The organism is uncultured Ruegeria sp., from assembly GCF_947489545.1.
Lineage (GTDB): Bacteria > Pseudomonadota > Alphaproteobacteria > Rhodobacterales > Rhodobacteraceae > Ruegeria.
This window is the reverse complement of the sequence record NZ_CANLDZ010000002.1, coordinates 391,995-448,006: the sequence shown is the minus strand read 5'-3', so window position 1 is coordinate 448,006 and position 56,012 is coordinate 391,995. Positions and strand designations below refer to the sequence as shown.

The 56,012-nt window shown below is 57.5% G+C and carries 56 protein-coding genes and 1 riboswitch (1 of these 57 only partly in view); of the genes, 17 read left to right on the top strand and 39 right to left on the bottom strand.

The features are described from left to right. Positions 1–185 precede the first annotated feature (185 nt). The 5 genes from Q1B13_RS04955 to Q1B13_RS04935 form a co-directional block, all read right to left on the bottom strand. Positions 186–1,619, bottom strand: a complete 1,434-nt coding sequence (locus Q1B13_RS04955; protein ID WP_299076617.1) for an amidase family protein — start codon at positions 1,617–1,619, stop codon at positions 186–188. Between the two features lie 92 nt (positions 1,620–1,711). After that, positions 1,712–3,601 carry a propionate-CoA ligase PrpE gene (gene prpE, locus Q1B13_RS04950; protein ID WP_299076614.1) on the bottom strand — a complete coding sequence of 630 codons (1,890 nt, stop codon included), beginning with the start codon at positions 3,599–3,601 and terminating at the stop codon, positions 1,712–1,714. After that, a complete protein-coding gene (locus Q1B13_RS04945; protein WP_299076611.1) occupies positions 3,579–3,803 on the bottom strand; it encodes a hypothetical protein in 225 nt (74 codons plus the stop codon). Before Q1B13_RS04945 ends, prpE begins: the two co-directional genes overlap by 23 nt. A 30-nt stretch (positions 3,804–3,833) precedes the next feature. Continuing rightward, complete coding sequence (locus Q1B13_RS04940) at positions 3,834–4,223, bottom strand: GFA family protein (protein WP_299076608.1); 390 nt, start codon at positions 4,221–4,223, stop codon at positions 3,834–3,836. Positions 4,224–4,266: 43 nt separating this feature from the next. Beyond that, on the bottom strand, positions 4,267–6,540 hold the full coding sequence (locus tag Q1B13_RS04935) for an NADP-dependent malic enzyme (protein ID WP_299076605.1): 2,274 nt from the start codon (positions 6,538–6,540) through the stop codon (positions 4,267–4,269). Between the two features lie 142 nt (positions 6,541–6,682). On the opposite strand from Q1B13_RS04935, the gene Q1B13_RS04930 reads away from it, so the two are divergent. The 6 genes from Q1B13_RS04930 (at position 6,683) to upp (ending at position 12,380) form a co-directional block, all read left to right on the top strand. Continuing rightward, entirely contained in the window at positions 6,683–7,768 is a 1,086-nt protein-coding gene (locus tag Q1B13_RS04930) for a cupin domain-containing protein (RefSeq protein WP_299076602.1), read from the top strand. 87 nt (positions 7,769–7,855) lie between these two features. Beyond that, positions 7,856–8,248, top strand: a complete 393-nt coding sequence (locus Q1B13_RS04925) for a cytidine deaminase (protein ID WP_299076599.1) — start codon at positions 7,856–7,858, stop codon at positions 8,246–8,248. 4 nt (positions 8,249–8,252) lie between these two features. Then, on the top strand, positions 8,253–9,560 hold the full coding sequence (locus Q1B13_RS04920; RefSeq protein ID WP_299076596.1) for a thymidine phosphorylase: 1,308 nt from the start codon (positions 8,253–8,255) through the stop codon (positions 9,558–9,560). Further along, a complete protein-coding gene (locus Q1B13_RS04915) occupies positions 9,557–10,768 on the top strand; it encodes a phosphopentomutase (RefSeq protein ID WP_299076593.1) in 1,212 nt (403 codons plus the stop codon). The genes Q1B13_RS04920 and Q1B13_RS04915 overlap by 4 nt, the downstream gene beginning before the upstream one ends. Further along, positions 10,765–11,751 carry an adenosine deaminase gene (locus Q1B13_RS04910; protein ID WP_299076590.1) on the top strand — a complete coding sequence of 329 codons (987 nt, stop codon included), beginning with the start codon at positions 10,765–10,767 and terminating at the stop codon, positions 11,749–11,751. Before Q1B13_RS04915 ends, Q1B13_RS04910 begins: the two co-directional genes overlap by 4 nt. Then, the gene (gene upp, locus Q1B13_RS04905) at positions 11,748–12,380 is read left to right on the top strand and encodes a uracil phosphoribosyltransferase (RefSeq protein WP_299076587.1); all 633 of its coding nucleotides are present in this window, start codon (positions 11,748–11,750) and stop codon (positions 12,378–12,380) included. Before Q1B13_RS04910 ends, upp begins: the two co-directional genes overlap by 4 nt. A 6-nt stretch (positions 12,381–12,386) precedes the next feature. Here the strand turns inward: upp and Q1B13_RS04900 are convergent, their stop codons facing one another. Next, positions 12,387–13,400, bottom strand: a complete 1,014-nt coding sequence (locus tag Q1B13_RS04900) for a hypothetical protein (RefSeq protein WP_299076584.1) — start codon at positions 13,398–13,400, stop codon at positions 12,387–12,389. Between the two features lie 154 nt (positions 13,401–13,554). Between Q1B13_RS04900 and Q1B13_RS04895 the strand changes: the two genes are divergently transcribed. The 3 genes from Q1B13_RS04895 (at position 13,555) to Q1B13_RS04885 (ending at position 16,095) form a co-directional block, all read left to right on the top strand. Next, the gene (locus Q1B13_RS04895; protein WP_299076581.1) at positions 13,555–14,490 is read left to right on the top strand and encodes a DMT family transporter; all 936 of its coding nucleotides are present in this window, start codon (positions 13,555–13,557) and stop codon (positions 14,488–14,490) included. Further along, positions 14,487–15,143 (top strand): sulfotransferase family 2 domain-containing protein, encoded by a 657-nt coding sequence (locus tag Q1B13_RS04890; RefSeq protein ID WP_299076578.1) that lies wholly within the window; start codon positions 14,487–14,489, stop codon positions 15,141–15,143. Before Q1B13_RS04895 ends, Q1B13_RS04890 begins: the two co-directional genes overlap by 4 nt. Positions 15,144–15,384: 241 nt before the next feature. Next, positions 15,385–16,095 carry a Hint domain-containing protein gene (locus tag Q1B13_RS04885; RefSeq protein WP_299076575.1) on the top strand — a complete coding sequence of 237 codons (711 nt, stop codon included), beginning with the start codon at positions 15,385–15,387 and terminating at the stop codon, positions 16,093–16,095. A 53-nt stretch (positions 16,096–16,148) separates the two neighbouring features. Here the strand turns inward: Q1B13_RS04885 and Q1B13_RS04880 are convergent, their stop codons facing one another. The 8 genes from Q1B13_RS04880 to Q1B13_RS04845 form a co-directional block, all read right to left on the bottom strand. Then, the gene (locus tag Q1B13_RS04880; RefSeq protein WP_299076572.1) at positions 16,149–18,350 is read right to left on the bottom strand and encodes a 3-hydroxyacyl-CoA dehydrogenase NAD-binding domain-containing protein; all 2,202 of its coding nucleotides are present in this window, start codon (positions 18,348–18,350) and stop codon (positions 16,149–16,151) included. Further along, entirely contained in the window at positions 18,343–18,831 is a 489-nt protein-coding gene (locus tag Q1B13_RS04875) for a cupin domain-containing protein (RefSeq protein WP_299076569.1), read from the bottom strand. The genes Q1B13_RS04880 and Q1B13_RS04875 overlap by 8 nt, the downstream gene beginning before the upstream one ends. Then, on the bottom strand, positions 18,831–20,042 hold the full coding sequence (locus Q1B13_RS04870; protein WP_299076566.1) for an acetyl-CoA C-acetyltransferase: 1,212 nt from the start codon (positions 20,040–20,042) through the stop codon (positions 18,831–18,833). The genes Q1B13_RS04875 and Q1B13_RS04870 overlap by 1 nt, the downstream gene beginning before the upstream one ends. 11 nt (positions 20,043–20,053) lie before the next feature. Next, on the bottom strand, positions 20,054–20,692 hold the full coding sequence (locus Q1B13_RS04865; RefSeq protein ID WP_299076563.1) for a glutathione S-transferase family protein: 639 nt from the start codon (positions 20,690–20,692) through the stop codon (positions 20,054–20,056). A gap of 82 nt (positions 20,693–20,774) precedes the next feature. Beyond that, positions 20,775–20,897 (bottom strand): hypothetical protein, encoded by a 123-nt coding sequence (locus Q1B13_RS04860; RefSeq protein ID WP_299799714.1) that lies wholly within the window; start codon positions 20,895–20,897, stop codon positions 20,775–20,777. Between the two features lie 199 nt (positions 20,898–21,096). Next, entirely contained in the window at positions 21,097–22,878 is a 1,782-nt protein-coding gene (locus Q1B13_RS04855; RefSeq protein ID WP_299076560.1) for an acyl-CoA dehydrogenase C-terminal domain-containing protein, read from the bottom strand. A 48-nt stretch (positions 22,879–22,926) separates the two neighbouring features. After that, positions 22,927–23,328, bottom strand: a complete 402-nt coding sequence (locus Q1B13_RS04850; protein WP_120636255.1) for a MerR family DNA-binding transcriptional regulator — start codon at positions 23,326–23,328, stop codon at positions 22,927–22,929. Positions 23,329–23,603: 275 nt separating this feature from the next. Next, positions 23,604–23,972: a MerR family DNA-binding transcriptional regulator gene (locus tag Q1B13_RS04845; protein ID WP_298936773.1), complete on the bottom strand. Its 369-nt coding sequence runs from the start codon at positions 23,970–23,972 to the stop codon at positions 23,604–23,606. Positions 23,973–24,087: 115 nt separating this feature from the next. On the opposite strand from Q1B13_RS04845, the gene Q1B13_RS04840 reads away from it, so the two are divergent. The 3 genes from Q1B13_RS04840 to Q1B13_RS04830 are packed head-to-tail and all read left to right on the top strand — an operon-like array spanning position 24,088 to position 26,347. After that, the gene (locus tag Q1B13_RS04840) at positions 24,088–24,507 is read left to right on the top strand and encodes a PaaI family thioesterase (protein WP_299076557.1); all 420 of its coding nucleotides are present in this window, start codon (positions 24,088–24,090) and stop codon (positions 24,505–24,507) included. Between the two features lies 1 nt (position 24,508). Further along, entirely contained in the window at positions 24,509–25,027 is a 519-nt protein-coding gene (locus Q1B13_RS04835; protein WP_298936771.1) for a PaaI family thioesterase, read from the top strand. 3 nt (positions 25,028–25,030) lie between these two features. After that, positions 25,031–26,347, top strand: a complete 1,317-nt coding sequence (locus Q1B13_RS04830; RefSeq protein WP_299076555.1) for an MATE family efflux transporter — start codon at positions 25,031–25,033, stop codon at positions 26,345–26,347. Here Q1B13_RS04830 and arsC read toward each other — a convergent pair. Genes arsC through Q1B13_RS04810 form a run of 4 tightly spaced genes read right to left on the bottom strand, consistent with a single transcriptional unit; the run spans position 26,344 to position 28,503 of the window. Continuing rightward, positions 26,344–26,685, bottom strand: a complete 342-nt coding sequence (gene arsC, locus Q1B13_RS04825) for an arsenate reductase (glutaredoxin) (RefSeq protein ID WP_299076552.1) — start codon at positions 26,683–26,685, stop codon at positions 26,344–26,346. The two genes, Q1B13_RS04830 and arsC, sit on opposite strands and share 4 nt — an antisense overlap. Further along, positions 26,682–27,740, bottom strand: coding sequence for a quinone-dependent dihydroorotate dehydrogenase (locus tag Q1B13_RS04820; RefSeq protein ID WP_299076549.1), 1,059 nt, complete (start codon positions 27,738–27,740; stop codon positions 26,682–26,684). Before Q1B13_RS04820 ends, arsC begins: the two co-directional genes overlap by 4 nt. Beyond that, entirely contained in the window at positions 27,737–28,168 is a 432-nt protein-coding gene (locus Q1B13_RS04815) for a DUF1330 domain-containing protein (protein ID WP_299076546.1), read from the bottom strand. Before Q1B13_RS04815 ends, Q1B13_RS04820 begins: the two co-directional genes overlap by 4 nt. Beyond that, positions 28,165–28,503, bottom strand: coding sequence for a DUF952 domain-containing protein (locus Q1B13_RS04810; RefSeq protein ID WP_299076544.1), 339 nt, complete (start codon positions 28,501–28,503; stop codon positions 28,165–28,167). Before Q1B13_RS04810 ends, Q1B13_RS04815 begins: the two co-directional genes overlap by 4 nt. Before the next feature lie 108 nt (positions 28,504–28,611). Between Q1B13_RS04810 and Q1B13_RS04805 the strand changes: the two genes are divergently transcribed. Further along, a complete protein-coding gene (locus Q1B13_RS04805) occupies positions 28,612–30,189 on the top strand; it encodes a bifunctional UDP-sugar hydrolase/5'-nucleotidase (RefSeq protein WP_299076541.1) in 1,578 nt (525 codons plus the stop codon). Positions 30,190–30,457: 268 nt separating this feature from the next. Then, the gene (gene mnmH / locus Q1B13_RS04800; RefSeq protein WP_299076539.1) at positions 30,458–31,510 is read left to right on the top strand and encodes a tRNA 2-selenouridine(34) synthase MnmH; all 1,053 of its coding nucleotides are present in this window, start codon (positions 30,458–30,460) and stop codon (positions 31,508–31,510) included. Here the strand turns inward: mnmH and selD are convergent. From selD to Q1B13_RS04765, 7 genes are read right to left on the bottom strand one after another with little or no spacing between them, the layout of a single operon-like run. Beyond that, a complete protein-coding gene (gene selD / locus Q1B13_RS04795) occupies positions 31,501–33,660 on the bottom strand; it encodes a selenide, water dikinase SelD (protein WP_299076536.1) in 2,160 nt (719 codons plus the stop codon). The genes mnmH and selD overlap by 10 nt on opposite strands. A gap of 5 nt (positions 33,661–33,665) precedes the next feature. Next, entirely contained in the window at positions 33,666–34,052 is a 387-nt protein-coding gene (locus tag Q1B13_RS04790) for a Na+/H+ antiporter subunit G (RefSeq protein ID WP_299076533.1), read from the bottom strand. Positions 34,053–34,059: 7 nt separating this feature from the next. Then, complete coding sequence (locus tag Q1B13_RS04785; RefSeq protein WP_298936761.1) at positions 34,060–34,329, bottom strand: K+/H+ antiporter subunit F; 270 nt, start codon at positions 34,327–34,329, stop codon at positions 34,060–34,062. Then, complete coding sequence (locus Q1B13_RS04780) at positions 34,326–34,823, bottom strand: Na+/H+ antiporter subunit E (RefSeq protein WP_299076530.1); 498 nt, start codon at positions 34,821–34,823, stop codon at positions 34,326–34,328. Before Q1B13_RS04780 ends, Q1B13_RS04785 begins: the two co-directional genes overlap by 4 nt. Next, entirely contained in the window at positions 34,823–36,364 is a 1,542-nt protein-coding gene (locus Q1B13_RS04775; protein WP_299076526.1) for a monovalent cation/H+ antiporter subunit D, read from the bottom strand. Before Q1B13_RS04775 ends, Q1B13_RS04780 begins: the two co-directional genes overlap by 1 nt. Beyond that, positions 36,361–36,720: a Na+/H+ antiporter subunit C gene (locus Q1B13_RS04770; protein ID WP_120636239.1), complete on the bottom strand. Its 360-nt coding sequence runs from the start codon at positions 36,718–36,720 to the stop codon at positions 36,361–36,363. Before Q1B13_RS04770 ends, Q1B13_RS04775 begins: the two co-directional genes overlap by 4 nt. Then, the gene (locus Q1B13_RS04765; RefSeq protein ID WP_299076519.1) at positions 36,720–39,587 is read right to left on the bottom strand and encodes a monovalent cation/H+ antiporter subunit A; all 2,868 of its coding nucleotides are present in this window, start codon (positions 39,585–39,587) and stop codon (positions 36,720–36,722) included. The genes Q1B13_RS04770 and Q1B13_RS04765 overlap by 1 nt, the downstream gene beginning before the upstream one ends. A gap of 222 nt (positions 39,588–39,809) precedes the next feature. Here Q1B13_RS04765 and Q1B13_RS04760 point away from each other — a divergent pair, with 222 nt between their 5' ends. Further along, a complete protein-coding gene (locus Q1B13_RS04760; protein ID WP_299076516.1) occupies positions 39,810–40,280 on the top strand; it encodes a rhodanese-like domain-containing protein in 471 nt (156 codons plus the stop codon). After that, entirely contained in the window at positions 40,280–41,092 is an 813-nt protein-coding gene (locus Q1B13_RS04755) for a PHB depolymerase family esterase (protein ID WP_299076513.1), read from the top strand. Before Q1B13_RS04760 ends, Q1B13_RS04755 begins: the two co-directional genes overlap by 1 nt. Here the strand turns inward: Q1B13_RS04755 and mdoH are convergent, their stop codons facing one another. From mdoH to Q1B13_RS04720, 7 genes are all read right to left on the bottom strand, one after another. After that, positions 41,093–42,964 carry a glucans biosynthesis glucosyltransferase MdoH gene (gene mdoH, locus Q1B13_RS04750; RefSeq protein ID WP_299076511.1) on the bottom strand — a complete coding sequence of 624 codons (1,872 nt, stop codon included), beginning with the start codon at positions 42,962–42,964 and terminating at the stop codon, positions 41,093–41,095. Continuing rightward, entirely contained in the window at positions 42,961–44,460 is a 1,500-nt protein-coding gene (locus Q1B13_RS04745; protein ID WP_299076508.1) for a glucan biosynthesis protein, read from the bottom strand. The genes mdoH and Q1B13_RS04745 overlap by 4 nt, the downstream gene beginning before the upstream one ends. Beyond that, positions 44,457–45,677, bottom strand: a complete 1,221-nt coding sequence (locus tag Q1B13_RS04740; RefSeq protein ID WP_299076505.1) for an OpgC family protein — start codon at positions 45,675–45,677, stop codon at positions 44,457–44,459. Before Q1B13_RS04740 ends, Q1B13_RS04745 begins: the two co-directional genes overlap by 4 nt. Positions 45,678–45,705: 28 nt before the next feature. Further along, positions 45,706–47,076 carry a tetratricopeptide repeat protein gene (locus Q1B13_RS04735; RefSeq protein ID WP_299076502.1) on the bottom strand — a complete coding sequence of 457 codons (1,371 nt, stop codon included), beginning with the start codon at positions 47,074–47,076 and terminating at the stop codon, positions 45,706–45,708. Positions 47,077–47,255: 179 nt separating this feature from the next. Further along, positions 47,256–48,440 carry a CaiB/BaiF CoA-transferase family protein gene (locus Q1B13_RS04730; protein WP_299076499.1) on the bottom strand — a complete coding sequence of 395 codons (1,185 nt, stop codon included), beginning with the start codon at positions 48,438–48,440 and terminating at the stop codon, positions 47,256–47,258. Then, positions 48,427–50,046 carry a thiamine pyrophosphate-binding protein gene (locus Q1B13_RS04725; RefSeq protein ID WP_299076497.1) on the bottom strand — a complete coding sequence of 540 codons (1,620 nt, stop codon included), beginning with the start codon at positions 50,044–50,046 and terminating at the stop codon, positions 48,427–48,429. Before Q1B13_RS04725 ends, Q1B13_RS04730 begins: the two co-directional genes overlap by 14 nt. A gap of 79 nt (positions 50,047–50,125) precedes the next feature. After that, entirely contained in the window at positions 50,126–50,584 is a 459-nt protein-coding gene (locus Q1B13_RS04720) for a DUF302 domain-containing protein (RefSeq protein ID WP_299076494.1), read from the bottom strand. Between the two features lie 3 nt (positions 50,585–50,587). On the opposite strand from Q1B13_RS04720, the gene Q1B13_RS04715 reads away from it, so the two are divergent. Further along, positions 50,588–51,085: a DUF1636 family protein gene (locus Q1B13_RS04715; protein WP_299799713.1), complete on the top strand. Its 498-nt coding sequence runs from the start codon at positions 50,588–50,590 to the stop codon at positions 51,083–51,085. On the opposite strand, the gene Q1B13_RS04710 is transcribed toward Q1B13_RS04715, so the two are convergent. The 7 genes from Q1B13_RS04710 to cobM form a co-directional block, all read right to left on the bottom strand. Next, on the bottom strand, positions 51,073–51,567 hold the full coding sequence (locus tag Q1B13_RS04710; protein ID WP_299076489.1) for a hypothetical protein: 495 nt from the start codon (positions 51,565–51,567) through the stop codon (positions 51,073–51,075). The genes Q1B13_RS04715 and Q1B13_RS04710 overlap by 13 nt on opposite strands. 63 nt (positions 51,568–51,630) lie before the next feature. Continuing rightward, positions 51,631–52,329 (bottom strand): CbtA family protein, encoded by a 699-nt coding sequence (locus tag Q1B13_RS04705; protein WP_299076487.1) that lies wholly within the window; start codon positions 52,327–52,329, stop codon positions 51,631–51,633. Between the two features lie 4 nt (positions 52,330–52,333). Then, a complete protein-coding gene (locus Q1B13_RS04700) occupies positions 52,334–52,504 on the bottom strand; it encodes a CbtB domain-containing protein (RefSeq protein ID WP_298936745.1) in 171 nt (56 codons plus the stop codon). A gap of 35 nt (positions 52,505–52,539) precedes the next feature. Then, a riboswitch (cobalamin riboswitch) is annotated at positions 52,540–52,749 on the bottom strand. A gap of 43 nt (positions 52,750–52,792) precedes the next feature. Further along, positions 52,793–53,536: a precorrin-6A synthase (deacetylating) gene (gene cobF / locus Q1B13_RS04695; protein WP_299076483.1), complete on the bottom strand. Its 744-nt coding sequence runs from the start codon at positions 53,534–53,536 to the stop codon at positions 52,793–52,795. Next, positions 53,529–54,257, bottom strand: a complete 729-nt coding sequence (gene cobA / locus Q1B13_RS04690; protein WP_298936743.1) for a uroporphyrinogen-III C-methyltransferase — start codon at positions 54,255–54,257, stop codon at positions 53,529–53,531. Before cobA ends, cobF begins: the two co-directional genes overlap by 8 nt. Continuing rightward, entirely contained in the window at positions 54,254–55,570 is a 1,317-nt protein-coding gene (locus Q1B13_RS04685) for a cobyrinate a,c-diamide synthase (protein WP_298936742.1), read from the bottom strand. Before Q1B13_RS04685 ends, cobA begins: the two co-directional genes overlap by 4 nt. Further along, a protein-coding gene (cobM, locus tag Q1B13_RS04680) for a precorrin-4 C(11)-methyltransferase (protein ID WP_299076480.1) crosses the window boundary here: on the bottom strand, positions 55,563–56,012 show its 3' portion. The gene runs 345 nt beyond the window's last position; 450 of the gene's 795 nt are visible here — the last part of the coding sequence; its start codon lies beyond the right edge, outside the window — the gene reads right to left on this strand; its stop codon occupies positions 55,563–55,565. The genes Q1B13_RS04685 and cobM overlap by 8 nt, the downstream gene beginning before the upstream one ends.

The window sequence follows — 56,012 nt, the reverse complement described above, 5'->3', positions numbered from 1 at the left end:
CTCGGAGAACACGTCACGGTGGAAGTGAGTGGCCACCAAACGGCGTTTTCGAACAGTTGCGCAAATTTCGCGCTGGCGAGGGTGGGTGGTGCTACGCTCGTCATCAAAAATCCGAGCATATTTTAGTATGCGGACCCCGGGCAAAATAACCCGGGGTCTATTTTGTTCAGGGTGCGGGTTTTACCTCACCCTCCCATTTTGTCCCAGATTGGAATGCACATCTGTCCGACCCGGGCTTCGATCGCGGCGGCGGCATCTACGGCCAGATCTTCACGCCAGCGCCGTGCAGCAATCTGAACGTTGATAGGTTGCGGTCCCTGTGGCAGTTCCGCCAACCGGGCAGGAACACATGCAGCAGGCAGCCCTAAGAAATTCATCGCGTAAGAATAGACGGCGCAGCCCAAAACTTCGTGTACGCCTTCTGCCCCTTCGGTGTCACGGTCGGGTTTGAAAAAAGGCTGCGGCAGGAAGGGCGACAGGACAAGGGGATAGTCTTGAAGAAACAGTGACCACTCTCTGGCGTAGTGGCTGCGCTTGGCCAACATGTGCACCAGTTCGGTTTCCACGATCGGCGGGAACTCTTGAAAATAGACATCAAAAATATCTCGAATTGTCTGCGAGCCCGCCGCTTCGATATCTGATTTCATCAGGGTCAGAACTTCACCCATCAGCGTCCGATACCCGATCCGACCGCATTCAAACACGTCTGGCGGATCAATTTCGTCGACGACATAGCCTGCATCGACCAAAGCCTCGTGGGCGGTGTCCAAGGCTTTCTCGACCTCGGGATGAAGCGCGTAACCAAAGGTGTTTTTGGTAAACGCCACTTTGATGGGGGCTTCTACAGGGGCACCGCGCCAGGCGATTGGCACGTGGAATGGATCACGCGGATCAGGTGCGATCAGGCTGGGCATCGACAGATGCAGGTCCGCGGCAGACCGGGTGATCAGGCCCTGAACCGACATGGATTGCGCCAGCAGACCTCGTTCGGCTTGCTGGCTGGGGTTCCATGCAGGGACGCGACCGAGGCCGGGTTTGACTGTCACCGCACCGGTCGCCGCGGCTGGAAAGCGCAGGCTGCCACCAATGTCATTGCCATGAGCCAGCGCGCCGACGCCAGCCATCACGGCAGCGGCCGCACCTCCGGAAGATCCGCCTGGTGAAATATGCGCGCCCCAAGGGTTATGTGTTCGCCCATACAATGGGTTGTCAGTATCCGCGCGAAACGAGAATTCTGGTGTGTTTGTTCGCCCGATCACAACGGCGCCAGCCTCTTCCAGATTGGACACAACCGGCGCGTCATCTGGCGCGATGACATCTTTCAGAGCGACCACGCCATTGGTGGTGGCATGTCCTTTCTGATCGACATTTACCTTGATCGTGACGGGCACCCCGTGCAGCGGACCGGTTGGCTCGCCTTTTGCCCGAGATTGATCAAGTGCACGGGCCCGGTGCAAGGCTTCAGCGCTCAGGTCTTCGACAACCGCGTTTAAGGCTGGATTCACGTCTGCCATACGGTCAAGCGAGGCTTGCACCGCGTCTTGAGCGCTCAGATCACCGCTACGCGTTAAACTGGTCAAGTCAGTGGCGCTGAGCCGCCATATGTCGCTTTGTGTCATGAACCCTCTCTGTCTTACAGCGACAGTAGGGGGCCTGTTTTGAGTTGCAAGCGAAAGCCGGGGAATTGAAGGCGGCCAGGGCCGCCCGCATGTTATTGTGCATAGCCGATGGTTTGCAGCGCCGACTTGATCTCATCCAGAATGACGGGATCGTCGATCGTGGCCGGCATCTTGTAGTCCTGACCATCCGCAATCGACACCATTGTCCCACGCAGGATTTTGCCTGACCGGGTCTTGGGCAAACGGTCCACAACCACAGCCAGTTTGAAGGCAGCAACCGGGCCGATTTTCTCGCGCACCATCTTGACGACTTCCTGAGAAACTTCGCCGTGATCACGTCCGGCCCCTGCGTTCAGGCACAGGAAACCAACCGGCATTTGCCCTTTCAACTGGTCCGAGACGCCAATAACCGCGCATTCGGCGACATCCGGATGTGCGGCCAAAACCTCTTCCATACCGCCAGTGGACAGACGGTGGCCAGCAACGTTGATGACATCATCAGTGCGCGCCATGATGTAGAGGTAACCATCCTCATCAATCATTCCCGCATCGCCGGTTTCATAGTATCCGGGGAAATGCTGAAGGTAGGATTTTTTGAACCGCTCCTCAGCATTCCACAGTGTCGGCAGCGTCCCCGGAGGCAGCGGAAGCTTTACTGCTATGGCACCCAGTTCGCCGGGTTTCATCGGGTGTCCACCTTCGTCCAGAATCTGAACATCGTATCCGGGCATCGGTTTCGCAGGTGAGCCCAGCTTGACCGGCAGTTCTTCGATGCCCAGCGGGTTGCCTGCGATGGTCCAACCGGTTTCGGTTTGCCACCAATGATCGATCACCGGAACTTTCAGTGCTTTTTGCGCCCATTCGATCGTGTCGGGGTCTGCCCTTTCACCTGCCAGAAACAAGGCCCGTAGGCTTGAAAGGTCATATGTCTCGAGCAATTCACCCCTTGGGTCCTCGCGTTTGACAGCGCGGATCGCGGTGGGTGCGGTGAAGAAACTGCGCACTTTGTGTTCTGATATCACGCGCCAGAAGGTGCCTGCGTCGGGTGTGCCGACCGGCTTGCCCTCGAACACGATAGTTGTGTTGCCGTGGATGAGCGGCGCGTAGCAGATGTAGGAATGCCCGACCACCCAGCCAACGTCTGAGGCTGCCCAGAACACATCGCCCGGATCGACATCATAGATGTTCTTCATCGACCAGTTCAGCGCCACAAGGTGGCCAGCGGTTGGCCGAACGACTCCTTTGGGGGCTCCGGTTGTGCCAGAGGTATAGAGGATATAGGCCGGATCATTACCCGCCACAGGCACACATTCTGCAGGTTCGACGCCGTATTGGAACCCGTGCCAATTATAGTCGCGACCCTCGATAAGCTGGGCAACCTCTTGTTCGCGCTGGAAGACGACGCAAAAGTCGGGCTTGTGGTCCGCCATATCGATGGCACCGTCCAGCAAAGGCTTGTAGTGGACGACACGGCCTGGCTCCATCCCGCAGGATGCCGCGATGATCGCTTTGGGTTTGGCATCGTCAATGCGGACCGCCAACTCGTTGCTGGCAAAGCCGCCAAACACAACCGAATGAACCGCGCCCAACCGGGCACATGCCAACATCGCCTCAAGCGCTTCGGGGATCATCGGCATATAAATGATGACGCGGTCACCTTTTTTGATACCTTTGGCCCGCAATGCGCCAGCGAGTGTAGCAACGCGGTTGCGCAGCTCGACATAGGAAATTTCGCGTTTTGTGTGCGTGATCGGACTGTCGTAGATAATGGCGGCCTGTTCGCCACGCCCGTTTGCCACGTGTCGGTCCACGGCGTTCCAGCAGGTATTGACCTGCGCGTCGTTGTACCATTCATACAGCGGCGCATTGTCGTCAAACAAAGCTTTGCTAGGGGCTTTGACCCAATCGATCCCTTTTGCGGCGTCCATCCAGAACGCCTCGGGGTTGGTTTGCCAGCTTTCATAAACGTCCTGATATGCCATCTCGTCCTCCTCCCAAAGCCTTGCGCATGTTGTTATGCATCCCTGTTGCTTCGAACAAGCGGCGCGATTGACGGCGCGTCAGTTTATCGCAAAATCTTTGCAGAGGACCTCGGATTTTCCTGCAAATTTTTGCAAACCCCTTTTTCTGCTGCAGCTTGGGTGCGCCGCTGCGAAGGTTTTGCAAATCTGCAAACTTAGTCATGCAAAATCCCGCCTCAGCCGAAGAATCGACTCACCCGGCGCTTTTGGCATAGCGTGGCAGACTGTCCTGAACACTTAACCACCTTAGATGATCCGCATGAAACACATGGAACCGAGGTGGCAAAGTATCCGGATCTTCAAGCGTCGCGGTGTAGAGGTGGATGTTATCGGTGTCTTGGGCGTTGCGATACGCCATTTGAGTGCCACAGACCCCGCAGAAAAGTCGCTCCACAGCGTCAGATGACCGGTAGATTTTTGGTGCCTCCCCATGCCAATCAACGGAATCGTGCGGCAGCCCAAAAAACGCTGTGACAGGCGACGCGCAATTGCGGCGACAATCGGCGCAATGACAATAACAGCTCCAAGCGACCTGACCTTCGCTTTCCCAGCGCACCGCTTCGCAATGACAATGCCCTTTCATGCTGACCTCCCTGAATGGCGGCCAGCCAATAGGGCCGCCTGACCTAACCGTAATGCGCGACTGGCGTTCCGGCAATGGCAGCCATATTCAGCAATCCGCGCGCCGTGATCGCCGGGGTAACGATATGGGCCTTGTTGCCCATGCCCATCAGGATGGGGCCCACCTCGATTCCATCAGCTTTCATCTTCAGGATGTTGCGCACCCCACTGGCCGCGTCAGCATGGGCAAAGATCAGCACATTCGCGGCCCCCTCCAGACGCGATGCCGGGAAGATGCGGGCCCGCAGATCCGGATCAAGGGCCGCATCCAGGTTCATCTCACCCTCATAGACAAAGTCCCGAGGTTCCAGGTCCAGAATGTCCAGCGCGGCACGAAGACGCTTACCGGACCCTTCTTCCTGATTTCCGAATTGAGATTGCGAACAGAACGCGATCTTTGGTTCGATCCCAAACCGACGGACATGGCGCGCCGCGCCGATCGTGGATTCAGCCAGTTCCTCGGGTGTCGGAAGTTGGCGCACATGCGTGTCGGCAATGAACAACGGGCCGTCTTCAAGGATCATCAAAGACAGCGCACCGTGTGGGCGTAAATCGCCATCGTCCAGCACCTGTTCGACATAGTTCAAGTGCCACCGAAACTCACCAAAGGTGCCGCAGATCATGCTGTCCGCCTCCCCACGATGAACCATGATCGCGCCAATGGCCGTTGTGTTCGTGCGCATGATTGCCTTGGCCAGATCCGGCGTCACGCCTTGGCGCTGCATAATCTGATGATAAGAACTCCAGTAGTCATAATACCGTGGGTCATTTTCCGGGTTCACGATCTGGCAATCCTTGCCGGGACGAATGGTCAGGCCCAGTTTTTCGCAGCGCGCTTCTATCACGTCCGGCCGCCCGATCAGGATCGGCGTTTCGGTGGTTTCTTCCAGAATGGCCTGGGCGGCGCGCAGGACGCGTTCATCCTCGCCTTCGGCAAAAACGATCCGGCGAGACGCAACGGCAGCGGCCTCGAAGACCGGGCGCATCAGCAGGGCAGATTTGAATACGGATTGGTTCAGCTTTTCCTTGTAGGCTTCCATATCCTCAATCGGCCGCTTCGCCACACCGCTGTCCATTGCAGCCTTGGCGACGGACGAAGAAACAACGCCCACCAATCGCGGATCAAACGGCTTAGGGATCAGGTAATCCGGCCCGAAGGTCAGCTGTTCACCCTTGTAGGCGGCTGCGGCTTCGGCGCTGGTTGTAGCGCGGGCCATGTCGGCAATACCATCAACGCAGGCGATCTGCATTTCATCGTTAATTTCGGTCGCACCGACATCCAATGCGCCTCGGAAGATAAACGGGAAACACAATACGTTATTGACTTGGTTGGGAAAATCGCTGCGCCCTGTGGCGATGATCGCATTTGGTGCAACCTCTCGCGCAGCTTGCGGCAGGATTTCAGGCGTTGGGTTGGCCAGTGCAAAGATGATCGGACGATCGGTCATTTTCTCGACCATCTCGGGCTTCAAAACGTTCGGTCCGCTGAGGCCCAGGAACAGGTCGGCGCCACCTATGACGTCGTCCAGGGTTCGCAAATCCGACTTCTGCGCAAACTGATCTTTGTGGGGGTTCATGTCCTCGGCACGGCCCTCATAGACCAGACCATGAATGTCGCACAGCCAGATGTTTTCCCGTTTGACGCCCAATTTGACCAACATGCTCAGGCAGGCAATGCCCGCTGCACCGCCGCCGGTTGAAACGACTTTGATGTCTTCAAACGACTTTCCAGCTACGTGCAGCGCATTTTTGGCGGCCGCGCCCACGACAATAGCTGTGCCATGCTGATCGTCATGGAAGACGGGAATGTTCATCCGTTCACGGCACAGCTTTTCGACAATGAAGCAATCCGGAGCCTTGATGTCTTCAAGGTTGATCGCCCCAAAAGTAGGTTCCAACGCGCACACGATATCAGCCAGTTTTTCTGGGTCAGGCTGATCGACTTCGATATCGAAACAGTCGATCCCGGCGAATTTCTTAAACAGAACGGCCTTGCCTTCCATGACGGGCTTCGAGGCCAGTGCTCCGATATTGCCCAAGCCCAGTACAGCTGTCCCATTTGATACCACTGCCACCAGGTTCCCACGTGACGTATAAAGCTCGGCATTGGCTGCATCTGCTTTGATTTCCAAACTTGCCTCGGCCACGCCCGGCGAGTAGGCGCGCGCCAAATCGCGGCCATTCGCCATCGGTTTGGTGGCCTTGATTTCAAGCTTACCGGGCTTTGGGTGGGCGTGATAGTCTAGCGCGGCTTGTCGCAGGCTGGGTGTATCTGACATGGCGGGACTTCCTGTTGGATATTTAGTTTAACGTTAAACTAGTGATGACCCAAGGGAAACAGGGAATTGAAACGACCCGCAGGCACGCGCTGCTTGCAAAACCAAAGGCTCGCATTCACTGTCCCGCCTGAAGGAGAGCATCATGAGCGACACCATAGCTGAATTCCGCATTCCCACCAAAGAATTGCGTGATGACATCCCGTTTTACACCAAGGTGTTGGGGATGCGGATGGACATGATCTATCCTGCTGACGATCCCAGTGTCGCTGTGTTTTCGGGACACGGGCTGCGGCTGCGAATTGAAAAAGACGCGCCCGAGGCGCCGGGAACCTTGCGCATCCTGACGGAAGATCCCGGCAGTTTCCTGGATGGTCAGCGCAGTGTGGTGGCGCCAAACGGGACCCGAATCGAGATTGAAGAGCGCTATCCGCCCTTGGAGATGCCTGAAACCGTCCATTCCTTTGTGGTCCGTAGGTTGAAGGATCAGGCGCCATGGATCATCGGGCGGGCGGGAATGCACTACCGCGATCTGGTGCCCGACCGGCTTGGGGGGTCCATCATTGCCAGCCATATCCGCATCCCCGATGGCGGACCGGTGCCGGACATGGTGCATTTTCATAAGGTCGGGTTTCAACTGATCTTTTGCATCCACGGCTGGGTGGACGTGGTTTACGAGGATCAGGGCGACAAAATGCGACTGACGGCTGGGGATTGCTTTATCCAGCCTCCTGAAATCCGCCATCGGGTACTTGAGGCGTCAGACAATGTTCAGGTGATCGAGATTGGTGTTCCTGCCGAACACGTCACCGAGATCGATCATGACATGGATCTGCCTACCCCACATGTCCGACCAAATCGGGAATGGCGCGGTCAGCGATTTGTCTACAATCAAGCCAAGGACGCCGATTGGGGGGCGTTCCGCCTGCCGGGCTATATCTGTCGCGACACGACGATTGCTGAAAACACAAAGGGTGTCGCCGGGGTGATGGTGGTGCGCCGGGGGCAGGGTGATCCAGTGTGGTCCAGCCACGATACCGATATTCATTTTACATTTGTCATGAACGGCGAAGTCACACTGGAGGGTGAAGGCCGGGATTCCTACCGGTTGGAGCAGGGTGATGCATTCGTCATTCCGCCCGGTATGCGGACGCGACTGGCGGATCCATCGCAAGACGTTGAACTGTTGGAGGTCACTCTGCCAGGCGTTTTTGGTACGAAACTGGGGTGAATGATCGTGCAGGGGTCTTCAACTCCCCCTGTGCTTTCCTTTAAGGTATGTGTTTCTGACCAGATGATCAAAAATTGGGGAATCGCTATGTCGCTCAAAGACGCTGCCTTGTCCGTCCGGGAAAAAGCTTATGCACCTTATTCGAACTTCAAGGTTGGTGCGGCGATCCGAGCCACGTCGGGTCAGGTTTTCTCGGGCTGCAATGTTGAAAACGTGGCTTACCCTGAAGGCACTTGTGCCGAGGCTGGCGCGATTGCTGCGATGGTTGCTGCGGGTGAACAGGAACTGGCCGAAGTGTATGTGGTCGCCTCCAGCCCTCAGCCAGTTCCGCCATGCGGCGGGTGCCGTCAGAAACTGGCCGAGTTTGGAAAGCGTGACGTGAAAGTGACGTTAGCAACCATTGATGGATTAGAGCTGGAAACAACAATCGGGCAACTTCTGCCCGGTGCGTTTGATGCGTCGCATATGGAGGGTACCTGAGCCTATGGACGCCCGCTCGATCATTGCAAAGCTGCGGCAATCCGAAGTGCCCACGCGTGAAGAACTGATCTGGTTCGCACAAGGTTTGGCCGATGGCGGTGTCAGCGACGCGCAGGCCGGTGCTTTTGCGATGGCTGTTTGCATGGGCGGTTTGGGCGCGAAGGGCAGGGCTGATCTGACTGTCGCCATGCGCGACAGTGGTGAGGTACTAATCTGGGACGTAGACGGCCCGGTCATCGATAAGCATTCAACCGGCGGCGTCGGGGATTGTGTCAGTCTGGTTTTGGCGCCAGCTTTGGCAGAATGCGGTGCCTATGTTCCGATGATTTCAGGCCGGGGGCTGGGCCACACCGGTGGCACGCTGGACAAGCTTGAGGCCATACCCGGCGTCGGCACTCAAATCAGTCAAGACCGTTTGACGCAAGTACTACGTGACACGGGCGCTGCCATCGTTGGCGCAACGGGTCAGATCGCTCCAGCGGACAAGCGGCTATATGCTGTGCGGGATGTGACAGCGACGGTTGAAAGCTTGGACCTTATCACGGCCTCGATCCTGTCAAAGAAGCTTGCCGTCAGCCCGGATGCTCTGGTGCTTGACGTCAAAGTCGGCAGCGGCGCGTTTATGAAAACCATTGAAGATGCCCAAAAATTGGCATGGGCACTCACCGAAACTGCGAACACTGCGGGATGTCGAACCTCGGCTGTCATTACCGATATGAACCAGCCCTTGGCGCCTGCATTGGGCAATGCGTTGGAAGTGGCCGAGGTGATGAAGACACTTACGGGTGCGACGAAGTCCCCATTGGCAGAGATTTCGGCCGAACTGGGCGGTGTGCTGCTATCTGACGCGGGGATGTGTGACACGGTGGATTTGGGTCGCACGAAAATCGCCGAGATCATCGCTGATGGGCGCGCCGCAGATCGGTTCGGTCGGATGATGGCCGCTGTTGGTGGCCCGGTGCAGTTTGTCGATACATGGGCGCGTTTCCTGCCCGAGGCAAACGTGATCCAAGAAGTGCCCGCACCCAGCGATGGATATGTCACCGCCATAGATGGCGAGGCGCTCGGCCTTGCTGTTGTGGCGCTGGGCGGTGGGCGTCAGGTGGAGAGTGATCAGATCGATCCGGCCGTTGGTGTGTCGCAAATCCTTCGGCTGGGGGATCGGGTTGCAAAGGGCGAAACGCTTGCATGTGTGCATGCGGCACGCGAGGACGCCGCGCATCGCGCAGCGGCAACCATTTCTGCAGCAATGACGATTCACGACAAACCCACCGCGGCGCCGAACCTTGTGCACGAAAGGATCACCGCATGACCCGTGCGTTTCTGGTGGTGATGGATTCCGTCGGTATCGGCGGCGCGCCGGACGCAGACCACTTCTTTAATGGAGAAACCCCAGATACCGGGGCCAATACGTTGGCGCATATCGCGCAGGCCTGCGCTGAAGGACGGGCTGAGGAGGGGCGATCAGGTCCCTTGCACCTGCCAAATCTGGATGTGTTGGGTTTAGGGGCCGCCACGCGGCTCGCGTCAGGGGATGCAACGCCGGGCATGGATGCCGACCCGACGGGCCTGTGGGGCTGTGCGCGTGAACATTCGCCCGGAAAAGACACCCCGTCAGGGCACTGGGAGCTGGCCGGAGTTCCCGTTCCGTGGGACTGGCATTACTTTCCCGACACAAAACCGACCTTTCCAACCGATCTCGGCCGGGCCGCAGCCGAAGCTGCCGGTACCAATGGCATTCTGGGGGATTGTCATGCCTCAGGCACAGCAATAATCGCCGAGCTGGGGGCCCAGCACATGCGCTCGGGCTGGCCAATCTGCTATACCTCTGCCGACAGCGTCTTTCAGGTCGCGGCGCATGAGGAGAGCTTTGGCCTCGATCGGTTGCTGGACATGTGCCAGACGCTTGCGCCGCGCTTGCATGACATGAAAGTGGGTCGCGTGATTGCCCGCCCGTTTGTTGGATCGCCCGAGACAGGCTTTACCCGCACCACCAACCGCAAGGATTTCGCAATCCTACCGCCCGCACCGGTCTTGACCAACTGGGCGCAGGATGCGGGGCGTCGGGTTCACGCGGTCGGAAAGATCGGGGACATCTTCTCGATGCAGGGGATTGATACGCTGCATAAGGGATCGGATGCTGAGCTGATGCAGCATTTGTCCAACCTCGTGGACGAGGCAGAAGACGGGAGCCTGACGTTCGCCAACTTTGTCGAGTTTGACAGCCTCTATGGCCACCGCCGTGACATCAGCGGCTATGCTCGTGCGCTGGAGTGGTTTGACCGGGAACTTGGTATGATCCTGCAAAGACTACGTCCGGGTGACCTGTTGCTGCTGACGGCTGACCATGGCAATGATCCCAGCTGGATCGGCACTGACCATACGCGTGAACAGGTTCCGGTTTTGATTGCTGGGTGTGGGACAGGCCAGATCGGACAGGTTGAATTCGCTGATATCGCCACCAGCATCGCCCATCATCTGAACATTCCGGCGCAAGGGCCGGGAAGGACTTTTCTATGACCGTCGCTAACCTACCCAAAATCGAACTGCATCTGCATCACGAAGGGGCCGCCCCTCCGGCTTTCATCCGTCAGCTGGCGCATGAAAAGCGTATTGATCTGAGTGGCATATTCAAACCGGACGGGTCATATGACTTCCGTGATTTCGCGCATTTCCTCAGCGTTTACGAAGCCGCCTGTGAAGTCCTAAAAACACCCGAAGACTTTCGCCGTCTGACATTGGCCATTCTGGAAGAAAGCGCCGCGAACGGCGTGGTTTATTCTGAAACCTTTCTTAGCCCTGATTTCTGCGGTGGTGGTGATCTACATGCCTGGCAAGACTATCTGAACGCCATTCAGGACGCAGCTGATGAGGCCGAGGATAAGTTTGGCATTACTCTGCGTGGTGTCGTCACCTGTGTCCGCCACTTCGGTCCTGAACAGGCCAAGCGCAGCGCCTATTGTGCCGCGGAAACTGCCGGCAACTGGATCACCGGATTCGGCATGGGCGGCAACGAATCCATTGGTGCCCAAGGTGATTTCAAATGGGCCTTTGAATGCGCGCGCGAGGCGGGTTTGCAACTGACCACCCACGCAGGTGAATTTGGTGGCCCGGAAAGTGTTCGCGATGCCGTCCGCGACCTGAACGTCGAACGGATCGGTCATGGTGTGCGGGCTATCGAAGACCCTGACCTTATACACGAACTGGCCGACCGGGGTATCACGCTGGAAGTATGCCCGGGTTCTAATGTGGTTTTGGGTCTGTTTCCCAATATCGACGCCCATCCGATTGCGCGGCTGCGTGATGCCGGGGTCAACGTCACCGTCTCAACCGATGACCCGCCGTTTTTTCACACGACCATGCGGCGCGAATATGAGATGTTGAATGCAGCCTTCGGCTGGGAGGCGGAGGATTTTGCCGCTTTGAATGAAACCGCCCTGAACGCGGCCTTTTGCGATGAAGACACGCGTGCGCGGGTCAAGAAAAGACTGGAGATAACATGAGCGAACATCTGACCGTCGTTGATCACCCGCTGGTGCAGCACAAACTGACGCTCATGCGGGACAAAGGCACTTCGACCGCCGTGTTCCGGCAGTTGCTGCGCGAGATCACCTTGTTGCTGGCCTATGAGGTCACGCGTGAGCTGAAATTGACCACCCGCCACATCGAAACCCCGATGGAGGAGATGGATGCCCCCATTCTGGCGGGCAAAAAACTGGCGCTGGTGTCGATCCTGCGGGCCGGGAACGGGATGTTGGACGGGGTGCTGGAACTGATTCCATCAGCACGCGTCGGGTTTGTCGGGCTGTACCGCGATGAAGAGACGCTGAAGCCGGTCCAGTACTATTTCAAAGCGCCCGAGGGGCTGAAAGACCGACTGGTAATCGCGGTTGATCCGATGCTGGCCACCGGCAACAGTTCGGCCGCAGCCATTGATCTGCTGAAAGAGGCCGGTGCCACCGATATTCGCTTTCTCTGCCTGCTGGCCGCTCCAGAAGGCGTTGCACGCATGAAAGAGGCGCATCCGGATGTGCATATCGTGACGGCCGCGCTTGACCGCCAGCTCAATTCCAAAGGCTACATCATGCCGGGTTTGGGCGACGCGGGCGACCGAATGTTTGGCACTAAGTAATCCAGCCTATTCGCCGCAGATATTTTGTAGCTGGACCCAGTCACGGTCCGGCAGCACCTGCTCCAGCGCGCGTCCAGCCATCGGGTCGGCCTCAATCAGGCCGAGCACCGTTTCGCCGGTGATGTCGCGCGCATAAGCGTATGGGGTTGAAGGAAGTGCCGCCTGTGCAAAGACGGCCAACAGGTCCTCTTCGCCAACTGCGGGGCGTGGCTGTGACAGAACCTGTTCGGTGTACGTGTCCACAATACTCGGCGTCAGACGGCCAGTTGTCAGCAAACGGAAGGCTGTTGATGGCCCGGTCCGGTCCAGCAAGTCTTCCAGCGGATCCTGGTTTTCGGACCGTGCGCGTTCTGCGATGACATAGCCCGCGGCAACAGCGGGGTCTTCGTGATCCTCGACCAGCGAACGGCTTAGCAAAACAGTACCGCCAGGCAGGCTCAGGCTGTCCCTTACTCCGGCGGGCAGGATAACGATCTGGCGCACTCCAGTACGCCGGGCCAGCCGATCCAGTGAGGCTTGGGCGTCCGGTGAGGCGCATGCCTGACCTGAAACCCGCTCAATCCGATGTAGGATTGTATCGCCGATCTCCTGCCGTTTGACCTCAGGTACGACCGAGACCACATGGCTTTGCAAAGCGGCTGGTAACCACAACAGCAACACAGCGAGCACCGCAACAACAACCCCGCCGACACTTAGCCATCGCAAACGCCCCGGATGCGGGCGGGACCGGTCGATGGCGCGCTGGAGGCGGTCGATCGCCTCAAGCATCGTTGTCTCGGCCTCGGCCAGTTCCAGCGTTTCATCCGGATCACCGTCAGGATTGAAGATCGCAGGAAAATCCCCTGGATTCTGCCGTTCGAGCGCGGCCAATGACCAATGCGTCAGTGCCTTGTCATTGAAATCGGAAATCGTAAGCGTGGCTTTACCAATCGACACAACAACCTCGCGCCGCTGCTCATCGGGCGAGGGGCGCCACAGACCGGTGGCTTCGATCCGCTGGTACTGTTTCAGGGCCGTCATCGGGGTGAAGTCTGCTCATTATTGTTTTGCTACAGCTTAGCATGGTGAAATCACATGGCGCAAACCTGTTGCTTCACCATTCGGAATTGTGCTGGATACGTCAACGCGCAGAGGTTCGGGGTCGCCGACCTTTGAAACTGGGTAAAGGCGCAGAATGCAGTCAGACAAAACAACGTCACCGATACTCGCGTCGGTCCTGATGGTCAGCGCCATGGCGATCATCGGGGTGATCGATAACGTCGTGATCTTGCTGGCCGATACTATCGGGCTGTGGCAATTCCACCTGAGCCGGGCTTTGTTGATGTTGCCACTTATCGCAGGTCTGTCGCTTTTTGGGTTGGGTGGATTGAGGCCAAAGCGTTTGGGCCCGGTCATTTTGCGAAGCGTGCTGATCACGATGGCCATGCTGTTTTATTTTGCGTCGCTGGCGATGATGCCAATTGCGCAAGCTTTGGCGGGGTTGTTTACGTCGCCGATTTTTGTGCTGCTGATCTCATCCTTGGGGCTGAAACAAACCATTGGACCTTGGCGCATAATGGCCGTTCTAATCGGCTTTACCGGCATTTTGTGTGTGCTGCAGCCGAACCCGGGCGAATTCGATGCCAAGACGCTCCTACCAGTTGTCGGAGGGTTGTTTTACGCGCTCAGTTCGATTGTCACCCGTAGCCACTGTTCGGATGAAAGTACGGTGGCACTGTTGGCCAGTATGATCATTACGCTGGGCCTTGCAGGTGCGATCGGAGTTGCAGTTTTGTCGGTGTTCCCCATCGCTTCACCGGAGGGGCCGGATGGGTTTGTTTTCCGGGGTTGGGTCTGGGACATGCGACCGGCCGTATCGTGGATCCTGATACAAGCCTGTGGATCGACCGTCGCCGTTTTCATGCTGATCAAGTCTTATCAGATAGGCGAGCCGTCTTATGTGGCCGTTTTTGAGTACTCGGTAATGATCTTCGGCCCGCTTTTTGCATGGGTCGCGCTAGGCCAGACCATCGGAACCATGCAGATCGCCGGTATCGCGTTGATCGCAACCGCCGGCGCGCTGCTGGGGTGGCGGGCAGGGCGCGCGCCCGCGGGGCAGGCGGCGACGTGATCATCTCGACCAGTCAACGCTATGTCTTTGTTCATATCCCTAAAACGGGGGGGACCTCGCTGATGCAGGCGCTGGAACAAGGGGTGAGCGAGGATGACATTCTATTTGGCGACACCCCCGTTGCAATAACGCGCCGTGCGCGGGCCAAAACGTTAGACGCTCGTGGGCGTTTATGGAAACACTCGACGCTGGCGGATATCGATGGGGTATTGCCTGAAGGTGAGTTGCAGAACTTGTTTGCCTTTACCATGGTACGCAACCCATGGGATCGGATCGCCAGCTATTACCATTGGCTACGGGTGCAGAAGTTTAACCATGCGGCGGTGGCCCTGGCGAAAACAACAGATTTTGAAAGCTTTGTATTAAATCCCGCGATGCTGCGCTCGTTTCAACAACATTCTGCCGGATCCTACATGACAATGGCGGACGGGTGCGAGCACTGTCAGGCGTACATCCGGCTTGAGCATTTCGAACAAGACGCCGACCCGATGTTCAGGCACTTGGGCTACAAGGTGGATTTGTCGCATCTGAACCGCTCGACCAGACAGCAGGATTATCGCCAATACTACAAAACACAATCTGCCGAAGCGGTGGCGCGGGCCTGTTCAGAAGATATTCAGAGATTCGGATATCAGTTTGATACGGGGCGTTAACGATAGTTTCCAAACGCGCATAAAACGGCGTTAACTTCGCAGCTCTGTCCAAAGAATAGCGGTCAAACGAGCCCTTGATGGCTCAATTTGGGCGCAAATATGTCGAAAATAAGTCGGACCTTCATTTTTGTGCTAGCACATATGGACAAGTTAATTGTGCCATAAGGGGGTGCGGCACGTGTTAGAAGTAGTGAGTGTTTCAGGTTTTTTAGATCAAACCGGTGATGTTGATCAGGCCTTTTTGAGTGAATCGGTAAACGCGCGTCGGAGCGGGCTGGTAGATGGCACTAAAGTCGCCACAACCCGCGGATGGAAACTGGTAGAACAACTTGTGGCCGGGGATCTGGTGCGCACGTTGGACAATGGCTTCAAAGAAGTGCGCCGGATTTCTACGAATACAGTAACCATACGCGCCGGCGAAAACCGTGTTGAGTATTTGCCGGTGTTTGTCCCTGCGAGGTCGGCCTACAATGGGCGACCGGTCTGGCTGATGCCCGAGCAGGGGATGGCCCTGAATCTCGGTAAGGTCGATCCCGAAATCAGTGGGTTTTCCATTGTTCCGGCCAGATTGCTCAGCGGCGCAGGCCAGCTGACGTCACAAGCGCCTGGCGCGACGTTTGAGGTCAGTTCGTTGTTCTTCGATGCGGATGAGATTGTCTTTGTCGAAGGTGGCCTTCAGGCATATTGCCCATCAGGACGTTTTACTATGCGAAACACGCCCGGGAATTCGGGCTATGATGTTGTTGAAGACGATGAAGCCATCGTGCTTGTAAATTCGATTGCAAAGAGTGGTGATATGTCGGCCCTCGCAAACCCATTGGGTGCATTGCCAGCGCCCATCCCGCAGGAAACGGTTTTACCGGTTCGTCCACCCAGTGGAATTCGCCGACCGGGTCGTCCGGGCCGGCCAGATGTGCCGGCTTTGTTTCTGCGGTCTGAATGGCAGACCTAACCAAACATTGAAAACGATGCAGGCGCGTGATTTCACGCGCCTGCATCACCGGTTCAAGCGGCTTTGGCTTCAGGGTCAAAGCGGCCATAGAAGCTTTGGCCTTTCTCTGCCATCTCGCGCAGCAGCGGTGGACATGCAAACCGGTCTCCATACGCTTCGGTCAACTGGTCACAGCGCTCGGCCGCGTAAGGCGTGCCGATGATGTCCAGCCAGCTCAGCGGGCCACCGGACCATGGCGCAAAGCCCCAACCCAGGATGGCGCCAACATCGCCTTCGCGGATGTCTTCCAGAACGCCTTCTTCCAGCGCGCGAACGGCTTCCAGAACCTGCGCAAACATCAAGCGTTGCTGCACTTCAATCAGGTCAGGCTGATCCTCTGCCAGCGGATACTTATCCTGCAGACCTTTCCAGTATTCGGTGCGCTTGCCCTTTTCGTCATAATCGAAGAAGCCAGCATTTGCCTTGCGGCCAAGGCGGCCCTGTTCTTCCATCCAGAAGATCAGATCGTCAGACGGGCTTTCCGGATAGGCGTTGCCCATCGCCGCTTTGGTCGCACGAGCGATCTTGGCACCCAGATCAATCGAGGTTTCGTCAGTCAGCTGGATCGGACCAACCGGGAAGCCCAACTGACGTGCCGCATTGTCGATCAGGATCGGGCTAACACCCTCGGTGATCATGCGCGCGCCTTCGTTGATGTAAGGGATAATGCAGCGGTTCGCGTAGAAGAAGCGCGCATCGTTGACCACGATCGGTGTCTTGCGGATTTGCCGCACGTAGTCCAGCGCCTTGGCGACCGCGCGATCACCGGTTTCTTTGCCTTTAATGATCTCGACCAGGAACATCTTTTCGACCGGCGAGAAGAAGTGGATGCCGATGAACTGATCCGAACGCACCGAGGCTTTCGCCAGATCAGAGATCGGCAACGTCGAAGTGTTCGAGGCAAAGATGCAATCTTCGGGGATGATTGCCTCGACCTTTTTGGTCATCTCGGCCTTCACACCCATATCTTCGAACACGGCCTCGATGATCAGATCGCAGCCTTTGAGATTGTCCAGATCCGGCGTCGCGGTGATGCGACCCAGCATGGCTTCTTTCTTTTCAGCTGTGACCTTACCGCGCTTCATACCCTTATCCAGATAGGTCTCGGTATAGGCTTTACCCTTGTCCGCGGCTTCCTGATCGCGGTCGACCAGAACCACTTCCATTCCGGCCTGAGCGGATACCAGCGCGATACCCGCACCCATCATGCCCGCACCCAGAACGCCGATCTTCTTGACCGACTGATCCGGTACACCAGCGGGACGCACAGCGCCCTTTTCCAGTGCTTCCTTGTTCAGGAACAGCGACCGGATCATCGCGCCCGACGACGGATTCATCAGCACGGAAGTGAACCAGCGCGCCTCGATTTTCAGGGCGGTGTCGAAATCAACCAGCGCCCCTTCGTAAACTGCGCTCAGCAGAGCCTTGGCCGCCGGGAAGGCGCCCTGGGTCTTGCCATGCACCATCGCCGAGGCACCGACAAAGTTCATGAAACCTGCTGGATGGTAGGGCGCGCCTCCGGGCATCTTGTAACCTTTGGCATCCCAAGGCTTGACGATATCCGCGTCTTTGGCGTTCAGCACCCATTCCTTGGCGGCTGCAAGCGGATCTGCGGCGATCTCGTCAATGTACCCTGCGCCTTTGGCCTTTTTTACGTCCAGCATCTTGCCTTCCAGCAGGAGCGGTGCAGCCGCGATGGCGCCGACCTTGCGCACCATACGGGTGGTGCCGCCTGCGCCGGGGAAGATGCCGACCATGATTTCGGGCAGGCCATATTTGGCCTTGGGGTTTTCGGCCGCAAAGATGCGATGCGTGGACAGGGGAAGTTCCATGCCAATACCTGCGGCGGTGCCGGGCAGGGCGGTGGCAATCGGCTTGCCGCCCTTCTTGGTCTTGGCGTCCATACCGGCCATTTCGATCTTGCGCAGCAGGGCGTGCATCCGCATCGTGCCATCAAATAGGCCCTTGGCGGGATTGTCGCCCGCTTCTTCCTTCATCACGGCCAGCAGGTTCAGGTCCATTCCGCCCGCGAAAGAGCCTTCTTTGCCGGACGTTACGACGATGCCTTTGACATCCTCATCGGCCAGAGCCTGATCGATGCAATCGCTCAGCTGTGCAAGACCGTCAAAGGACATCACATTCATGGTTTTGCCGGGGACGTCCCAAGTGATAGTGGCGACGCCGTCCGCGTCTTTGCTCAGAGTGAAATCAGTCATTGCCATCTCCAATTTGGTCAGCCGTCAGCGGGCTGCCATCTTTGCGGGTGAAAGAGAATCCGTTCTCATCATCCTTCACCATCATGTCTAAATCGCTGTAATAGCCGGTCTCGGTCGGGGTCCGTGTGCCCACCACCAGAAAGGTCATGGGCGCATCGGTCTTGTTCACAAGGTGATGGCCGTTAGCTTCACCTGCGGGCCAGGCGGCGCAATCACCGGGCTGCATATCGTGTTCGCCATCATCATCGATCAGCGTGCATGAGCCGCTGAGAATGATGGCAAACTCGTCCTGCTCCATGTGGTAATGGCGCAGCGAAGACAGGCCCTGCGGTTCCAACCGCACGATATTGACCCCGTATTGAGACAGGCCACCTGCATCTCCGACGCGCTGGGCGAAACGACCTGCGGTTGCTTCGGCCAGCTTGCCGGGATAGGACGAGCCACCTTGAAACGGGATCTGAGAGAGGTCCAGCTTGGGCATCAGACGCGCTCAATGATAGTCGCCGCACCCATTCCAGAGGCGATACACAGCGTTGCGAGGCCAGCTTCTTTGTCCTGACGCTCAAGCTCATCCAGCAGGGCACCGATGATCATCGCGCCGGTGGCACCCAACGGGTGGCCCATCGCAATCGAGCCGCCGTTGACGTTCACTACGCCGGGGTCAACATCAAACGCCTGCTGGAACCGCAACACGACCGAGGCGAAGGCTTCGTTCACTTCGAACAGGTCCAGATCGCTTATCTTCATGCCGTTATCGGCCAAGATTTTCTCGGTCACCGGAACCGGGCCGGTCAGCATGATGGTCGGATCGGTGCCGATCTTGGCAGTCGCCTTGATACGGGCACGCGGTTTCAATCCGTACTTTTCGCCGAATTCCTTGTTGCCGATCAGAACCGCTGCCGCACCGTCCACAATGCCCGAGCTGTTGCCGGCGTGGTGGATGTGGTTCACGCGCTCAAGATGCGGGTACTTCAGCATTGCCACCTTGTCGAATCCAGGCATCTGCTCGCCCATCATCTGGAAGGACGGGTTCAACGCGCCAAGGCTTTGCATGTCTGTGCCGGGGCGCATGTATTCGTCGCGGTCAAGAATGGTCAGGCCATTTTGATCCTTTACGGTGATCACAGACTTTTCAAAGCGGTTGTCTTCCCAAGCCGCCGCCGCACGTTTCTGCGATTCAACCGCTAGTGCGTCTGCGTCATCACGGGTGAAACCGTACTCAGTGGCGATGATATCGGCCGAGATACCCTGTGGTACAAAGTAAGTGCCCATCGCCAGTGAAGGATCAACGGCAATCGCCGCGCCGTCGCTGCCCATTGCCACACGGCCCATCATCTCAACACCACCAGCGATGTAAGCTTGGCCTGCGCCGCCTTTGACCTGGTTTGCGGCCAGGTTCACGGCCTCCATGCCAGATGCGCAGAAGCGGTTGATCGCCAGGCCGGGGATCGATTGGTCCAGATCCGAGGCCAGAACTGCCGAGCGCGCCAGACAGCCGCCTTGTTCCATCACCTGCGTGACGTTGCCCCAGATCACATCCTCAACGGCGTGGCCTTCCAGGTTGTTGCGCTCTTTCATGGCGTTCAGGGTCACGGCGGACAGGCGCACCGAGGTCACCTCGTGCAGGCTGCCATCCTTACGGCCCTTGCCGCGCGGAGTGCGCAGGGCGTCATAGATATATGCTTCAGTCATGGGGTCTCTCCTTAAGCGCGATCCGACGGGTTGCCGGGCATCAGGTCATAGGGGTGTTTCCAACCGGGCTGCTCGGAAAGACGAGTCAGCCAGGCGTCGATATGAGGCCAGTCGGCGCGGTCAAAGCCGAAAGGTTCGGGGTAATACAGATAGCCGCAGCAACTAAGATCGGCGTTGGTCACTCCGTCGCCAACGATCCAGTCGCGGCCGTTCAGATGATTGTTCAGAACGTCGTAGGCCGCTTTCAAACGCCCTTGATTGAAAGCGATGACATCCGGGTTGCGGTGTTCTTCGGGCAGAAAGTTGATCAGAAATCGGGTCAAGCCTGCCATCGAACTAAGCTTGTGGTTGTCCCACAGCACCCAGCGCAGAATGTCGTAGTTCTCTTCCCTTGTCTTGCCGCCGAACTTGCCGGATTTCTCGGTTACATAGGCCTGAACAGCGCCCGATTGACTGGTGCGGAATTCACCGTCGATAAGAACCGGAGCCTCGCCCAACTCATTGACCTCAGAACGGTATTCGGGTGTGCGCGTGACGCCTTTGAAGAAATCGACGAAGACTGGCTCCCACTCCAGGCCGGACATCTCGAGCGCCAACGCGGCCTTGTAGGAGTTTCCACTTTCTCCAAAACAATGAAGTTTGATGGTCATGCGATCGCCCCTCCCAAGGCGCTTTTGGCTCAGCCGGAATTGAGTATTTTTGAAAAGATGAAGGTTTAACAGTAACCTTTGATCAACCTTCTTCCAGTTCAATGGTTGTGCGGTACAGGCTGGAGAGCCGATGGCCGCAAAAGGTGAAGTCGTCCCTGTCCTGATGGCGAGTGCGCCCGGTGGCAGGGGCGCGTCCTGCCTTCATCTTTTCACAAATACTCCCGCCGGAGGCGTCCGGCCTTTAGATTACCGCTGGTCGATGAGTGGCTCGAACTGCTTTTATCCTTTCGTACTCTTGGTTTGGAATTGAAGGTACTCAGGCGCGCGGTCAGACCAAAGCACGCTGCCATTCATGTCCAAGCGTTTCCTGGGTCAGGATGATTTCACCCGAACCCAGTTTGAGATCAGAAGTTTGCCGCGTCCAGAGCCATAACCGTGTCCGCGCCGGTCTGAATACGCGCCAGGTGCATCCCCGTAGCAGGCAGGCGACGCGCCATGTAGAAACGACCGGTGTTGATCTTGGTTTCGTAGAAGTCTTTGTCCGATGCGCCACCGTCCAAAGCTTCCTGAGCGGCCTTGGCCATATGTGCCCACATCAAACCCAGGCAAACATGACCGAACATGTGCATGAAGTCGTACGAACCAGACAGGGCGTTGTTCGGGTTTTTCATACCTTCCTGCATGAAATACATGCCAGCGGCCTGCAGATCTTTCGACGCGGCTTTCAACGGTTCGATGAAGGCCTTGTCATAGGCTTCGTCTTTGCCGGCGTTTTCCTTGCAGAAGGTTTTGACCATGTCGAAGAAGGCCATGACGTGCTTGCCGCCATCCTGCGCCAGCTTACGACCGACGAGATCCAGCGCCTGGACGCCGTTGGCTCCTTCGTAGATCATCGCGATGCGAGCGTCGCGGGTGTATTGCGACATGCCCCATTCTTCAATGTAGCCATGTCCACCGTAGACCTGCTGGGCCTGAACGGTCATGTCGTAGCCTTCATCGGTCAGGAAGCCCTTGATAACGGGCGTCAGCAACGAGATCAGTCCATCCGCATCCTTGTCGTTGGACCGATGCGCCTTGTCGATCATCGACGCGCCCCACAGGATGAATGCACGAGCGCCTTCGGTGAAGCTTTTCTGGTCCATCAGATTGCGACGAATGTCGGGGTGCACGATCAGCGGGTCGGCAGGACCGTCCGGATTCTTTGCACCGGTCACATCACGACCTTGCAGGCGATCCTTGGCGTACTCCAAAGCGTTTTGATAAGCAGCTTCGGCTTGGGACAGGCCCTGCATGCCGACACCCAGACGCGCTTCGTTCATCATGGTGAACATGGCGCGCATGCCTTTGTGCTCGTCGCCCAACAGCCAACCGGTGGCTTCGTCATAGTTCATGACGCAGGTTGAGTTGCCGTGGATGCCCATCTTCTCTTCGATCTTACCGACCGAGACACCGTTACGCGCACCGACTGAACCGTCTTCTTTGACAAGAAACTTGGGCACGATGAATAGGGAGACACCCTTGATACCGTCAGGCCCGCCGGGGATCTTCGCCAGCACCAGATGGATAACGTTGTTGGCCATGTCGTGATCACCGGCCGAGATGAAAATCTTCTGTCCGGAAATCTTGTAGCTGCCGTCGCCTTGAGGTTCTGCCTTGGTTCGCATCATACCCAGGTCGGTTCCGCAATGCGGTTCCGTCAGGTTCATCGTGCCGGTCCATTCACAGCTGACCATGTTTGGCAGGTATTTGTCTTTTTGCTCGTCGGTTCCGTGCGCCAGAATGGCCGAGGCCGCACCATGGGTCAGGCCCTGATACATCACAAACGCCTGATTGGCGCCCGAGAACATCTCACCCACGGCTGTACCCAGCACATAGGGTATGTTCTGGCCTCCATACTCTTCCGGCATGTCGAGGCCAGTCCAGCCACCTTCCTTCATCTGCTCGAAGGCTTCTTTGAACCCTGTGGGCGTATAAACAATGCCGTTTTCCAGGCGGCAGCCTTCGGTATCGCCGACCACGTTCAGCGGATGCAGAACGTTGGTGGCGACTTTGCCTGCTTCTTCCAGAACAGCGCCGGTAAACTCGGCTTCAAGTTCGTTGTATCCCGGAATATCTGATTCCGAGATTTTCAGAACGTTATGCAGAATGAACTGCGTGTCTTTTGTTGGCGCGTTATAGACGGGCATGTGAAGCTCCCTTAATTCATATGTCCGGGTGACAGGCAGTCGAGAGGTTTACTCGGCGGCCTTCTTTTCCTGTTTCATCGAGGCAATGACTTTTTCGCCCCAACGCAACTGCTCTTTCAGATCGTCGATCGCTTGTGTCAGTTCTTCACGGCGCGATTCCATGTCCGCCAGACGCTCGCACGCGATCTCGAATGTGCGGGACATCTGGGTCACCTGTTGGTCACCTACATGGTACAAATCCAGAAGCTGGCGAATCTCTTCCAGGCTAAATCCGAACCGTTTGCCGCGCAGGATCAGCTTGAGCCGGGCGCGGTCGCGTTTGGTGAATAGCCGTTTCTGCCCCTCGCGGTGCGGAAACAACAGCTCTTTGGCCTCATAGAACCGCAAAGTACGGGGCGTGACGTCATAGGTCTCGCACATCTCGCGGATGGTCATCAGATCTTCAGTCATTCGTCATACTCTCGTCACTGGCATAATGAGCTATGAGTTGCGTAGTTGATACGCGCTTTACAACACGTGAGTGACGTTGACGTAATCCAGACGCTGCGTCACTTTTAAGTTGACGTAACATCTGAACGCGTAAGGAGCTTTTGACGCAGTTTTCTTTCCGCAGCGTCAACCGAATTGATGGCGTTTTTGAGCAGCGCGTCGAATAAATAGATGCGCATTCTTACGGGCGTGTCGGTTTCGAGCGGCGCCATTCTCTATCCCGACAGGGCGATGTCTCAGCCTATTGACTTAAACGTTTGGTCCCGAAGGCGCTTGAGTTCATCCATGGCTTCGTCCAGCTGCTGGCGCTGCTGACGAAGTTCATCCATTTGACGATCGGCCATTTCAACAAAAGTTGCCATCTGCGCCTTGTTCCCCTGATCTTCATAGATCAGCAGCCACTGCCGAATTTCTTCCAGTGGAAAGCCGAATTTGCGCCCACGCATGATAAGCTTCATGCGGGCGCATTCGCGCGGGCCATAGAATCTGGATCGGCCTTCCCGATCGGGCTGCAGCAACTCGATATACTCGTAGTATCGCAGGGTGCGCGGCGTCACGTCGAACTCGGCGCACATCTCTTTGAATGACAAACGTTTGTCGGACATTCCTGGTCTCCTCGCCAGCAACCTAGGGCGTCGTGGCGGCAAGCGCAACAGGTGGGCTTGCCCTTTGATTGGGCTGCGGCTCATAAAGGGGGGCAAGACAACAGGACAAAACCAAATGGTCGACAAGACAGTACTCGCCCGGCAGTTCATCGAGGCGATCCCGCACGCAAGGGCGCTGGGCCTTAAGCTGATGCAGATCGGTGAAGGTGAGGCCGAAATCTCGATGCCGTACAACGAGGATCTGATCGGAGATCCGCGTACTGGCGTCATTCATGGCGGCGCGGTGTCGACCATTCTGGATACCTGCTGCGGCGCTGCTGTGATGAGCCATCCGGCTGCACCTGGCGGCACTGCGACCATCGACCTGCGCATCGACTATATGCGCGCCGCGACGCCGGGGCAGACGATCACTGCCCGGGCCAGTTGCTATCACATAACCCGTAACGTCGCCTTTGTACGGGCGACCGCCATGGACGAAGATCATGACGACCCGGTGGCCACCGCCTCGGGATCTTTCACGGTTGAGGGGAAGTAAAATGGCCAGACCCCGCCCCGAACCGATTCAAGTTGTCAAACACCGGCGCGATGCAGCATTGCGCGCGCTGGTGGATGGCGTGCCGTATATCCGTTTCCTCAATATCAGTTTCGATCGACGTGGAGATGAACTGACAGGTGTCCTGAATTTTGACGACAAACTGATTGGAAACCCTTTGCTGCCTGCCATTCATGGGGGTGTTACCGCTGCTTTCCTGGAGGTCACGGCCGTGATCACCCTGAGTTGGGAGCATATGTTCCCCCGCATCGAAAGCGGTGAGATTGATGCGGATGCCATCATGACTGACAAGAGCATTCGATTTCCCAAAACAATCGACTTTACCGTTGACTACCTACGCTCGGGCCTGCCCCGAGACGCATACGCGCGGGCGTTCATCAACCGCGCAGGTCGGCGCTATGCTTCCGTACGTGTCGAAGCCTGGCAGGATCACCACAGCAAGCTGTTTGCACAGGGAACGGGTCACTTCCTGATGCCGCAAAACCGCACCGACAAAAGCTGACACATGCAGGACGCGTCGGCACCGATAACCCACCGGCGGGTGCTTAAAGTTGCATTGCCGATTGTTCTGTCGAACGCCACCGTTCCGATCCTGGGGGCCGTGGATACAGGCGTTGTCGGCCAGATGGGCCTTGCGGCACCAATCGGAGCAGTCGGAATCGGCGCAGTGATCTTGTCGACGATCTACTGGATCTTCGGCTTTCTGCGCATGGGTACAACTGGCATGGCGGCCCAGGCGCGCGGGGCTGGGGACGTTGCTGAGACACGCGCCTTGTTGATACGCGGTCTCTTGCTGGGGGTCGCAGCAGGGTTGTTTTTCATCGTCGCACAGGTTGCCGTTTTTGCTGGCGCTTTTGCGCTTTCCCCGGCCAGCCCCGAGGTCGAGGGGCTGACCCGTGACTACCTTGAGATCCGGATATGGGGCGCGCCTGCCACCATCGCCCTTTATGCAGTAACAGGGTGGTTGATCGCGGTTGAACGAACGCGTGGTGTGTTCGTGCTACAGGTCTGGATGAATGGCCTGAACATCCTGCTGGACCTGTGGTTCGTATTGGGTTTGGGCTGGGGTGTCGAAGGTGTCGCCGTAGCGACATTGATCGCGGAATGGACCGGGCTGGCCTTGGGGTTGTGGCTTTGCCGCGATGCCTTTGAGGGCAAGCTGTGGCGCGACACAGCGCGTATTTTCAACGCCGAGCGTCTGCGTCGGATGCTGCAGGTCAATGGCGACATCATGATCCGTTCGGTTCTGTTGACGGGTTCGTTCACAACCTTCCTGTTCGTCGGTTCTGATCTGGGTGACATCAATTTGGCGGCCAATCAGGTACTGCTTCAGTTTCTGGAAATCACGGCTTTTGCGCTGGATGGCTTTGCCTTTTCTGCCGAGGCGCTGGTTGGTGGTGCCGTTGGCGCACGCGATCGGTATCAGGTGCGGCGCGCCTCTGTGATGGCTTCGCAATGGGGCGTCGGTGGCGCCGTGCTGTTGGGCGCTGTCTTTTTCATCGCGGGGCCCGCATTGATCGATCTAATGTCCACCTCGCCCGAGGTGCGCGAAGCCGGGCGAGAATACCTGATCTGGGCCGCGCTTGCCCCGGTGATAGGGGTGGCGAGTTGGATGTTCGATGGGATCTATATCGGGGCGACCTGGACGCGGGCAATGCGGAACGCGATGCTGCAATCCGTGGCGATCTATGTGGTGGCTTTGTTTGTTCTGGTACCCGCATTTGGTAACCATGGTTTATGGGCTGCGCTTATGGTTCTGAACATTGCACGGGGCGTAACACTGGGCTGGCGCTATCCCAAGCTCGAAGCACAGGTCGCCTAAAGCAAGCCCAGCAGGTTTTCCGGAGGACGCCCAAGCGCGGCTTTGTTGCCTGCAATTGCCAGGGGGCGTTCGATCAGAATCGGGTTTTCGGCCATTGCACGTATCAGGTCCTGTTCTGGTGAGGATTTCGTCAGGCCGAGCTCTTTGAAAAGCTTTTCACCCGTTCGCATTATTCCAATCGCCGTCACGCCCAGCAGGGTTTGTGCAGTTCGAAGCTCATCCTCCGAAGGCGCATCCTCAAGATACTTCCGCAGCTTGATCTCCTCGCCTTGATCTTCAAGCAAGGCGAGGCCTTCGCGGGACTTTGAACAACGCGGGTTATGCCAGTATTCGATCACAACCAGTCCTCTCTTTTGCTGCCAACGGCTTGCGCCACAGTTTCAAATCCATCGCGGGCAAGCAACTGATCCAGCCCCTGTGCAATGTCCGAGGCCAAGGATAAGCCGCCATAGACCATTGCGGTGTAAAACTGCACGGCCGACGCGCCCGCGCAGATCTTGGCATAAGCCTGTTCCGCAGTGCTGATGCCACCAACACCGATCAATGGAATTGATCCGTTCGTCAATTCGCTAAGCTGGGCCACAACGCGGGTCGATTTTTCAAATAACGGCGCACCGGACAAACCGCCCGCTTCGCCCTTGTGCGCGCTGCGCAAACCGTCGCGCGACAGTGTTGTGTTGGTAGCGATCACCCCGTCAACGCCGGTTTCTCGGGCGACCTCGGCGATGTCTTGCAGTTCCGCCGGAGTTAAGTCTGGTGCGACTTTCAGGAACACAGGGATTGGTTGGGGAAGGGTGTCGCGGGTTTCGATCACACCGCTCAGCAGCGCGCTCAACGCGGCTTTGCCCTGCAAATCACGCAGTTTCTCAGTATTCGGCGAGGACACATTGACCGTCGCGAAATCCAGATGCGCGGCGCAGTGTGCCAGCACCTTGGCGAAGTCGCCGGGCCGGTCATCGCTGTCCTTGTTGGCGCCCAGATTCAGGCCTATCACTGCGTTTTTCGTACGGTTGGCCAGCCGCTGGGCCATGACCTGCATGCCGTCATTATTGAAGCCAAAGCGGTTGATGGCAGCCTTGTGCTCGGTCAACCGAAACAGGCGCGGCTTTGGGTTTCCGGGCTGCGGTCGTGGTGTGACTGCGCCAACTTCGATGAAGCCGAAACCTGCCTGAGACAGCGGGCCAAGAACTTCACCGTTCTTGTCAAATCCAGCGGCCAGTCCAACCGGGTTTGGCAAGTTCAGCCCCGCAACTTGGGTCCGCAGGCGTGGCGAGGTGACCGGGCCCGGGGCAGGAGCCAAACCGGCCTTCAAAGCCTTGATCGATATGGCATGTGCGGTTTCCGGATCCAAGCGATGTAAGGCGGCAAGCACCAGCTTCTCGGTCAGTTTCATCCGAATGCATCCCCACCATCGGCCGAACCGCAGCGGATAAGGCGCGACGTTTCCACTGCGGCCTGACGATGGATCACCGCAGCCTGATAGACTGGGTCGGTTACCATCTCAAGAAACGCATGCGCCGTCGGATAGTGGGCAATGAAGACCTCGTCCCAAATCTCATCTGATGGACCGATCAGGGTGGTTTGGAACTGGCCGCGCCACATGATCGACGCGCCCAGCCGGGCAATGACCGGCGCGGTCGCGGTGCCATAGTTGCGATAGGCTTGCGCGCCCGTCAGGCCCGCTTTGGCCAGATTGTGATCCGCCGGGTAGTTCGCCGTGGTCCGAAACTTGACCAGATTCAGCATCTCGATAGGCTGATCCCGATCCAGCGCCTTGAAGGCTTCGAATTGCGCGCGTTCGGGATCGATATAGGCCGTCATACCATCTCCTCAGGGAAGCTATGGTACTGCCCGTCAAAAGGTAAGGGCCGAGACCAGACTACATCCGTTATCTGAATCTGCCGGTAAAGATGTGGGAACTCTGCTCCACCGCGCGAAACCTCCCATTTCAGATCGTGCCCCATTGCCGCTGCATCGCAGGCCAGAAGAACCAGATCTTCGACACCGGCAAAGTGCTTGGCGGCCGTTTCAGCAGCCTGTTCTGCGGACGAGAAATGCACAAACCCGTCGGTTACATCAATCGGCGCACCGTCCGAGGCACCGGTGGCCTGCAGGTGGGCCCATTCGTCGGCCCTGAAAATCTTGTATATCAGCATGACGTGGTGATGCCTCGCAAAGCGGTGGGAATCAAGCCGGATTTCCCCCTTTGACTCTTTCCTTTCCTCAGCGCACGATCTGGGAAAACAACAATAGGGAGTTTTAGTATGTTGACCCGATTTCTGGCTTCGGCCGCCATATTGGGCCTGACCGCAGGTATCGCGGCTGCCGATTACAAGTTGACCATTTTACACACCAACGATTTCCACTCTCGCTTTGAGCCGATCAATAAGTACGACAGCGGCTGCGGTGCCGAGGACAATGCCGAAGGAAACTGCTTCGGTGGATCGGCGCGTCTGGTGACAGCAGTGGAAGAGGCGCGCGGACGGGCAGAAAACTCGATCCTGGTGGACGGCGGCGACCAGTTCCAGGGGTCGCTGTTCTATACCTATTACAAGGGCAAAGTGGCTGCCGAGTTCATGAACAAGTTGGGCTATGACGCGATGACCGTGGGTAACCACGAATTCGACGATGGACCCGAAGTTCTGCGCGGCTTCATTGATTCGGTCGATTTCCCCGTCCTGATGTCGAACGCCAATGTGGCCGACGAAGAGCTGCTGACCGATAAGATAAAGAAGTCGACGGTCATTGAGATTGGTGGCGAGAAGATCGGTCTGATTGGCCTGACACCCATAGATACGGACGAACTGGCATCGCCTGGTCCGAACGTCACGTTTTCCGATCCGGTACCGGCAGTTCAGGGCGAAGTGGACAGGCTGTCCGCGGAAGGTGTCAACAAAATCGTTGTGCTCAGCCATTCGGGCTATGGCGTAGACCAACGCGTTGCACAGGAAACCACCGGCGTTGACGTCATCGTAGGTGGCCATTCGAACACCTATTTGTCCAACGTGTCCGACAAAGCAGCTGGGCCGTATCCGACCGTCGTCAACGGTGTTCAGATCGTTCAGGCCTATGCCTATGGCAAGTTCCTGGGTGAGTTGAATGTGACCTTTGATGATGACGGTAATGTCGTCGAAGCAGCGGGTGAGCCGCTGATCATGGACAACACGGTGACCGAAGATCAGGCCGCACTGGATCGGATCGCCGAACTGGCCGTTCCGCTGGACGAAATCCGCAACAAGGTCGTCGCCAGTTCCGCCGATGCGATCGAAGGCGACCGCGCCATTTGTCGTGTGCAGGAATGTCAAATGGGCAACCTTGTCGCGGATGCCATGCTTGCACGTGTCGCCGACCAGGGTGTTCAGATCGCAATTGCGAATTCGGGCGGTTTGCGGGCATCGATTGACCCGGGCGAAGTCACTATGGGCGAAGTGCTAACCGTCCTGCCGTTCCAGAACACGCTCTCGACCTTTGAGATCAGTGGTCAGGGCGTCATTGATGCGCTGGAGAACGGTGTGAGCCAGGTGGAAGAGGTCAAGGGCCGCTTCCCACAGGTGGCAGGGTTGACCTTTGCATGGGATGCCTCGGTTGCACCCAATGAGGGCCGCGTCAGTGATGTGATGGTGGCCGAAGGCGACGGATTTGTTCCGATTGATCCCGCCGCCGCCTACCTGGTTGTGACCAACAACTATGTGCGAAATGGCGGCGACGGATACAGCGTGTTCGAAGGTGACGACAAGAACGCGTATGATTTCGGCCCTGATCTGGCAGATGTGACAGCAGAATATCTGGCGGAAAACGCACCATACCAACCGTATCTGGATGGGCGCATCAAGCAGAAGTAGACTGAATCTGGGTTGAAAAAGCCGTGTCATGCTGATGCGGCTTTTTTTCCTTCGGGCGCCTTTGGTGCTTGAGCTGGGTAATTGGCCATTGTTTCTGGACGAGGCGGGAAAAGAGGCCGGACGCCTCATGCCGCTGCGCGCTGGTCTACAATCGAGTTGTCCCGAGTGCAAACTCCATCCGTGCCGAAGTATGAGAGCCGGTTGAGGCCCTGGAAGATTGAATCCGAACGGCCTTTCCTTCGTTGATCCAGCGGGCTAGACCGCTCGCATGGCCGTGAAGCTTAACAACCTGACGCATCTCTATTCGCACAGTTTCGACACTGTGATAGACGTGCGCAGTCCGGCTGAATTTGCCGAGGATCATTTGCCTGGTGCGATCAACCTGCCGGTTCTGGACAATGAAGAACGCGCCCGGGTTGGTACGATCTATGTGCAGGAAAGCCCGTTTCTGGCCCGCAAGCTGGGCGCAGCACTGGTGTTTCGCAATGCGGCCAATCACATCGAAAACAACCTCAGCCATCACGAAGGCGGTTGGAGACCATTGGTGTATTGCTGGCGCGGAGGCCAGCGGTCGGGCTCCTTCACGTGGATGCTGCAGCAGATCGGTTGGCGGGCCGAAGTGATTGAGGGCGGCTATCGCAGCTACCGACGGCTGGTAAACGCTTATCTTTATCACGATCCGTTGCCGCACCAGCTGGTGGCTTTGGACGGATACACCGGAACCGCCAAAACCGAAATACTGGGGCAACTGCAAAGGCGCGGCGTGCAGGTTTTGGATCTTGAGGGGTTGGCCAACCATCGGGGGTCGTTGCTCGGGGATATGCCCGGCGGTCAACCGGGACAGAAGGCTTTTGAATCTGCGTTGTCCGCTGCGTTTTGCGCTTTGGATGTATCCCGCCCGGTCGTGGTCGAAGCGGAATCATCCAAAATCGGCAACCTGATCCTGCCGCCCAGCCTGTGGACTGCACTGTGCGCGGCCCCTCGGGTTCAGATCACGGCCCCGATCGCGGCGCGCACGGCCTATTTGGTTCGCGCCTATGATGACATCCTTTCTGACGCCAAGGGCCTGCGAGATCGGCTGTTGCCACTGCGCTTTCATCGCGGGAATGAGGTTGTGAACGGTTGGCTGCAATTGATCGAGGAAGGCGAAAAACGGGAGCTCACCCGAGCATTGATGGAGAGCCACTACGACCCGTCTTATTTGAAGTCTCGGCGGGCCCGCGACGCAAACGTGCTTGCTCAGGTCCATCTTACAACTTTGGATGACCCGGGGCTGGCAGACGCTGCAGCACGGATTGAAACGCTGCTGACTCAGCTCTGAAAACGCAGCCCCGGTGTTTCTGTCAACTGCCCAATGATCGAGGCCGGGTAGCCCGCGTCGCGCAGATCCCGCAGAACGGTTTCAGCACCATCTGCCGCAACAGCCGCTAGCAGACCTCCAGCAGTTTGCGGATCAAACAAAAGCGCAGCCTTGCCATCGGACGGCAATTCCATTGCGATGGACCTGTTGTCGGCAAAGATCGTCGACCGAATGCCCTGATCGCTCAGATCTTGCGCGCCTTGCATCACCGGGACGCTGAACAGATCGAGCGTTGCGCCACAATCAGAGGCCTCGCAAATGCCTTGCAGGTGACCGGCCAGACCAAACCCGGTCACATCCGTCATGGCGTGTGCGTCCGACAGGATGCTGGCTGCCGCGCTCTGCGGCTGTGTCATATGCTGGAATGCGGCCGTGACCGAGGCTCCGTCTGCTTTGCCGGCCATCTCTGCCGCCATTAACACACCGCTGCCTAAGGGTTTGGTCAGGATCAGGGCATCACCCGGACGACCGCCCGCCAACGTGATCGGATCGTTTTCGCACAGGCCGGTTAAGGTAAACCCGATGGTCATTTCATCACCCATCGAGCTGTGGCCACCCACGATTTCGGCACCGGCTGCCCGCATCACATCATTGGCAATTGTCATGATCTCGGACATGGTGCGATGCTGCAACTCGGCTGACATCCGAGGCAGAATGACTGTCGCGGTAGCTGCTTGTGGCGCGGCCCCCATGGCCCAGACATCCCCCAAGGCGTGCACGGCTGCGATGCGAGTCATCAGGGCCGGATTCAGTGTGGAGGCGCGCAGGTGGTCCGAGGTCATAACCTGCCGCGTGCCGCCGGTTAGCAGCACTGCGGCGTCATCGCCGGGCAGCGAGATGACATCGGATCGCTCAGGTGGGGATAATGCTTGCAGAGCAGACCGCAGAGCACCGCGCCCGACTTTAGCGCCGCACCCTCCGCACATGGGTTTGTCACCCAAGGTCTCGCGCAGGCCGGACGCATGATCGCGGGGCAGGAGCGACGGTCGCATTTGCGGCAAATCGCGAAACTTGTTCATGAAGCTCTGATCGATGTGGTTCTTCCATGTCCACATTAATGGGCCGCTGAAAGATGTTCCAAGACGTTCGGCCAGCGCGGATTTTCGACCCAGTGAGATCAGTTTAAGGTAATCTTTCTGAGGGGCATACCGTTTCATTCTACCAGCGCCCAGAGCGGCCCGCAGATTGTTGAAAAGGATCGGCGCCTCGCGCACCGCGTATACGCCAGCTTTGGGACGTGGGTTTTCCGTGAGATGCACGCAATCGCCAGCGGCAAAAACCGCCGGATCACTGGATTGCAAATGCCCGTTCACTTGAATGTACCCGTTCTGCAAGTCCAGGCCGGTGTTTGCGATCCAGTCATAGGGGCGGGCCCCGGCTGCGCCGGTGACAAATGTTGCAGGGATTTGGCGACCGTCTTCCAGCTCCACATGATCTTTGGCTATGCGCGCGATCGAGGTGTGCTCTATCACATCAACACCAAGATCGGTCATTGCGTTCCGGATTGTTGCCGCCGCTTTCGGATTTGTCGCGGTGAGGACCGATGCATTGTCGATCAGCGTGACTTGCGACGCTCGTCCTTTGGCCTTTAGCGCATGTGCCATTGCCATGGCCAGTTCAACGCCCGCAACGCCGCCGCCGATAACCACAATCGCGGCCGATCCGCTACCTTCCAGATACGCGGCCCAACACGCAGCCAACCGACCCAAAGGCTTGGCGGGCACAGCATGGTCGGCAAAGCCTGTCAACGAAGGCATTTTTGATGTAATGCCAACATTGACGGATGCGACATCGAACGCCACCGGGGGACGCCCGGGCACGTGAATTTCTCGCTTTTGGGTGTCGATCCTGTTCACAGCCCCTAAGACCACTCCGGCCCCGGCAAACCGCGCCAGTCTGACCAGATCGATATCCAGTTCCGAACGCTCATAGTGACCGGCGACAAACCCTGGCAACATGCCCGAATACGGCGCGGTGGGTCCGGGATTGATCAAGGTTAAGCGGGCACCGGGCAGGGGGTTCATGCCCCACTTTCGCAACACCAGCGCGTGCGTGTGTCCTCCGCCAATCAGAACCAGATCACGGGTCAGGGGCAGCGGAGGAGTGTGCATTTGTCTCAGTTCGTGCTGTGGTCGGGGACGTCTTCGACCTGCTCGACCGCGTGGGTGGCCCAAAGCTCATCCTCGCCCGCATCCGGCAGGTCCTCGGGCTTTTCATGACGGTGAATGTGCCATTTGGCAATGAACAGGGCCGTGATCGGGGCGGTGAGGAACAAAAACAAGGTGATCAGCAGCTCGTGCAGCGACAGATGCCCTTCGATCAGGACGGAATGGCAGATCGAGGCCAAAAGAACGCCGCCCACACCGAGGGTTGTCGCCTTGGTCGGAGCATGCAGGCGAGACATCGGATCCTTCAGCTTGATCATGCCAAACGAGCCGACAAAACCGAATATGCCCGATACCATAAGGAAGAATGCGATCAGAAGTTCGAAGATAAATTCCATCAAACCCTCACTCGATAATGTTGCCGCGCAGCATAAAGCGGGCATAGGCGACGGTTGAGACAAAACCCAGCATGGCAATAATCATGGCAGCCTCAAAAAAGATTTCGGTGCCTTTGAACAGGCCGTACAGGATCATCAGGGCAATCGTGTTGATCACCATCGTGTCCAGCGCCAGAACTCGGGTACCAACCCCTTCGGCCGTGATGATCCGCCAGAGACACATGATGATTGCTGCCCCAAAACAGGCAAACGCAAAGTGGATGGCAAAACCCATCATTCGAAAATCTCCTTCAGACGACGTTCATAGCGTTGCTTGATCTGATCCCGCACGGCGTCCGGGTCTGAGGTGTCAAGACAGTGGACAAGCAGGTTATGTCCTTGCGCCGACAGATCACAACTGACCGTGCCAGGTGTCATCGTGATGGTGCCAGCCAGAACGGTGATCGCTTCGGGCGTGCGCAATTCCAGGGGGATACATACCCAGTTCGGCTGCCGGTCGGCGTCACGCTTGAACAGGATGATCTTTGCGACCGTGACATTGGCAACAACGATATCCCACAGCACGACCAGCATGTATTCGATCACCATCGGCCAGTTGCGTAGTTTGGGACGGTCTGGCCAGTAGGGCTGGGTTACGAAGGGGATAATTATTCCCAAAATCAAGCCAAAGACCAGCGAGTTCAGCGACGGCGCGTTTGCCAGAAACAACCAGACAAGCGTCAGTAGAATCGTCAGTTGGGGGTGCGGGAAAATACGGCGCAGTAGTCTCATTACTCTTCACCTCCCAATACGGCCGAGATGTAACGCTCGGGCGTGAACAATTGCTCTGCTGTCTTGCTTGTGTACTCCAAAGCGGGCCCGGCAAACAGGGTTAGCAGGATCAGACCCGCAACCGCACCGAAGACCGCCGTAAAGGCCAGGCCGGGTTGCGGTTCGGGGGCAGATCGCTCATCCGTTTCCTCCTCCTCTGGTGCGTCTTCCCCCGCATATTCGACATCGTGGCTCTTCCAAAAGATCAGCGAACCGGCACGTGCCAATCCAACGATGGTCACGAAGGATCCGACCAGGATCACAAACCAAACGGCGTTGGCGTTTGATGCATCGCGTGCGGCGTCCAAAACAAGCAGTTTACCAACAAAGCCCGACAACGGCGGCATCCCTGCTATCGCGATTGCGCCAACAAAGAACAGAGCTGCGACCAGTCCGCTTTGCGGCATCGGTGGCTTGGGTGTAATTGTACCGCCGCGGCGTTCCATCACCAGATCAGCAACCAGGAACAGCAACGCTGTCGCCAACGTCGAGTGGAAGATGTAGTACAGTGCGGCCGCAGTTGCTTCGGGCGTGAACAACGATATTGCGATCAGTAGCGTGCCCATTGAGGCGATGGCACAGAACGCCACCATGCGGGCAATGTGCTGCGCACCAAGGATACCAATAGCCCCAACCGCAAGCGTCAAAACGGCAGCCGGTTGCAGCCAATCGCCGACCAACCCTTGCGTCGCTTCGACCTCGGGTCCGAAAGCCAGCGTGTACATACGCAAGATCGAATAGGCCCCGACCTTGGTCATAATCGCAAACAGCGCCGCCACAGGTAAAGGCGCGTTGGCATAGCTTGCAGGCAACCAGAAATGCAGTGGTAGAACAGCGGCCTTGATACAGAAAACCAGCAGCAACAGCACGGCACCAACTCGCAGAAGGGCGGTATCTTCGGGTGGTAACTCTGCCACACGCACGGCGATGTCGGCCATATTCAAGGTGCCCGTCACACCATAGAGCGTTCCCAAGGCGAACAGAAACAAGGTTGAACCCAGCAGGTTGTAAGCGACATATTGAACGCCCGCCTTCAAACGCACCGACCCGCCGCCGTGGGTCATAAGTCCATAAGATGCGATCAGCAGAACTTCGAAGAACACAAACAGGTTGAACGCGTCCCCGGTCAGAAACGCTCCGCAGACGCCCATTAACTGGAAATGAAACAGCGCGTGGAAATGGTTGCCGCGCTGATCCCAGCCGGACCCAATCGCATAAAGTACTATTGGCAATGCCAGGAGTGCCGTTAGCAACACCATCATGGCCGACATCCTGTCCAGTACCATGACAATGCCAAACGGGGCGGGCCAGTCGCCCAATTCATAGACCTGGATGTCCCCGCCAGAAGCTTGCGCCGTGATCGTCAGCGCAATGCCCAGCAGTGCGACCACACCGGCGACTGAGAAGATGCGTTGCAGGTCCAGATGATATCGCAAGACCATGATGATAAACGGTGCAAGGATCGCGGGTAGGACGATCGGCGCAACGATCCAGTGGTTCATGCGTCTTCTCCCGGCGCGTCAACGCAGTCCTGCGCGGTCATGTCGATATGGTCATCCTTCGAGGACAGATAGGCGCTGAGCGCGATCATTACGATCACCGCGGTCATCCCGAATGAGATCACAATGGCCGTCAGCACAAGCGCCTGAGGCAGCGGATCGGTGTAAGGAACCTCTTCATATTTGTTCAGAACTGCGGGCGCATTCAGCGCCAGCCGACCGGTCGCGAATAGAAAGACGTTCACCGCATAGGTGATCAACGACAGGCCTAAAATGACTGGAAATGTTCGACGGCGCAGGATCAGGAAAATCCCGGCAGCGGTCAGAACGCCTACGGCAGAGGCTACAAGCGCTTCCATCAGACCTGCTCCTTCTCTTCTTCGTCCGGCGGATCATCCCGCAACGGATTGATGTCCATCGGGAATTCCTGTGCCATGCCGGGCTGCCATGCAAACCTGGACAAGCTGTCCAGCGCCAGCATGACGGCACCCAGAACCGCCAGAAACACGCCGGTGTCGAACAACATGGCGGTGGCCCACTCGAATTCTTCCAGTGGTGGCCAGTTGATGTAGCCGAAATCGCTGGTCAGGAAGGGGCGTTCGTTGAACCACGCGCCCAAACCCGTCGCGGCCGCGATCAGGACACCCCAGCCGATTGTCCCATGGTAATAGAACCTTTGGCGTTCGATGGCCCAGGTATAGCCGCTGGCCATGTATTGCATCAGATAGGCTATGGCGACGATCAGCCCGGCAATAAAGCCGCCGCCGGGTTGGTTGTGTCCACGGAAGAAGATGTAGGCCCCAACCATCAGCGCGATCGGCATCATCACGCGCGTTACCACAACCATCATCAGCGGATGCGCGTCGCCCGATTGTGGCCAATGAGGTTTGCGGTTCAGCAGATAGCCACGCACATTGGTGCTCAGCACAGATTCCGTCAGGGCGTAGATGATCAGCGCTGCGATACCCAGAACGATGATTTCGCCAAAGGTATCAAACCCCCGGAAGTCCACCAGGATCACGTTAACCACATTGGTGCCGCCGCCGCCTTTGTACGAGTTTGCCAGGTGGAAATCCGAGATCGTTGGAAATGCGAAGTCGCGCATCATGATCGCATAGATCAATGCGCCTGACCCGATCCCGGCAACAACTGAAATTGCGGCATCACGCCAGCGTCTTGCAGGGGCGCTGTCCCACGGAGTTTCGGTTGGCAAAAAGTTCAGCGACAACAAGAGAAGGATCATGGTAACCACTTCGACCGAAATCTGTGTTAGTGCCAAATCCGGCGCGGAAAGGTAGTTGAAGGCAATGGATACGATCAGGCCGACAACACCGATCAGAACCAGGGATAACAAGCGGTTGCGGTGGAACCACATGATCCCAAGCGTCGCGCCGACCAGACAGATCCATCCGATGATCGGGATAATTTGGGCTGGTAGCGGGACGCGTGTTTCGATCCCAATTGTTCCAGTCGAATACGCGTAGTAGCCCAACCCAACAGTGAAGGTGACAAAGATGACCGCATATCGGCTGAGAACACCGTTGTGCAACTCGTCGGTTATCAGACGGCTGAGTCTGGTGAATGCGTCGATAATCGCCTCAAAGATAACTTTTGCTTCGGGGCGCGGCAGGGCGTTCCAGATCTGCTCACCGCGTCGATGCAGGGCAAGCAGGAACAAACCACCCAGCGTAGCAACGACCGACATGTACAGGGCTGGGGTGAAGCCATGCCACAGTTTCAGCGAGTAATACGGCAGCTTTTCACCGCCAATAACCGCGCTTGAGACAACGGCAACCAATGGGCCGACGATTGCGGCTGAGTAGAGACCAATAAGCATGACCAATATGACAAGAAAGGCCGGTGCCAGCCACAAGCCAACGGGCGGGTCATGCGGCTTTGCCGGATAGTCATCACGCTGAGGCCCAAGGAACACGTGGCTTACAAAGCGGAAGGAATACGCGGCTGAAAACACCGCAGCCAGAACTGCTAAACTTGGCACCAGATAATGTGAATTCAACCAAGTGGTATGAACGGTTTCCTCCAGCATCATTTCCTTTGACAGGAAACCGTTTAGAGGTGGCAGACCCGCCATCGACAATGCTGCAATTGTGCCAATGGTAAAGGTGATCGGCATCAAGTGACGCAACCCACCCAACCGCTTTACGTCTCGCGTGCCCGTTTCGTGGTCCACGATCCCCGCTGTCATGAACAGCGCAGCTTTGAAGGTTGCGTGGTTGATGATGTGGAACATAGCGGCAACGGCCGCAAACTTGGTGCCAAAGCCCAAAAGCATGGTCACCAACCCAAGGTGCGACACCGTCGAGAAGGCCAGAAGCGCTTTTAGGTCATCTTTGAACAGTGCAATCACCGCACCAAGCAACATCGTCACCAGCCCCGTTGTTGCGACGATGTAAAACCACGCATCCGTTCCAGCCAGGACCGGCCACATGCGAGCCATCAGGAACAGTCCTGCCTTCACCATCGTTGCCGAGTGCAGATAGGCCGAAACTGGGGTTGGAGCTGCCATCGCGTGTGGCAGCCAGAAATGAAAGGGGAACTGCGCGGATTTGGTGAAACAGCCTAGCAGGATCAGGATCAATGCAGGCATGTAGTGGGGCGATGACTGGATCAGCTCTTTGTTCTGTAAAATGACGCTAAGGTCGTAGGACCCAACAATGTTACCCAGGATCAGCATCCCGGCGATCATCGCCAAGCCGCCACCGCCCGTCACCGCAAGCGCCATCCGTGCACCTTGCCGCCCTTCGGGCAGGTGTTTCCAATAGCCAATCAACAGGAAGGAACTCAGCGACGTGAGTTCCCAAAAGATAAGCAAAAGCAATATGTTGTCGGACAGAACGATCCCAACCATCGCACCCTGAAACAGCAGCAGATAGGTATAGAACTGCCCCATCGGATCTTCGCGCGACAAATAGAATCGGGCATAGAGAATGATCAGCAATCCGATGCCAAGGATCAGCAAGGCGAACAGGAACCCAAGTCCGTCCAGCATGAAGTTCGCATTCAGCCCCAGCCCTGGCATCCAGTCGAACCGAGCGGTGATCACCTCGCCTCGTAAAACCGCCGGGCTATGGATCAACAAACCCATAAGCGCCAAGAAGGTGGTCAACCCTGCGGCCGAGGCTGCTGCGTTTCGTCCCGCCCGGATCAGGAGGGCTGGGAAAACAGCTCCGAGAAAGGGAAGGGCCGCGATGAGGAATAGGGACAAGTGCGATACTCCGGTCTGGGCGGTCTATGTGTTGTTGGTTTTCTAAGGATAATTTATTGACTGTCCAGATATTGCAAGTTTTTCACAGAGTTCTAGGGCAATCTCTGGATCGGGTTTGCCCTGCGTAATAATGACGCGAACTTGATCCGAGGGTCAGAATTCAGAGCAGAAATGACTCTCGGCCTGTGGTAGAACCGGCGCGGCAGATCAGAGGAAGATGACATGTCGGACAAGGTGAACCGGACCCGCAGGTGGGTTTTGCTTGGTGGTGCAGCCGCCATTGCGACCGGTTTCGCGATCCGGGAGTACCGCTTGATCCCGCAAGATTATGCGGGTGGTCAGTTGGATGTGGCCGAAGCCTACAAGCAAGCCCAATCCGGTGATATTTTATTGGTGGACATCCGCACCCCGCGGGAATGGCAGGCGACCGGAGTGGGTGACGGTGCGCACCCTTTGGATATGCGACGCGAGGACTTTGTCCAAGCGCTTGAGCGTCTTACCGACGGCAACCCTGAAACCCCCGTGGCACTGATTTGTGCACGAGGCGTGCGGTCGGCGCGGTTAAGCAACCAGCTGACCGTGGCAGGGTTCACAAACATCATAGACGTACCCGAAGGCATGTTGGGTTCGGCCGCAGGCCCGGGCTGGATGCGTGTTGGGCTTCCAGTCAAAAGTTACAAAGAGGACACATAATGCGCGCGAAACACTTGATGGCTTTGTGTTTTGCTTTTTCCGGGCAGGCGGCTGTGGCTGCGTGTGGCGCGGACGAAGGCACCTGTGACATTTCATCTGGTAGCTACCACATCGAATTACCGGACAGCGAAAACCCGCCATTGGTGATATTTCTGCATGGCTACGGTGGGAGCGGGTCCGGCACGATGAAGAACCGGAGCATGGTCGAACCGTTGCTGGCCCGGGGATACGCAGTGATGGCGCCGGAAGGGGCCGTTCGAAATGGCCGCCAAAGCTGGAACTTTTACGATGGGTTTGGCGACCGCGACGAAAAAGTGTTTTTGACCGAGGCCGTTCAGGACGCGACGGACCGGTTTGGCATAGATGGCGACCGTGTGGTTCTTGGCGGTTTTTCGGCCGGAGCGTTTATGGTGAACTACCTGGCGTGCGCAGCGCCCGAAACCTTTTCGGCCTATGTGCCGGTGTCAGGCGGTTTCTGGCGGCCGCATCCTGAAACCTGCGGCGGACCCGTGCGGTTGTTTCACACTCATGGCTGGGTCGATAACGTAGTCCCGCTGGAAGGGCGGCTTCTGGGCGGCGGCCGCTACCATCAAGGAGATATCTTTGCTGGTTTGGAAATTTGGCGCGAAGCCAATGATTGCGTTGACACCAAGCCTGATGGTTTTGGGACAACCGATCAATTTATGCGCCGCAGGTGGACATGCGCTGATGGCGGTGCTCTTGAATTCGCTTTGTTCCCGGGCGGTCATACCGTGCCCAATGGCTGGGCAGATATGATGGTCGACTGGTATGAAGGGCTGCCGGGCGGTTAATTACTCCGCCGGTGTCATGACACCTTTACCATCCAGCAAACGTTTCAGTTCCGTCCGGTGATGGCGGGCTGAACGGGTGATGGCGGGTTCGTTAAAATCCTCGCGCATTCCGACCATATGCCGGGCCGCACCGACGGACACACCGCTTAGCGCTGACAATGGTATTGCCAGCGCAAGGCTGATCGCAATTGGGGCCAACCAGAACGAGACCAGACCCGCCAGGATACCGGCGCTAAGTGCAACACCGATGATCGTTTCCAGGGCATGGCACAGGATCAATGTCCGCAGGCTATAGCTGCCGCCATCCCGTTCCTGCGGTTTCCAGCCTTTTTGAATGCCAAGCACAGTCCGAAAGACGGCAATCATCTGCTGCACCATCAGGATCGGCGCATAAAGCACCGACAGGATCACTTCGGCCAGAAACGAGGTGAAGAACCGACGCTTTCCACCAAAGTCGGAATAGCGCACGCCGCTGAGGGGCAGGGCCGCGACCCCCAGCACTTTGGGGGCAAGCAGCATCGCGTACATGACTAGAATGATCAAGACATGCCGCGTTTCGGTCATTTCTGGCCATTGCGGGAACATCGGGTTGTCAGGGCTGAAATAATGCAGGACCGAGGCGTCTTCGCCCTGACCGATCAATGCCCACATCACCAGCAGCGCAAACCACAGGGGCGACATCAGATATCCAACGGCTCCGTGGAACATGTGAAAACGTGACACCGAGCGGAAGCCGCGCGACCCGAGCAGTTTCAAATGCTGCAGGTTGCCCTGACACCAACGCCGATCTCGCATGGCATGATCAATGAGGGTTGGAGGTGTCTCTTCGTACGATCCACGAATACGCGGCAGAAAACGCACACCCCATCCGGCACGGCGGAGCAGACCGGCCTCGACAAAGTCATGGCTCATGATCAGTTCTTCCTGCCCGTTGAGGGACCGGAGTTTGGGCAGCCCCGCACATGTTGCGAAGGCTTTGGTTCGGATGATGGCGTTATGACCCCAATAATTGCCTTCCTGGCCGCACCAGCGGGCCAGACCTTCGGCAAAGGCGATGCCGTAAACGCCGTTGGCGAATTGCTGCATGCGGGCGAAAACCGACTGCGCGCCGATCAGTTGTGGGTAGCTCTGGATCAGGCCTGCACCAGGATCACGTGCCAGCGAGTCGGTCAGGCGGGCAATGGCGCGGCCGGTCATCAGGCTGTCGGCATCCAACACCAGCATTGCATCCCAGTCCGAGCCCCAGCGGCTGACCCAGTCGGCGATATTGCCGACTTTACGGTCTGTGTTTTGTTCGCGGCGGCGGTAGTACAATTCCAATCCCGGGGCCAACGTTGTGCGCAGCGCCTCGATGCTGGCTTGCTCCTGCGCGGCAATCTCAGGATCACGTGTGTCCGAAAGGACAAACATGGCATAGTGATGCTGCCCACCTCGGGCCTGCAACTCCTCCAGCATGGTTCTGGCGTTGCCAAGCACGATCCATGGGACCTCGTTGTAGACCGGCATCAGCAGGGCCACGCGCAAGGCATGTGGACGTCCCTGACGGGCCGGGCGCTCCTGACGAGACAACGAGACCATGCCCAGCAATACGGTGCAGACCGTGAACGAGATCCAGAAGAAATTAAAAGAGATCAGCGCCAGAAGGACTGCTTCGATCAGATTGATGCCCTCGGCGCCGAACCAATCGGTCATGACCCAGAACAAACCGAGCGTCGCAGCCATTGCCGGTGAAAACGCCAATGCCCTCCAGAACCCGGCTGAGTGCCGACCGGTGCGCGACGGCACTTCGGCATCCCGGAACCCGGCGCGAAAATCTTGCGCGGGCATCGCCAAAGGAGCCTGTGACGGCATGATATGCAGGTCGTGGCTCATGTCGTCCATCTGTACAACCAGACTTCTGACGCGGCTTGTTTGCCAAGTCTTAGTTGGGCGCGCAATTCGACGTGGTCGCGATCGCCGGGCTCGAACGAGAAGGCCAGTCGTAGGCCACCAGTGTCGGGGTTCCGCTGCAAGACGCCTTCCGAGGTTTCCACATGCGGTGATTGCACATAGATATTGAGCGCTTCGGGGTCTTCAAACAGTTCACTGGCCTCGAAATCGATAACGGCCAGACGCCCTTCACCAAAGGTGTTTTCGCCCATGGCGGTATTGATCACGCGGGGCATCGGCGTGCGCTGCGGTTCTTCACCCCAAATCAGGCTGTAGGATAGGTCCACTTGCTGACCGGGCACATAGGGCTCGGCCGGACGCCAATAGGCAACGATGTTGTCATAGATCTCCTGGTCAGCCGGGATTTCCACCAGCGTAACTGTGCCTTTGCCCCAATCGCCTTGCGGCTCGACCCACAGACTGGGCCGTTTGTGATATTGGGCTTCGAGATCGGCGTAATCGGAAAACGCGCGCTTGCGCTGCATCAGACCAAAGCCTTGCGGGTTGGTGTCGACGAAAGAGGAGACCTGCAGACGGGTCGGGTTTGCCAACGGGCGCCAGATGACTTCACCTGCTCCATTGCGGATCAGCAGCCCGTCACTGTCATGCACCGCCGGCCTGAAATCGTCGAACCGACCGTGATTGGTCTGATCGAACAGGAACATCGAAGTCCCCGGCGCGATTCCCACGTGATCCAGTTCAACACGAGGGAACAGGGTTGCTTCGATCTCCATCGTACAATCTGCACCAGCGGTGACGTTAAACCGATAGGCGCCGGTCACACTGGGGCTGTCCATAAGGGCGTGCACAACCATATTGCGCTGGCCGGGCTCAGGACGTTCTAACCAGAAGCGGATGAATTCGGGAAATTCCTCACCATCCGGATCGCCGGTTTTCAGGGCGAGCCCACGGGCCGACAGGCCATAAACCTCGTGCAGGCCAATTGCACGGAAATAGCTTGCACCTTGGAACACACAGAACTCATCCGTTTTGCCGGGACGGTGCATTTCCGTCCGCAGGCGTAAGCCTGAGAATCCAAGCGTCTCATCCACGGGAAGCTGCGGCACTTCGTCGGATTTATCGAACATCTCCAGATCAAAGGCGACAGGTTTGGTCATACCGTTTTCGACGGTCGATACCTGAACGGTCCGCGGGAAGTAGAGACCGGGTGTGAAGAAATCGATGTTGAACGGCGTTTCGGTTTCAAACCAAAGCGCACGATCCAGCCGGAAACGGATTGACCTGTATTGTGGATACGTCAGATCCTGCCATTCCTGTGGAACCATTTCGCGTTCGGCAAAGGGACGACTGGCCAGATCGCGAGCCAGTGCAATGACGTCATTGCGGTCAAACGGCACCTCTCCGCCCGATGCAAAGGTCGCGGGCGCCAGAAACAGCGCGGAAGTTGAAGCCAAAAAAGCGCGACGAGTTAAATTCATTTCTTCGATTTCCAAGGCTGTGACTTAAACCACGCGGCCAAATAGGCCACGCCAATGATCATGGCAAAGCCAATCATGTTAGCGACGAACACGCTGGCAAAATCTCGCCCAGTTTGATCCAGAGCGACGCCAATCAGCCGAGCGGCGGCCATCGAGAACACAAACACCGCCAGCGATTGTTGACCCACCTTGGTGATCAGTTTCAGCACCACCTGCCAAGCGCGCGCGCCGACACTATCACCAGATGCAATCAGGCGGTGGCCGTGTTCACCCGCTATCACCCAACCCAGATAGGCCAGCGACAAGAAGTGCAGGTAGCGGAACAAGCCGAACTCAGTCTTTCCACGGAATTCCTTGGTCAGTAGCCAGATGTCACGGATTTGTTCAGCCAGACCCGGTGCAGCAGATTGGACCCACAAGAAGACTTTCCACGATCCGAATGGCGCCGACAGGATCAGAAACAGCGCTGCTGCCCAGATCAGGGATTTTGAGACGGGCGGGGCAGGGATCCAGCCACGCATGAAGGCGAAACCGGTGAAAAACAGCAATTGCCAGCCAAACGGGTTGAAAAACCATTGCCGGTCAGACCAAGGCTCGGCCGGAAGGGCCAGAATACCTGTTTGAGCGACCAGCCAGATCGCAACCGAGGTTGCGGCAACAGCCCAAAACCCAACTCGTGATAACGCCATGAACAACGGCATCATCGCCAGGACCACAAGATACATCGGCAGAATGTCAAAATAGTTCGGCACGTAAGTCAGGGTAAAAATGCCGACCATCTGAGGCAGCGGATCATTGAAGAAATGCTGCAGGTTCAGGGATGAGACATAACTTTTTTCAAACAGGCCGGAATTGTCCAGCGCAGCCATGCTCATGGCGACAAAGAAAAACAGGCAGACATGCGCCCAGTAGACCTGCCAAATGCGGAACGCGACGCGGGCTGTGCCCAGCAACCACCCCTTGCGCAGGAATGCACCGCCAAAAGCGATCGCCGAGGCCATGCCCGAGCAGAACACAAAGATCTCGGTCGCGTCGGAAAAGCCAAACCGGGCGGGAATCCACTTGGCCCAGGGGTCATTCGGGATATGAGCGATCAGGATGATGAACATCGCGATGCCGCGATAGAAATCCAGGCGCGGATCGCGCACACGGGCGGTCGGGGCCACGGCCGACGCCGTAACCGGAGCAAAATCAGAAGCGGGCGATACAGTCGCCATACGGTTTCTGTCCTTCTTGGTCTTTTTGTTATTCTGCGGGGACGCTATGTGCGTCATCGCTGTCGCGAGCCGCGTCGATCAGGGCGCGGCGCGCAAGTGCGTAATTGTCTTCGCCACCAGCGCGTTTGGCGCGGCGGTCATCCAGGATACGTTCCACCGCCTCCAGACGACCTGCGCGCAGGCCCGAATCGATGGTTATGCGTTCGAATACATCGCGTTGGGCGTGGCTGCCACCGGCCAATTGCATCGATCCTCGGGCGTTCGACAAAAAGTCGAAGGCGGCGCCATATTGGCCGTCGCCAAACGCCTCTAAACCTTTGGCCGCTGCGACACCGGGATCGGACATACGGATAGGTGTATCCCCATGATTACGCCTGGCGTCTTTCTGAATACGTTGCAGCATTTTGCCAGTGGCCTCGGACCGGTTGTCGCCGGTCAAAGCCAGCAAATAGTGCAGGTCTGCAAAAATCAGACACCCGTCTTCGGTCCGTGCCGCACTCAGATCGGCCAGTTCTTCCCATCTATTGCCGACATCCACGCCTTCCAATTCCAGGCGTGAGAGCAACGATGTGGCGTTTGAAATGTCCCGATAATCGTCAGTCTTATCCCGGCGGATATGTTCGTCATACAGCTCTATCACGTTGTCGACCTGACCAAGATCCAGATGCATCAAAGCCTTATGCCACCAGACGTGATAGCGAAAGTTGTTGCAATGCGCCCATGCGTCCTCGCGTCCGGCCAGCCAATCGAGGCCCAGCTTCGCGTTTCCGGTCATTTCATGGACATGTGCAACCGCGTGGAGTCCCCAAGCATCGTCAGACACCATCCAAAGAGCTTGACGACCTGCGATCTCGGCTTTTTCGTAGGCACCGGTTTCTTCCAGCGCGAAGGAATGACAGCCAAGCAGATACCCACGCCCGGCATGGTCGGGCTCATAAGCGGGCATGACGCGCTCGATCGAGCGGCGCATACCCTCGGAATCGCCAAGTACGAACCGTGTCGCATGGCTGAGCTTCATGGCCAGCGTATCGTCGGGATGGGTACGCAAAATCTCTTCGAATTTCTGCACAGCTTGTGTAGGCAGGTCGGCCAGATACAGCTCTAACGCTTGGACATACAGCTTTTCACGCGCCGAAACTGGCTGTCGCTGCATTGCTGTATTGGCCGCCGCCAGTGCTTCACTAGCAACCGGCAACATCTCGCGTCGGCCCAGCAGAACCATGAACAAGCCCTTGATCGCGTGACCCAGCGCGAAATCAGGTTCCAGTTCCAGTACTTTTCCCAAGTGCTGCGGCGTGACCGCAGCATGCGCCATGAACCCCAGCAGAACACCATTCCAGGCGTCGACACTTGCCGTCTGGGTCAGGGTGTTCATTTGTCCAAAAACGTCTTGTTTCATACTTGGGTCCAATCTGATTGCGACATTTGTCATTGTTCGATGTAACAGAGTGTGCAGGCGGCTCGTAACAGTATCGACCCTGCTCTCGAATTGGTGAAAACCCGTGTGTGCAAAAAACGAAAAAAACCGCCGATTCAACGGCATGTTTCAGCAAGTTGCCGCCTAAAGAGGCAAGTGTTTCAATCCTCGAACGGGTTTTCGGCGCTTAGAACACGATCTGTGTCCGCCCCAAAAACAGGCGGAGCATCACGGTATGTTACGGGCGTGCGCGACAGATTCAGGGGATTCCCAATCAATTGGACTTCGCCTGGTTGGGCCTGCATGGCGAATTGCATCTTTCGGGCCGTGACCTGCTCTGTTGAGAAAACCTGATCAAGCGTCTGTACTGGTCCGACAGGTACCTTCCGTGATTCGAGCTCTGAAATAACGGTGGTCGTACTGTGGTTTTTCAGGGCAGGGCGCAAAACTGCGTTCAATGCGTCCCTGTTATCCAGTCGTGCGGGATTGGTGGCAAAGCGTGGATCATCCGCAAGCGTGTCTTGTTCAATAAACGCGCAGAACCGTTTAAATTGGCTGTCATTTCCAACCGCCAGAATGACGTGGCCATCGGCCGTTTCATAGACCTCATAGGGCACGATATTGGGATGCCCATTTCCGCGACGTTCGGGGACAGAGCCTGAGGTCAAGTAGTTCACGCCTTCGTTTATTAGCCAGGCCACTTGCGTATCGACCAAAGCCAGATCGATCTGTTGACCCTCGCCGGTCAGATCGCGGTGGCGCAGGGCGGCTAGAATGCCAACGGCGGCGTACATGCCGCACATCACATCCGCGATGCCAACACCCACTTTCATCGGCGCGCCATCCGGATCGCCGGTCAGGGACATGATCCCACCATACCCCTGCGCCATCAGGTCATAGCCGGGTTTGCTGGCATTGGGGCCGGTCTGACCGTAGCCCGAGATTGAACAGTAAACGAGGCCGGGAAGATCATCCGCCAAGCTTTTGTAATCCAGCCCGTATTTAGCCAACCCGCCGGGTTTGAAGTTTTCGATCAGGATATCTGCATGGGACGCCAATCGCTTGATTTCAACCTGTCCCTCGGGCGTGGTTATGTCGATGGCCGCGGATTTCTTGTTGCGGTTGGCTGACATGAAATACGCGCTCAGATCCGAGCGGTTGCCATCGGAGTCTTCAACGTAAGGCGGGCCCCATTGACGGGTATCATCGCCGCCTGTGGCCGGGTTTTCGATCTTGATGACGCTGGCGCCCAGATCGCCCAACAATTGCGTGCAAGTCGGTCCGGCCAAAATGCGAGAGAGATCCAGAACCTTGACGCCCTTCAGTGGCCCATCAGATGCGGCCATCGTAACCTCCTCGGTCGATTTCTGCGGCAATGACGGTAAAGCGGTCGGCTGCCTGGGCTGCGTCCAGTGCGGCCCGCAGTTCCTGTCGGTTGTGCACGGTGTGACCGTAGCCGCCAAGCGCGCGACCTAGGGCGGCAAAGTCATGACGATCAAAATCGACACCGCGATTGCCCATCTGCCTTTGGCGCTGCTTCAGCTCGATAAGCGCGAGGCTTGCGTCGACAAAGACCAGAAAGATCGGGTTGCCACCCATCTCAGACGCTGTCGATAGCTCTCCGGCGACCATAAGGAACCCGGCATCGCCGGAGAAACTGATGACCGGGCGCTGGGGCTCAACCAGTTTCAGGCCGATCGCCATGGGCACTGCACAGCCCATGGTGCACAATGCAGACGATTGGATCAGGCCGCGCGCCTCGTTACAGTTCCACATCTGGCTCAGCAGGATGCGGTGCGCGCCGCTGTCGGCCGTTGCAAGCGTTTCAGCAGGCAGAGCGGCCCGTGTTTCCGCAATAACTGCGGCAGGCCCCCATTCATCATCCGTCGGGAAAGCCCGAGCCAATGCGGTTTTGACCTGATCGGGTTCACTATTGGGCCAAGTCGCCCGGGCAGGATTTCCTTTGGCAATTGCTTCAAGGGTTGCGCCGGTGTCAGCCACCAGATTCAATCCTGCCTGATGCATGTAGTGATCGTTCACCACCGCAGAAATATCGATCACGCGCGTTTCTTCAGGATCCCAGATTTCACGCCAGCCGGGGCGCATTTCGATTGGATCATAACCAAGACAAAGAACCAGATCGGCCTGCTCCACCAAGGGGACAAGATGTTGATCCGCCAAAGGTGACAACCCGGCCCCGCCAAGACACAGGGGATGATCCTCAGGCACCACGCCTTTGGCTTTGTACGTTGTCACGAAAGGGATGCCGAAATGTTCCAAAAACGCCTGAACAACGCTGCTCGATCCGTCATACAAAACGTCCAGACCAACAATGGCAAAGGGGCGTTCTGCCTCGGCCACCCAGCGTCGGGCTTTTTCAAGACAATTGCCCTCAGGCGCGACGGCGGCGGCTTTCGCCAATCTGCGCCGTTTCGGCGAACTGACGCGCGTATCCGCAACCGAGATTGGGACATCAATATGAACCGGACCGGGTCGAGGCTGTGTGGCGAGCGACACGGCCTTGTCCGCAACGATATCTGCGCCCTCGGCGGTCAACAGGTATGTGCCTTTGGTGATCGAACGGTAGACCTGGCTGTGATCCATGACCTGATGGGTGTAAGTCAGCGCCTCATCCGCCTCGACACACCCAGTCAGAACGATCATGGGCACACGGTCCTGCAGCGCATTGGCAACCACGTTGATGCCATTCATCGCGCCGGGGCCAAGCGTGGCCACAAGGATTGCAGGCGCACCGTCGCGGTGATGCACAGCCTCGGCCATGAAACCGGCGGCGTTTTCATGTTTGGTCAGATGAAACGTGATTCCAGCCTGTTCCAGCGCATCAACCAAAGTCAGAACTTCACCACCCGGCATGCCAAATGCGTGGCGGCATCCGGCCTCGTAAAGGCGTTGGGCCAGAAGATCAGCCGCGCGGGGAGGGGTGTCCTGCATCAATCGTGCTCCGAATTACTCAATGTGACGCAGATTGCGGAGGACGCACCCGGACGCAAGGCGGATCACGCCAGTGTGACTATTTGACAGCGTTTTCTGCGATGTCCTGAAACCTGTTATCCAATTCTGATGCGATATCAGACAAGGCTTCGCCCCCCTCATAAACGTAAGGTGCAAAGACAAAACTTGGCGTTTTGTAAGACAGTGTCGCCGTGCCGTCGTCATCTTCCGTGACATAAAATCGGATGGGAGCCTCAATCATGGCAGCGGTTGAGGTTTCAAGCACGCGCACGGCAAAGTCGTTGTTGAAAACACCGATCACCCTGTTGCCCGGAATCGTGATCCCTCGCGCGGCTGCCGCTTTGGTTGGCCCGGCCTGCGTGACAACGATCAGCCCGTTTTCTTTCACCGCTGCTTTTGTATCCGCCACCAGTTCTTCGTAGCTTTTCCCGGTGTCGTAAACAGCCCAACCGGACAAAGCTTCGTCGGCCAGTGTAGGTAAGGCCAGCAGACATATGATTGCCCCAAGAACTTTCATCCGATGACCTCCGCTTTTTTGGTCGGACCCTTGATGCCAGAAATCGGACGGATACGCACTCACATTCTTGTGCGGTCCAACGTGACGCGGACTTGCGCCTTAGTCGGAAAAGCCGCAGAAACAGGGAAAACGAAAGGCAAGCTAAACGTGGCCCAGACTCGCATTCTCATTTGCAACAGCTGTTCCGGCACCCGTGATCGCGATGCCGAGCGTCAGGCTGTGGCGCGCGCGCTTGCCAAGGCAGGTCTGGCAGAGCGTATTGAGCTTGCCGAGCATGCTTGTTTCAATGGCTGTCAGGATCCGGTGGCGCTGGCGCTTCAGGGGGACGGCATGGCCTCTTACGTGTTTTCCGGGGTCGATGTGGCGGCGGATGCGGATGATATTGCGGCAACCTGCCAGACCTATCTGGGTAGCCCTACGGGCTGGATTGAAGACGCCCGGCCATGCGGGCGGCTTCGTTTGTGTTTGCGAACGCGCATACCGGCGCTTCAGTCGACCTGAATCACTTGTGAGGCGCTGACGGGAACCCCGTCGACCACTAGCTGGCTGTGGCTGTTGCTGTTCAGCGAAACCTCGATTTCAACCTCGCCCTTGGGCAGGTCTGCAAGATGCATCCAATTGCCGTAGAGCCGCGCGAGCTTTAGGCCATTGGCATATACATGCGCGTGCCCTTTGCCCGGTTGGTCCGCAGCAGATGCGCTTTCCGGTGCGAATTCGAAGTTTTGCGGCAAGACATGCAGGTTCCAACCGGCCATGGGGTCTTTGACCACAGTAACTTTCACGCTGGGCGTGTTTGGTCCAGTAGGCAAGTTGATCACTGCAGAATGATCATGCGCTGCGGTCTCGGCCTGATGGCCTCCATGATGCGCGGGATCAGAATGATCATGGCCATCAAACGTGACGCCGTTGGCCGCAGCCAGCACAAAGCCAGCCCCACCACCAAAGATCAGGCCAATTGCAAACAAAGCAAGTGAGCGGGACATCTTGTATCCTTGAAAAGGGAAAAGCCCGCCGGGGTGGTTCCCGACGGGCCGTTAAGTCGCCAGTTAGGCGTGCGCTTCGGCGTGCTTAGCCTCTTTTTGCCAAAAGTATCCTGCAAAAGACCCAACCAGAACCCAAGCGGCCAAACCGATGCCAAACGCACGCGCCGCGAATAGGGCGCCGATCTCGGTCGGGACGGGGCCGGTGAAAAACTCCGGCTCGGGCGCGCCGATGATATGAGGCGCCATCAGCAGAACCGCAGCGAACACATAGCTGATGAGGTTGGAACCAAAAGCGATCAACCACATGGCTACGGCAGCGGTTGCAACGGTCGCAAACCACCAGATCTGACGTGCGAAGACGTCAGCGGCGGCCACTCCCGGCACTTCGGGTGCCAGGGTGAAACCCGGTGCGAAATGCACTGCGACAAATCCGGCAAGCCCCCACAATACACCCGTTCGGCCATCAACCTTGTGGCCTTGTCCTTCGGCAATCGACATAAGTGCCACAACAATCAGTGTGTAGCCGGTGTAAGTCAGCATCGTGAAGATTACGCTAAGGGCGTCACGCTGAAGATCCGAGAACATGCCTGGCAGTTCGGGATGGGCGGTGACGGCCGCGCCGCCGAAATGCACCAACTCACCTGATTCATATAGCTCTGCGTGCAGCAATACGGGTTGCACGAACAACAACTGCAGCAAGGCGGCAATCAGCCCCGCTGCAGCGCCAGCGAACAAAGCGCTGGTCAGAATGCGACTGAACATGAGCTCAGTGGCAGGGGAAGCCGGTGGCGTGACGCACGTCATGGGCGGCGTCATGCAGCGCGGATGCCTGCACGTGACCTGCCAGCGTGACGATGCCAAGGCCCAGAACCACTGCGAAAACCGCTGGAATTAGGCCTGCGCGCGAGGCGGATGCCTTAAGTGTTTGTGTTGTCATTTCTTGTCCTCCTGTGCCGTCGCACCCGACGGCCGGTGTTTCAATACTCGCCTGGCAGGTCTCCTGGCTCGCGGGTCGGTGCCTCTGTTCGCCTTCCCCCCAAAACTTCGGGAGTGGCTGGTTGAACACAGGCTCACCGCTTACAGTCGCGGGGGCGGCTTTGGATTAGACTTCAAAGGAAGGCGCACCAAATTCCCTCTTAGCATCCGGATATCTCCGGCAGGACCAGACGCCTCCATTTAGCCGGGAACGTCGCGCCGACGCAATCGCCATTTGCGACGTTTCGTGTCACACAGCGCGTTTTTTCAGGATATAGATATCCATGATCCAGCCATGATCAGCCCTGGCTTGTGCGCGGGTTGCAAGGATGTCTTCGGCCACTTCATCCAACGGTCCATGGATCAAGATTTCTTCTGTCATACCCACATAAGCGCCCCACCAGATGTCATAATCTGCCATTGCAAGGCTTTGAAACGAACATTCCCCATCCAGCATGACCGCGATTGTCAATATGGCTTCGGGCCAGCCTTCGTCACGCAGGCGGCGGCCGGTCGTAACGACATAGGGCGCGCCGATGTCGTTTATTGGAATTCCGTGCGCTGCGGTTAATGCCTGCAGAGCGGTAATGCCCGGGATCACGCGTTTGACGGGTTTGGGCTCCAACCGCGCGGCGATTCGAAGAGAGCTGTCATAAAGCGAAGGATCCCCCCAAATCAGCAACGCAACATTGCGCGCGTTTGGGTGCGCGTCGATTGCGTCCTGCCACCGTAGCGCGATGGCATCATGCCAGTCATCGACACCCTGCAGATAACCGTCATCACCGCGTCTTTTGGGAATGTCGAAATAAGCAATCGTCGGTTGGGTGTCCGTCACTTGCGCAATGATCTGCTCGCGTATTCCGGCCAGATCGGCTTTGTTCTCGCCCTTGCGCGGAATCAAGATCAAGTCCGCTGCGCGGATGGCTTCAGCACCCTGAAAGGTGACATGGTCTGGATTGCCGGTACCGATGCCAACCAGATTCAGTTCATACATCGTCGAACTCCGCCAACGGGCCATACAAGATCAGCGCCGGAGCGGTTCCGATCTCGGATTGCAGCCTGTCCGACAAAGCCCCGATGGTCGATCGATGCAGCACTTGATCAGGGGTCGACACGGATTCGGCCATGAGCGCGGGTGTGTCCAGAGGCAGGCCATGCGCGTGTAACGCCTCGACCAGCAATGGAAATGTCCGTTTGCCCATGAAGACAACGGTTGTGGCGTATGCATCTGCCAGCGCGGGCAGGTTCAGATCCTCCGGCAGTTTGCCGCTGACATCATGGCCGGTCACAAATTGAACCCGCCGCGCGGTCAGACGCCGGGTCAAAGGAATACCTGCGGCCGCTGCCGCTGCGATGGCGGACGGAATGCCCGGTATGATCTCGTAGTCGATCCCAGCCTCGCGCAGGGCCACCAGTTCTTCCTCCAATCGCCCGAACAACCCGCCGTCACCGGACTTCAACCGAACAACCCGGGCGCCAGTTTCGGCATACTCAACCAACAACCGGCTGACATGGTTCTGTTTTGGTGAAGGGCGGCCTGCGCGTTTGCCGACGCCCACCAGATCCGCATCATCACGCGCATGGGTCAGAATCGGACCACTGCTCAGATCATCAAACAGCACTGCGTCGGCGTTTTGCATCCGATCGACGGCTTTCAGGGTCAACAACTCCGGATCACCGGGGCCAGAGCCGATGAACGAGACAAACCCGCTCATGCCGAGGCCTCTGCAATCAGGTGAAAGAACGTGCCCGTCACATTGCCGCGAACGGACCCGGTTTGTGGCCCTTCGGCGCCTTCGGCGTCAAAAACCCGGGCCAGAGGGGCGTCTGGCTGGTCCACGATTGAAGAATAGTGGAATTCGTGCCCGCGTAGGGCTGTACCAGCAGTAAGCCCGGGCATGGGCGCCAGCAATTCGGCTTTGCGGTAGCCCAAGTTGAATTTGCGCTTTTCATAAGATGTCACAAGGCCCAGCAGACCGGCCATCTTGTGGCGCATGCCTTCCTTGTCAATCAAACCTTCGCCCAATGCCATATAGCCACCGCATTCACCATGGACAGGTTTGGTTTCGGCGTGTTTGCGTAGCCCTGCCAGGAATGTCTCGGCAGCGGCTAACTTGCCTGCATGCAACTCGGGATACCCGCCCGGCAACCACACGATGTCGGCATCTTTTGCTGGGGCTTCATTGGCCAAAGGGGAAAACGGCAGAACCTCTGCCCCGGCAACGCGCCAGCCTTCCAACAGATGCGGGTAGGTGAATGAAAACGCGGCATCCTGCGCCAATGCAATCCGCTGGGCTGGAGGCCGCGGCAGCGCGGCTGACGACGGCCCGTAGGGGCCGGAGGAAGCCGCACGTTTGATCGCCTCAAGATCCACATGTTCACGCAGAAACGCAGCGTATCCGGTGATGGCGCTTTCTAGATCGGGATGCTCGACAGCTTGGATAAGACCCAGATGCCGCTCTGGCAGGGTCAGATCGCCCCGACGTGGCAGGACCCCCAAAACGGGCAGCCCCGCGCGCTCCATGCCCAATCGGGTCAGGCGTTCATGTCTGGGGCTGGCGCACCGGTTCAGGATGACACCGGCAAAGGGCAGGTCGGGGTTGTACATCCGAAATCCCAAAGCAGTGGCCGCTGCCGATTGCGCCTGTCCACCCACGTCCAGAACCAGAACAACGGGCCATCCCATGCGCAGGGCGGTTTCTGCGCTGGTTCCATGCCCCAGCTCCCCTGGTTTTGCGACGCCATCGAACAAGCCCATCGACCCTTCGGCCACCACAATATCCGCGCCTTCTGCCTGTGCCGAAATCGCGTTCAGCAAAGGCTCTCCCATCGCCCAGCTGTCCAGATTGAACGAGGCGCGACCCGCAGCTGCCCGGTGAAAGGCCGGGTCGATGTAATCCGGTCCGCTTTTGAAGGGCTGAACGGTCAAGCCGTCATCTGCCAACGCCCGCAACAGGCCCAGCATCACGGTTGTCTTACCAGTGCCCGAGGATGGGGCTGAAATCAAAAGGCCGGGGGGGTTAGTCATCTCCGTGGCTCCAGCTTGACCAAGGGCTTTCAGCGCTTTGCGGGCGATAGCGGCGATCATAGGTTCGCGAATACAAACAGCTTTCGTCGAACCCTTCACCAGCCAGTGCAGGGCCAACCAAAATCAATGCCGTGCGCGAGATGCTGTCGTCCAAGGCTTCTTTCGCTGTGCCCAAGGTCGCGCGAATGACACGCTCATCCGGCCAGCTTGCGCGGTAGACAACCGCCACCGGGCAGTCCGAGCCATAGGCTGGGGACAGGTCGTCAATGACCTTGTCCAGATTCCCAATCGAGAGATGAATGGCCAGGGTCGCGCCCGTTTTGGCAAAGTTCACCAGTGTTTCGCCTTGGGGCATCGAAGAGGCCCGTCCAGGCGTGCGGGTCAAGACCACCGATTGCGCCAGTCCCGGCAGCGTGAGTTCAGTCCCCAATGTTGCCGCTGC

What these genes read in the sequence shown, in the direction of transcription:
- Q1B13_RS04955 (WP_299076617.1), bottom strand. Translation starts at nt 1,619, where the DNA reads ATGACACAAAGCGACATATGGCGGCTCAGCGCCACTGACTTGACCAGT.
- prpE (WP_299076614.1), bottom strand. Translation starts at nt 3,601, where the DNA reads ATGGCATATCAGGACGTTTATGAAAGCTGGCAAACCAACCCCGAGGCG.
- Q1B13_RS04945 (WP_299076611.1), bottom strand. Translation starts at nt 3,803, where the DNA reads ATGACTAAGTTTGCAGATTTGCAAAACCTTCGCAGCGGCGCACCCAAG.
- Q1B13_RS04940 (WP_299076608.1), bottom strand. Translation starts at nt 4,223, where the DNA reads ATGAAAGGGCATTGTCATTGCGAAGCGGTGCGCTGGGAAAGCGAAGGT.
- Q1B13_RS04935 (WP_299076605.1), bottom strand. Translation starts at nt 6,540, where the DNA reads ATGTCAGATACACCCAGCCTGCGACAAGCCGCGCTAGACTATCACGCC.
- Q1B13_RS04930 (WP_299076602.1), top strand. Translation starts at nt 6,683, where the DNA reads ATGAGCGACACCATAGCTGAATTCCGCATTCCCACCAAAGAATTGCGT.
- Q1B13_RS04925 (WP_299076599.1), top strand. Translation starts at nt 7,856, where the DNA reads ATGTCGCTCAAAGACGCTGCCTTGTCCGTCCGGGAAAAAGCTTATGCA.
- Q1B13_RS04920 (WP_299076596.1), top strand. Translation starts at nt 8,253, where the DNA reads ATGGACGCCCGCTCGATCATTGCAAAGCTGCGGCAATCCGAAGTGCCC.
- Q1B13_RS04915 (WP_299076593.1), top strand. Translation starts at nt 9,557, where the DNA reads ATGACCCGTGCGTTTCTGGTGGTGATGGATTCCGTCGGTATCGGCGGC.
- Q1B13_RS04910 (WP_299076590.1), top strand. Translation starts at nt 10,765, where the DNA reads ATGACCGTCGCTAACCTACCCAAAATCGAACTGCATCTGCATCACGAA.
- upp (WP_299076587.1), top strand. Translation starts at nt 11,748, where the DNA reads ATGAGCGAACATCTGACCGTCGTTGATCACCCGCTGGTGCAGCACAAA.
- Q1B13_RS04900 (WP_299076584.1), bottom strand. Translation starts at nt 13,400, where the DNA reads ATGACGGCCCTGAAACAGTACCAGCGGATCGAAGCCACCGGTCTGTGG.
- Q1B13_RS04895 (WP_299076581.1), top strand. Translation starts at nt 13,555, where the DNA reads ATGCAGTCAGACAAAACAACGTCACCGATACTCGCGTCGGTCCTGATG.
- Q1B13_RS04880 (WP_299076572.1), bottom strand. Translation starts at nt 18,350, where the DNA reads ATGACTGATTTCACTCTGAGCAAAGACGCGGACGGCGTCGCCACTATC.
- Q1B13_RS04875 (WP_299076569.1), bottom strand. Translation starts at nt 18,831, where the DNA reads ATGCCCAAGCTGGACCTCTCTCAGATCCCGTTTCAAGGTGGCTCGTCC.
- Q1B13_RS04870 (WP_299076566.1), bottom strand. Translation starts at nt 20,042, where the DNA reads ATGACTGAAGCATATATCTATGACGCCCTGCGCACTCCGCGCGGCAAG.
- Q1B13_RS04865 (WP_299076563.1), bottom strand. Translation starts at nt 20,692, where the DNA reads ATGACCATCAAACTTCATTGTTTTGGAGAAAGTGGAAACTCCTACAAG.
- Q1B13_RS04860 (WP_299799714.1), bottom strand. Translation starts at nt 20,897, where the DNA reads ATGAAGGCAGGACGCGCCCCTGCCACCGGGCGCACTCGCCATCAGGAC.
- Q1B13_RS04855 (WP_299076560.1), bottom strand. Translation starts at nt 22,878, where the DNA reads ATGCCCGTCTATAACGCGCCAACAAAAGACACGCAGTTCATTCTGCAT.
- Q1B13_RS04850 (WP_120636255.1), bottom strand. Translation starts at nt 23,328, where the DNA reads ATGACTGAAGATCTGATGACCATCCGCGAGATGTGCGAGACCTATGAC.
- Q1B13_RS04845 (WP_298936773.1), bottom strand. Translation starts at nt 23,972, where the DNA reads ATGTCCGACAAACGTTTGTCATTCAAAGAGATGTGCGCCGAGTTCGAC.
- Q1B13_RS04840 (WP_299076557.1), top strand. Translation starts at nt 24,088, where the DNA reads ATGGTCGACAAGACAGTACTCGCCCGGCAGTTCATCGAGGCGATCCCG.
- Q1B13_RS04835 (WP_298936771.1), top strand. Translation starts at nt 24,509, where the DNA reads ATGGCCAGACCCCGCCCCGAACCGATTCAAGTTGTCAAACACCGGCGC.
- Q1B13_RS04830 (WP_299076555.1), top strand. Translation starts at nt 25,031, where the DNA reads ATGCAGGACGCGTCGGCACCGATAACCCACCGGCGGGTGCTTAAAGTT.
- Q1B13_RS04820 (WP_299076549.1), bottom strand. Translation starts at nt 27,740, where the DNA reads ATGAAACTGACCGAGAAGCTGGTGCTTGCCGCCTTACATCGCTTGGAT.
- Q1B13_RS04815 (WP_299076546.1), bottom strand. Translation starts at nt 28,168, where the DNA reads ATGACGGCCTATATCGATCCCGAACGCGCGCAATTCGAAGCCTTCAAG.
- Q1B13_RS04810 (WP_299076544.1), bottom strand. Translation starts at nt 28,503, where the DNA reads ATGCTGATATACAAGATTTTCAGGGCCGACGAATGGGCCCACCTGCAG.
- Q1B13_RS04805 (WP_299076541.1), top strand. Translation starts at nt 28,612, where the DNA reads ATGTTGACCCGATTTCTGGCTTCGGCCGCCATATTGGGCCTGACCGCA.
- mnmH (WP_299076539.1), top strand. Translation starts at nt 30,458, where the DNA reads ATGGCCGTGAAGCTTAACAACCTGACGCATCTCTATTCGCACAGTTTC.
- selD (WP_299076536.1), bottom strand. Translation starts at nt 33,660, where the DNA reads ATGCACACTCCTCCGCTGCCCCTGACCCGTGATCTGGTTCTGATTGGC.
- Q1B13_RS04790 (WP_299076533.1), bottom strand. Translation starts at nt 34,052, where the DNA reads ATGGAATTTATCTTCGAACTTCTGATCGCATTCTTCCTTATGGTATCG.
- Q1B13_RS04785 (WP_298936761.1), bottom strand. Translation starts at nt 34,329, where the DNA reads ATGATGGGTTTTGCCATCCACTTTGCGTTTGCCTGTTTTGGGGCAGCA.
- Q1B13_RS04780 (WP_299076530.1), bottom strand. Translation starts at nt 34,823, where the DNA reads ATGAGACTACTGCGCCGTATTTTCCCGCACCCCCAACTGACGATTCTA.
- Q1B13_RS04775 (WP_299076526.1), bottom strand. Translation starts at nt 36,364, where the DNA reads ATGAACCACTGGATCGTTGCGCCGATCGTCCTACCCGCGATCCTTGCA.
- Q1B13_RS04770 (WP_120636239.1), bottom strand. Translation starts at nt 36,720, where the DNA reads ATGGAAGCGCTTGTAGCCTCTGCCGTAGGCGTTCTGACCGCTGCCGGG.
- Q1B13_RS04760 (WP_299076516.1), top strand. Translation starts at nt 39,810, where the DNA reads ATGTCGGACAAGGTGAACCGGACCCGCAGGTGGGTTTTGCTTGGTGGT.
- Q1B13_RS04755 (WP_299076513.1), top strand. Translation starts at nt 40,280, where the DNA reads ATGCGCGCGAAACACTTGATGGCTTTGTGTTTTGCTTTTTCCGGGCAG.
- mdoH (WP_299076511.1), bottom strand. Translation starts at nt 42,964, where the DNA reads ATGAGCCACGACCTGCATATCATGCCGTCACAGGCTCCTTTGGCGATG.
- Q1B13_RS04745 (WP_299076508.1), bottom strand. Translation starts at nt 44,460, where the DNA reads ATGAATTTAACTCGTCGCGCTTTTTTGGCTTCAACTTCCGCGCTGTTT.
- Q1B13_RS04740 (WP_299076505.1), bottom strand. Translation starts at nt 45,677, where the DNA reads ATGGCGACTGTATCGCCCGCTTCTGATTTTGCTCCGGTTACGGCGTCG.
- Q1B13_RS04735 (WP_299076502.1), bottom strand. Translation starts at nt 47,076, where the DNA reads ATGAAACAAGACGTTTTTGGACAAATGAACACCCTGACCCAGACGGCA.
- Q1B13_RS04730 (WP_299076499.1), bottom strand. Translation starts at nt 48,440, where the DNA reads ATGGCCGCATCTGATGGGCCACTGAAGGGCGTCAAGGTTCTGGATCTC.
- Q1B13_RS04725 (WP_299076497.1), bottom strand. Translation starts at nt 50,046, where the DNA reads ATGCAGGACACCCCTCCCCGCGCGGCTGATCTTCTGGCCCAACGCCTT.
- Q1B13_RS04720 (WP_299076494.1), bottom strand. Translation starts at nt 50,584, where the DNA reads ATGAAAGTTCTTGGGGCAATCATATGTCTGCTGGCCTTACCTACACTG.
- Q1B13_RS04715 (WP_299799713.1), top strand. Translation starts at nt 50,588, where the DNA reads ATGACCTCCGCTTTTTTGGTCGGACCCTTGATGCCAGAAATCGGACGG.
- Q1B13_RS04710 (WP_299076489.1), bottom strand. Translation starts at nt 51,567, where the DNA reads ATGTCCCGCTCACTTGCTTTGTTTGCAATTGGCCTGATCTTTGGTGGT.
- Q1B13_RS04705 (WP_299076487.1), bottom strand. Translation starts at nt 52,329, where the DNA reads ATGTTCAGTCGCATTCTGACCAGCGCTTTGTTCGCTGGCGCTGCAGCG.
- Q1B13_RS04700 (WP_298936745.1), bottom strand. Translation starts at nt 52,504, where the DNA reads ATGACAACACAAACACTTAAGGCATCCGCCTCGCGCGCAGGCCTAATT.
- cobF (WP_299076483.1), bottom strand. Translation starts at nt 53,536, where the DNA reads ATGTATGAACTGAATCTGGTTGGCATCGGTACCGGCAATCCAGACCAT.
- cobA (WP_298936743.1), bottom strand. Translation starts at nt 54,257, where the DNA reads ATGAGCGGGTTTGTCTCGTTCATCGGCTCTGGCCCCGGTGATCCGGAG.
- Q1B13_RS04685 (WP_298936742.1), bottom strand. Translation starts at nt 55,570, where the DNA reads ATGACTAACCCCCCCGGCCTTTTGATTTCAGCCCCATCCTCGGGCACT.